At 59.2% G+C, this 55,825-nt stretch carries 54 protein-coding genes and 7 tRNA genes (2 of these 61 cut by a window edge); 30 read left to right on the forward strand and 31 right to left on the reverse strand.

Going from position 1 to position 55,825, the window contains the following annotated elements; genetic code table 11:
* The 7 genes from VF684_RS01075 to VF684_RS01105 all read right to left on the reverse strand — a co-directional run.
* Positions 1-699, reverse strand: the 5' portion of a protein-coding gene (locus VF684_RS01075) for a tetratricopeptide repeat protein (protein WP_376898951.1). It extends 543 nt beyond the left edge of the window; 699 of the gene's 1,242 nt are visible here — the first part of the coding sequence; its start codon is at positions 697-699; its stop codon lies off the left edge, out of view.
* A gap of 11 nt (positions 700-710) precedes the next feature.
* A complete protein-coding gene (locus VF684_RS01080; RefSeq protein WP_376898952.1) occupies positions 711-1,346 on the reverse strand; it encodes an energy transducer TonB in 636 nt (211 codons plus the stop codon).
* 16 nt (positions 1,347-1,362) lie between these two features.
* Positions 1,363-1,770: an ExbD/TolR family protein gene (locus VF684_RS01085; RefSeq protein WP_005338933.1), complete on the reverse strand. Its 408-nt coding sequence runs from the start codon at positions 1,768-1,770 to the stop codon at positions 1,363-1,365.
* A gap of 67 nt (positions 1,771-1,837) precedes the next feature.
* Positions 1,838-2,365 (reverse strand): MotA/TolQ/ExbB proton channel family protein, encoded by a 528-nt coding sequence (locus VF684_RS01090; protein WP_005338936.1) that lies wholly within the window; start codon positions 2,363-2,365, stop codon positions 1,838-1,840.
* Positions 2,366-2,375: 10 nt separating this feature from the next.
* On the reverse strand, positions 2,376-3,749 hold the full coding sequence (locus VF684_RS01095; RefSeq protein ID WP_107682561.1) for a MotA/TolQ/ExbB proton channel family protein: 1,374 nt from the start codon (positions 3,747-3,749) through the stop codon (positions 2,376-2,378).
* Positions 3,746-4,510 carry a DUF3450 domain-containing protein gene (locus VF684_RS01100; RefSeq protein ID WP_107682562.1) on the reverse strand — a complete coding sequence of 255 codons (765 nt, stop codon included), beginning with the start codon at positions 4,508-4,510 and terminating at the stop codon, positions 3,746-3,748. The genes VF684_RS01095 and VF684_RS01100 overlap by 4 nt, the downstream gene beginning before the upstream one ends.
* A 108-nt stretch (positions 4,511-4,618) precedes the next feature.
* Positions 4,619-7,174, reverse strand: a complete 2,556-nt coding sequence (locus tag VF684_RS01105; RefSeq protein WP_139440555.1) for a TonB-dependent receptor — start codon at positions 7,172-7,174, stop codon at positions 4,619-4,621.
* Positions 7,175-7,913: 739 nt separating this feature from the next.
* Here VF684_RS01105 and VF684_RS01110 point away from each other — a divergent pair.
* From VF684_RS01110 to VF684_RS01130, 5 genes are all read left to right on the forward strand, one after another.
* Positions 7,914-8,939 carry an ABC transporter permease subunit gene (locus VF684_RS01110; RefSeq protein ID WP_005349436.1) on the forward strand — a complete coding sequence of 342 codons (1,026 nt, stop codon included), beginning with the start codon at positions 7,914-7,916 and terminating at the stop codon, positions 8,937-8,939.
* A gap of 2 nt (positions 8,940-8,941) precedes the next feature.
* Entirely contained in the window at positions 8,942-9,985 is a 1,044-nt protein-coding gene (locus VF684_RS01115) for an ABC transporter permease (RefSeq protein ID WP_201911565.1), read from the forward strand.
* Positions 9,986-10,134: 149 nt separating this feature from the next.
* Complete coding sequence (locus tag VF684_RS01120; protein WP_376898957.1) at positions 10,135-11,952, forward strand: extracellular solute-binding protein; 1,818 nt, start codon at positions 10,135-10,137, stop codon at positions 11,950-11,952.
* 31 nt (positions 11,953-11,983) lie between these two features.
* Entirely contained in the window at positions 11,984-13,042 is a 1,059-nt protein-coding gene (locus VF684_RS01125; protein WP_376898959.1) for an ABC transporter ATP-binding protein, read from the forward strand.
* Positions 13,039-14,070, forward strand: coding sequence for an ABC transporter ATP-binding protein (locus VF684_RS01130; protein ID WP_151286946.1), 1,032 nt, complete (start codon positions 13,039-13,041; stop codon positions 14,068-14,070). Before VF684_RS01125 ends, VF684_RS01130 begins: the two co-directional genes overlap by 4 nt.
* Positions 14,071-14,171: 101 nt before the next feature.
* Here the strand turns inward: VF684_RS01130 and VF684_RS01135 are convergent, their stop codons facing one another.
* The gene (locus tag VF684_RS01135) at positions 14,172-14,783 is read right to left on the reverse strand and encodes a YitT family protein (RefSeq protein ID WP_376898961.1); all 612 of its coding nucleotides are present in this window, start codon (positions 14,781-14,783) and stop codon (positions 14,172-14,174) included.
* A gap of 242 nt (positions 14,784-15,025) precedes the next feature.
* On the opposite strand from VF684_RS01135, the gene VF684_RS01140 reads away from it, so the two are divergent.
* From VF684_RS01140 to VF684_RS01160, 5 genes are all read left to right on the forward strand, one after another.
* Positions 15,026-16,405 carry a UDP-glucose dehydrogenase family protein gene (locus VF684_RS01140; RefSeq protein WP_440173479.1) on the forward strand — a complete coding sequence of 460 codons (1,380 nt, stop codon included), beginning with the start codon at positions 15,026-15,028 and terminating at the stop codon, positions 16,403-16,405.
* The gene (locus VF684_RS01145; protein ID WP_376898964.1) at positions 16,402-17,415 is read left to right on the forward strand and encodes an NAD-dependent epimerase; all 1,014 of its coding nucleotides are present in this window, start codon (positions 16,402-16,404) and stop codon (positions 17,413-17,415) included. The genes VF684_RS01140 and VF684_RS01145 overlap by 4 nt, the downstream gene beginning before the upstream one ends.
* Positions 17,416-17,558: 143 nt before the next feature.
* The gene (locus VF684_RS01150; RefSeq protein ID WP_376900331.1) at positions 17,559-18,131 is read left to right on the forward strand and encodes a DUF2076 domain-containing protein; all 573 of its coding nucleotides are present in this window, start codon (positions 17,559-17,561) and stop codon (positions 18,129-18,131) included.
* Between the two features lie 204 nt (positions 18,132-18,335).
* Complete coding sequence (locus VF684_RS01155; RefSeq protein ID WP_111901619.1) at positions 18,336-18,524, forward strand: hypothetical protein; 189 nt, start codon at positions 18,336-18,338, stop codon at positions 18,522-18,524.
* A gap of 155 nt (positions 18,525-18,679) precedes the next feature.
* Positions 18,680-19,537, forward strand: coding sequence for a lytic transglycosylase domain-containing protein (locus VF684_RS01160; protein WP_376898966.1), 858 nt, complete (start codon positions 18,680-18,682; stop codon positions 19,535-19,537).
* Positions 19,538-19,545: 8 nt separating this feature from the next.
* On the opposite strand, the gene VF684_RS01165 is transcribed toward VF684_RS01160, so the two are convergent.
* Entirely contained in the window at positions 19,546-20,109 is a 564-nt protein-coding gene (locus VF684_RS01165; protein ID WP_440173483.1) for a YgjV family protein, read from the reverse strand.
* A 57-nt stretch (positions 20,110-20,166) separates the two neighbouring features.
* Complete coding sequence (locus VF684_RS01170; RefSeq protein ID WP_376898970.1) at positions 20,167-20,742, reverse strand: Crp/Fnr family transcriptional regulator; 576 nt, start codon at positions 20,740-20,742, stop codon at positions 20,167-20,169.
* A 242-nt stretch (positions 20,743-20,984) separates the two neighbouring features.
* Between VF684_RS01170 and ettA the strand changes: the two genes are divergently transcribed.
* From ettA to VF684_RS01185, 3 genes are all read left to right on the forward strand, one after another.
* Entirely contained in the window at positions 20,985-22,652 is a 1,668-nt protein-coding gene (ettA, locus tag VF684_RS01175) for an energy-dependent translational throttle protein EttA (RefSeq protein ID WP_005338959.1), read from the forward strand.
* Positions 22,653-22,778: 126 nt separating this feature from the next.
* On the forward strand, positions 22,779-23,096 hold the full coding sequence (locus VF684_RS01180; protein WP_005349395.1) for a hypothetical protein: 318 nt from the start codon (positions 22,779-22,781) through the stop codon (positions 23,094-23,096).
* 266 nt (positions 23,097-23,362) lie between these two features.
* Entirely contained in the window at positions 23,363-24,706 is a 1,344-nt protein-coding gene (locus VF684_RS01185; protein ID WP_033114095.1) for an NCS2 family permease, read from the forward strand.
* Positions 24,707-24,879: 173 nt separating this feature from the next.
* Here the strand turns inward: VF684_RS01185 and gltX are convergent, their stop codons facing one another.
* On the reverse strand, positions 24,880-26,295 hold the full coding sequence (gltX, locus tag VF684_RS01190; protein WP_139440544.1) for a glutamate--tRNA ligase: 1,416 nt from the start codon (positions 26,293-26,295) through the stop codon (positions 24,880-24,882).
* 251 nt (positions 26,296-26,546) lie between these two features.
* Here gltX and VF684_RS01195 point away from each other — a divergent pair, with 251 nt between their 5' ends.
* The 3 genes from VF684_RS01195 (at position 26,547) to VF684_RS01205 (ending at position 29,901) form a co-directional block, all read left to right on the forward strand.
* Positions 26,547-28,649, forward strand: coding sequence for a methyl-accepting chemotaxis protein (locus tag VF684_RS01195; RefSeq protein WP_107682573.1), 2,103 nt, complete (start codon positions 26,547-26,549; stop codon positions 28,647-28,649).
* Between the two features lie 99 nt (positions 28,650-28,748).
* Entirely contained in the window at positions 28,749-29,417 is a 669-nt protein-coding gene (locus tag VF684_RS01200; protein ID WP_139440543.1) for a LysM-like peptidoglycan-binding domain-containing protein, read from the forward strand.
* 274 nt (positions 29,418-29,691) lie between these two features.
* On the forward strand, positions 29,692-29,901 hold the full coding sequence (locus VF684_RS01205; protein WP_005338972.1) for a cold-shock protein: 210 nt from the start codon (positions 29,692-29,694) through the stop codon (positions 29,899-29,901).
* A gap of 228 nt (positions 29,902-30,129) precedes the next feature.
* On the opposite strand, the gene VF684_RS01210 is transcribed toward VF684_RS01205, so the two are convergent.
* From VF684_RS01210 to orn, 8 genes are all read right to left on the reverse strand, one after another.
* Positions 30,130-30,205, reverse strand: a tRNA-Gly gene (locus VF684_RS01210).
* A gap of 24 nt (positions 30,206-30,229) precedes the next feature.
* Positions 30,230-30,305: transfer RNA gene (locus VF684_RS01215), tRNA-Gly, on the reverse strand.
* Between the two features lie 24 nt (positions 30,306-30,329).
* A tRNA-Gly gene (locus VF684_RS01220) sits at positions 30,330-30,405 on the reverse strand.
* A 24-nt stretch (positions 30,406-30,429) separates the two neighbouring features.
* Positions 30,430-30,505 (reverse strand) — tRNA-Gly (locus VF684_RS01225).
* 25 nt (positions 30,506-30,530) lie between these two features.
* A tRNA-Gly gene (locus VF684_RS01230) sits at positions 30,531-30,606 on the reverse strand.
* A 33-nt stretch (positions 30,607-30,639) separates the two neighbouring features.
* Positions 30,640-30,715, reverse strand: a tRNA-Gly gene (locus tag VF684_RS01235).
* A gap of 37 nt (positions 30,716-30,752) precedes the next feature.
* Positions 30,753-30,828: transfer RNA gene (locus VF684_RS01240), tRNA-Gly, on the reverse strand.
* A gap of 178 nt (positions 30,829-31,006) precedes the next feature.
* Entirely contained in the window at positions 31,007-31,552 is a 546-nt protein-coding gene (orn, locus tag VF684_RS01245) for an oligoribonuclease (protein ID WP_042080584.1), read from the reverse strand.
* Between the two features lie 91 nt (positions 31,553-31,643).
* Between orn and rsgA the strand changes: the two genes are divergently transcribed.
* Genes rsgA through VF684_RS01270 form a run of 5 tightly spaced genes read left to right on the forward strand, consistent with a single transcriptional unit; the run spans position 31,644 to position 34,478 of the window.
* Positions 31,644-32,678: a small ribosomal subunit biogenesis GTPase RsgA gene (gene rsgA / locus VF684_RS01250; protein WP_162850465.1), complete on the forward strand. Its 1,035-nt coding sequence runs from the start codon at positions 31,644-31,646 to the stop codon at positions 32,676-32,678.
* A 28-nt stretch (positions 32,679-32,706) separates the two neighbouring features.
* A complete protein-coding gene (gene asd / locus VF684_RS01255) occupies positions 32,707-33,579 on the forward strand; it encodes an archaetidylserine decarboxylase (protein WP_376898974.1) in 873 nt (290 codons plus the stop codon).
* Positions 33,576-33,845: a VF530 family DNA-binding protein gene (locus VF684_RS01260; protein ID WP_005349372.1), complete on the forward strand. Its 270-nt coding sequence runs from the start codon at positions 33,576-33,578 to the stop codon at positions 33,843-33,845. The genes asd and VF684_RS01260 overlap by 4 nt, the downstream gene beginning before the upstream one ends.
* A complete protein-coding gene (locus VF684_RS01265; protein ID WP_005338984.1) occupies positions 33,835-34,086 on the forward strand; it encodes a DUF2960 domain-containing protein in 252 nt (83 codons plus the stop codon). The genes VF684_RS01260 and VF684_RS01265 overlap by 11 nt, the downstream gene beginning before the upstream one ends.
* A 2-nt stretch (positions 34,087-34,088) precedes the next feature.
* Complete coding sequence (locus VF684_RS01270) at positions 34,089-34,478, forward strand: hypothetical protein (RefSeq protein ID WP_376898976.1); 390 nt, start codon at positions 34,089-34,091, stop codon at positions 34,476-34,478.
* A 97-nt stretch (positions 34,479-34,575) separates the two neighbouring features.
* Here the strand turns inward: VF684_RS01270 and VF684_RS01275 are convergent, their stop codons facing one another.
* The 5 genes from VF684_RS01275 to gpt all read right to left on the reverse strand — a co-directional run bounded on the left by VF684_RS01275 (position 34,576) and on the right by gpt (position 39,510).
* Positions 34,576-35,829 (reverse strand): glutamate-5-semialdehyde dehydrogenase, encoded by a 1,254-nt coding sequence (locus VF684_RS01275; RefSeq protein ID WP_376898978.1) that lies wholly within the window; start codon positions 35,827-35,829, stop codon positions 34,576-34,578.
* A 34-nt stretch (positions 35,830-35,863) separates the two neighbouring features.
* Positions 35,864-36,967, reverse strand: coding sequence for a glutamate 5-kinase (gene proB / locus VF684_RS01280; RefSeq protein ID WP_042080580.1), 1,104 nt, complete (start codon positions 36,965-36,967; stop codon positions 35,864-35,866).
* 179 nt (positions 36,968-37,146) lie between these two features.
* Positions 37,147-37,539 (reverse strand): sigma factor-binding protein Crl, encoded by a 393-nt coding sequence (gene crl / locus VF684_RS01285; protein WP_005339003.1) that lies wholly within the window; start codon positions 37,537-37,539, stop codon positions 37,147-37,149.
* Between the two features lie 62 nt (positions 37,540-37,601).
* Positions 37,602-38,870, reverse strand: a complete 1,269-nt coding sequence (gene frsA, locus VF684_RS01290) for an esterase FrsA (RefSeq protein ID WP_005349360.1) — start codon at positions 38,868-38,870, stop codon at positions 37,602-37,604.
* A gap of 172 nt (positions 38,871-39,042) precedes the next feature.
* Positions 39,043-39,510: a xanthine phosphoribosyltransferase gene (gene gpt / locus VF684_RS01295; protein ID WP_005339007.1), complete on the reverse strand. Its 468-nt coding sequence runs from the start codon at positions 39,508-39,510 to the stop codon at positions 39,043-39,045.
* A 947-nt stretch (positions 39,511-40,457) separates the two neighbouring features.
* Here gpt and VF684_RS01300 point away from each other — a divergent pair.
* Complete coding sequence (locus tag VF684_RS01300; protein ID WP_139440537.1) at positions 40,458-41,909, forward strand: aminoacyl-histidine dipeptidase; 1,452 nt, start codon at positions 40,458-40,460, stop codon at positions 41,907-41,909.
* A gap of 81 nt (positions 41,910-41,990) precedes the next feature.
* Here VF684_RS01300 and djlA read toward each other — a convergent pair whose 3' ends face one another.
* Genes djlA through VF684_RS01315 form a run of 3 tightly spaced genes read right to left on the reverse strand, consistent with a single transcriptional unit; the run spans position 41,991 to position 44,519 of the window.
* The gene (djlA, locus tag VF684_RS01305; protein WP_202000030.1) at positions 41,991-42,824 is read right to left on the reverse strand and encodes a co-chaperone DjlA; all 834 of its coding nucleotides are present in this window, start codon (positions 42,822-42,824) and stop codon (positions 41,991-41,993) included.
* 19 nt (positions 42,825-42,843) lie between these two features.
* Positions 42,844-43,512, reverse strand: a complete 669-nt coding sequence (murU, locus tag VF684_RS01310; RefSeq protein WP_139440535.1) for an N-acetylmuramate alpha-1-phosphate uridylyltransferase MurU — start codon at positions 43,510-43,512, stop codon at positions 42,844-42,846.
* The gene (locus VF684_RS01315; protein ID WP_376898981.1) at positions 43,509-44,519 is read right to left on the reverse strand and encodes an aminoglycoside phosphotransferase family protein; all 1,011 of its coding nucleotides are present in this window, start codon (positions 44,517-44,519) and stop codon (positions 43,509-43,511) included. Before VF684_RS01315 ends, murU begins: the two co-directional genes overlap by 4 nt.
* A 174-nt stretch (positions 44,520-44,693) precedes the next feature.
* Here VF684_RS01315 and lptD point away from each other — a divergent pair, with 174 nt between their 5' ends.
* From lptD to VF684_RS01345, 6 genes are read left to right on the forward strand one after another with little or no spacing between them, the layout of a single operon-like run.
* The gene (gene lptD / locus VF684_RS01320; protein WP_279488899.1) at positions 44,694-47,138 is read left to right on the forward strand and encodes an LPS assembly protein LptD; all 2,445 of its coding nucleotides are present in this window, start codon (positions 44,694-44,696) and stop codon (positions 47,136-47,138) included.
* Positions 47,139-47,164: 26 nt separating this feature from the next.
* Positions 47,165-48,463, forward strand: a complete 1,299-nt coding sequence (surA, locus tag VF684_RS01325) for a peptidylprolyl isomerase SurA (protein WP_069526625.1) — start codon at positions 47,165-47,167, stop codon at positions 48,461-48,463.
* Positions 48,463-49,458: a 4-hydroxythreonine-4-phosphate dehydrogenase PdxA gene (gene pdxA, locus VF684_RS01330; protein ID WP_279489692.1), complete on the forward strand. Its 996-nt coding sequence runs from the start codon at positions 48,463-48,465 to the stop codon at positions 49,456-49,458. Before surA ends, pdxA begins: the two co-directional genes overlap by 1 nt.
* The gene (rsmA, locus tag VF684_RS01335) at positions 49,448-50,260 is read left to right on the forward strand and encodes a 16S rRNA (adenine(1518)-N(6)/adenine(1519)-N(6))-dimethyltransferase RsmA (protein WP_005339016.1); all 813 of its coding nucleotides are present in this window, start codon (positions 49,448-49,450) and stop codon (positions 50,258-50,260) included. Before pdxA ends, rsmA begins: the two co-directional genes overlap by 11 nt.
* 4 nt (positions 50,261-50,264) lie before the next feature.
* Complete coding sequence (gene apaG, locus VF684_RS01340; RefSeq protein ID WP_100654475.1) at positions 50,265-50,627, forward strand: Co2+/Mg2+ efflux protein ApaG; 363 nt, start codon at positions 50,265-50,267, stop codon at positions 50,625-50,627.
* A gap of 6 nt (positions 50,628-50,633) precedes the next feature.
* Positions 50,634-51,455: a symmetrical bis(5'-nucleosyl)-tetraphosphatase gene (locus tag VF684_RS01345; protein WP_069555848.1), complete on the forward strand. Its 822-nt coding sequence runs from the start codon at positions 50,634-50,636 to the stop codon at positions 51,453-51,455.
* 125 nt (positions 51,456-51,580) lie between these two features.
* Here VF684_RS01345 and VF684_RS01350 read toward each other — a convergent pair whose 3' ends face one another.
* The 3 genes from VF684_RS01350 to VF684_RS01360 form a co-directional block, all read right to left on the reverse strand.
* Positions 51,581-52,081, reverse strand: coding sequence for a 2TM domain-containing protein (locus tag VF684_RS01350; RefSeq protein ID WP_159158270.1), 501 nt, complete (start codon positions 52,079-52,081; stop codon positions 51,581-51,583).
* Positions 52,082-52,204: 123 nt separating this feature from the next.
* Positions 52,205-52,651: a bleomycin resistance protein gene (locus VF684_RS01355; protein WP_179214473.1), complete on the reverse strand. Its 447-nt coding sequence runs from the start codon at positions 52,649-52,651 to the stop codon at positions 52,205-52,207.
* A gap of 3 nt (positions 52,652-52,654) precedes the next feature.
* Entirely contained in the window at positions 52,655-53,644 is a 990-nt protein-coding gene (locus VF684_RS01360) for a luciferase-like monooxygenase (protein ID WP_376898984.1), read from the reverse strand.
* A gap of 305 nt (positions 53,645-53,949) precedes the next feature.
* On the opposite strand from VF684_RS01360, the gene VF684_RS01365 reads away from it, so the two are divergent.
* Complete coding sequence (locus VF684_RS01365) at positions 53,950-54,279, forward strand: hypothetical protein (RefSeq protein ID WP_376898986.1); 330 nt, start codon at positions 53,950-53,952, stop codon at positions 54,277-54,279.
* Between the two features lie 101 nt (positions 54,280-54,380).
* Positions 54,381-54,722 carry a hypothetical protein gene (locus tag VF684_RS01370; RefSeq protein ID WP_376898987.1) on the forward strand — a complete coding sequence of 114 codons (342 nt, stop codon included), beginning with the start codon at positions 54,381-54,383 and terminating at the stop codon, positions 54,720-54,722.
* A gap of 182 nt (positions 54,723-54,904) precedes the next feature.
* Here the strand turns inward: VF684_RS01370 and VF684_RS01375 are convergent, their stop codons facing one another.
* On the reverse strand, positions 54,905-55,825 hold the 3' portion of the coding sequence (locus VF684_RS01375; protein ID WP_064338715.1) for a YjiH family protein. Its footprint extends 450 nt past the window's final position; 921 of the gene's 1,371 nt are visible here — the last part of the coding sequence; its start codon lies beyond the right edge, outside the window; its stop codon occupies positions 54,905-54,907.

Consider the following 55,825-nt stretch of genomic DNA (forward strand, 5'->3'; position numbering starts at 1 on the left):
GTTGCCTGCCTGCATATGCATGGCCGACAGCTGGGTCCAGTACTTCTTCTTCTCCGGGAACATGTTGACCAGAGAGGTCAGCACCTCGGTCGCCGGTTTGTACTGTTTCAGCTCGTAGTGAGCGCCCATCTTCAGCAGATACCAGGACTCCGGCGCTTTACCTGCCGACAGCTTGATCGCCTGATCCACCGCCGGAATCGCGTCACGGTACTGCTTGAGCTGCACGTGTGCGTTGGCCAGCGTGATATAGGCATGGGAGTTGGGCTTGTCATCCTTGCCCTGGTTGGCAAACCACTCCTTCATGGTCTTGATCGCCCCCTGATAATTACCCTCCGCCATATAGAGCTGGGCCAGGTTGTAACGCACCTGCTGGGCCACCGGTGGCGGCAAGCCGCCTGTCGCGATGGCATCGGCAAAGTACTTGGTCGCCTGACCGTATTTCTCCTGCTGGGCGGCTACGAAACCGAGAGTCTGCAATATGACCCCCTTGTCGTAGACCCGCTCGCCCGCGCCGGAGAGCGCATCTTGCAGCTTGGCATTGGCCTCACCGTATTTCTTCTCGGTGATCAGCTCCTGCGCCTTGTTGACCGCCCGATAGGCCCGATCCGACAGGGCCGGCTGCTCGGCGGCCCAACTGGCGGTGCTGAGCAGCACCGCCATGGCGACCGGGGCGAGGATCATCTTGTGTAACTTGTTCATCGCCACCTTCCTTAGTTGACCGCAAACTCGATCTCTTGCTGCATACGGCTCGCCTGCGGCTTGCCATCCACCATGGCCGGTTTGAACGTCCACTTGGCGATGGTTTTACGCGCCTCTTTACCGAGGTCATAGCTGCGCGGCTCTTCCTTGACGATCCGCACGTTGCTGACGGTGCCGCGCTCGGTGACGGTGAACTCCACCAGCACCTTGCCGGAGGCCAGACCCGCCAGTGCCGCCTTGCGGGGCATCATGGGCTCGAAGGTTGCCAGCGGAATGGCGCCGTTGTTGCCACCGACGCCGCCACCACCGCCGCCGGTGCTGTAGGCACCCAGCGCGTTGCCACCACCGATATTGACCGGGATGTCGAGCTTGGGCATGTCCATCGGCGAGCTCTCCATCTTCGGCCGATCCGTGCTGGTCACCTCCATCTCGGGAGGCGGTGGCGGACGCTTGGGCGGCGGCGGTTTGGGCAGCTCCCGCTGTTTCTCTTGCAGGGTCTCCTGGGGCTTGAGGCGGATGAAATCGGTCATGGTGACGTCATCCTTCTCCACCAGCTCTCGGTGATCCGGTGTGATCAGCTTGTTCATTCCCAGAAACAGAAAGAACACCACCACACAGGAGACCGCCAACGATATCAGGTATCTCATAGGTCTCTCTCCGGCATCAGCTGCTCTTGTCTGCCGCGATGGAGATGTTCTGGACACCGGCCATGCGGATCTGATCCATGACCTGCACCACCAGACCGGAACGGGATTCGTTATCGGCCTGGATCACCACGGCGCTCTCCGGGTTTTCGGCCCGCAGCCGCTCGATGTTGGCGCGTACCGCCCCCACCTCGACCACCCGCTTGTCGACCCAGACCTGACCGTTTTCGCGCACCGCGACCATGATATTGCCCTTCTTCACCGTCTCGGCCGTGCTGGCACTGGGACGGTTGATCTCGACACCGGACTCCTTGACGAAGGAGGTGGTGACGATGAAGAAGATCAGCATGATGAACACTATGTCCAGCATGGGGGTCAAATCGATAGCCGCCTCGTCAGCACCGCTGTCGCTGTAACGTTTTCTCATAGCAGAAACTCCTTGCTTGTTCTGTGCCCCCGGCAGGCCATGCCTCGCCGGGGGTATGCATCCTGCATCAACCGTGTTTCAGGTTGTCTTCCAGCTTTTGCACCGCCAGTTTGGCCTTGTGATCGAGCTGGTTGACAAAAAACAGGCCGGAAAGGGCGGCGATCATGCCCGCCATGGTCGGTACCGTTGCCTTGGAGATCCCCGATGCCATCGCCCGCGGCGAACCGGTGCCGGTGATGGCCAGGGTGTCAAACACCTGCACCATCCCCACCACGGTCCCAAGCAGCCCCATCAACGGGCAGAGAGCGATCAGCACCTTGATGACCGGCATCCCCTTGTCCACCGCCATGGCAACTCGTGAGACCAGCTCGCGCCGGATCTGCTTGGCAGACCAGGAGAGATGATCGGTGCGGGCCAGCCAGGTGGCCTTGGTCTGTTTCACCTGCTTGGGGTAGACCGCCATGAAGTAGAACCAGCGCTCCAGCAACAGGGCCCACATCATCAGGGTCAGGAAGAACAGGGCGACCAGTACATCGCCCCCCAATCCCAAAAACCGGCGGACCGACTCGACTTCTTCAATCAACCAGAACCACATGGGTGACTCCTTACGCTGCGGCTTTGGAGGCGTGCAGACGTTCCTGATAACGGGCGACGAAACCGGCGCTCTGCTCTTCCAGCACCTGGATCAGACGACGGCTCTGGGTCTGCACAATGGTGTAGAGGAACAGCATGGGCACCGCAACGACCAGACCCTGCATGGTGGTCACCAGCGCCTCGGAGATACCGCCCGCCATCAGCTTGGGATCGCCGGTACCGAACAGGGTGATGGCCTGGAAGGTGGCGATCATCCCCACTACGGTGCCGAGCAGGCCCAGCAGCGGCGCGACGGAAGCGATCAGCTTGATGATGCTGATACCCTTCTCGAACTTGGGCACGTTGCGCAGGATGATCTCGTCGAGCTTGGACTCCAGATCCTCGATGTTGTCACCGCGATGGCTCTGGTAGGCTCCCAGCATGTCACCAATGGGGTTGCCCTTGATGATCTGATCGGATTTCAGCTGCTTGCGCATGGACGAGCCGATCAACGACAGCCGGATACCGCAGAAGATGGCCAGCAGGGTACCGAGCACACCGAGCACCATGATGACGTAACCCACTTCACCACCCTGATCGATCCGCTCCTTGAGAGTCGGTGACTGCACCAGCAGAGAGAGGATCACGCCGCGAGATGGGTCGATAAAGATGGGTTTGACCCCGTCACCGCCCTGTTCAAACTCGGCGATCGGTTCCAGCACCCCCTTGTCAGGTTGACGGGAAAGCTGCTCGAACTTGCCGGTCTCCGGCACGAAGGTGAGGTACTTGCCTTCGGAGACAGTGTTGAACTCACCGATCTGGGTGACCGTCTTCTCGGCCTGGTTGCCTTCGCCGTAGACCACGGTCGCCGGGATCTGGCTCACCTTGCCACCGTCCACCATGCGGCTGAGGGTGGTGGTCCAGAACGCTTCCAGATCGTCGCTGGAGGGGAGCTCTTTACTCTCGGCCAGACGGGTCAGCAGCGCGGTCTGTTCCGGATGCTCGACCCGACGAGCGGAGGCGTTGAAGATCCCCTTGAACTCACCAGCGAACTGACGCAGCACACCAAACATCTCGCCCATGTTGCCGGAACGCTGGCGCAGGGTTTCAGTCAGCTCGGTCAGCTGCTTGTCGTTGGCATCAAAGGTCGCCTTGAGCTGCTCGCCCTTGGCGGTTTCGGCTGCCAGCTCGGCCTTGGCCTTGGCCAGCAGCGCCCCCTGCTCGTTCTTGTCAGCCAGGAAGCGGGCTTCCCGCTCCTTGTTGAGTTGGGATTCGCTCAGGCTGGAGGCCTTGACCTGATTCAGCAGCGCATTGAGATCCACCGGTTTTTCGGCGGCGGTCACCGGCAGGGTGACCAGGGTTGCTCCCGCAATCAGGGAGGCAATCGCAAGTTTGATTCCTTTCATGATGCTTTCTCCGCAGTTTGAACCGGCAGCTTGATCAGAGCGGGAGGCGCCTGCTTCTTGGCGATGCGAAGGCCCTGTTCAACCGCACTGCGATACTCCTGGGGCAACTCTTCCCACTGGCGAGTCTTCTTGTTCCACATCCCGGTTTCATTGCCATCCGGGGATTGATAAAGCAGCGCGATGCGGCCAACCCGCAGGAACTCGTAGGTCTTCTCGCTGCCATCCTTGTCCAGGCTCGCCTTGTAGGATTCGATGGTGCGGCTGAAGCCCTCCTCGATCTGGTAGGCCTCCAGGATCTTGCGGTACTTCTCGGAGATGGTGACATCGGCCCGGTTCATCAGGTCGGTCAGGGCTGCTACGCGGTCCTCGCGCTCGACCTTCTGGAACGGCAGATCCAGCGCCACAAACTGCTCGAGGGAGTCGATCATCTTGAGCATCAGGGGGACGACTTCGGTGCTGGTCTGATCAATCTGGGCGATCTGCTTTTGCATCGACGCCAGCTCGGCACTCTGGGACTCGACCATCTTGCTCACCTGCTCGTTGTAGGTGCGCAGACTGTCGACCTGACGCAGGGCGGCCTTGTACTGGGCCAGTGCGGATTCGGCAGATTCGGCATAGCTGTCGATCTTCTGCTGGGAAACTTTGGATGCGTTGTCGGTGGCGGCTTGAGCGTCCACGGCCTGACTGGCAGTGGCGGCACTCAGACTGAAGCTGGTCAACAAGGCGGCCGAAACCAGGCTGCCAAGGAGCGCTTTCTTCATTGTAATGGTCCTTGTCTTCATAGGATTACCCTATCTCCGTAACTTCCTTGGACGTTGGGCACAGCCGGCCCGACCGGGCCGGCTGAGGTTGTATATCAACAGGGTTGATTAGAACTTCTGGGTGTAGTCGATGTAGTAGACGCGACCGTCGATGCCGTAGAGGTCTTCTTCATAGGTGAAGCCATCGTTGGACAGAGAAGGCCCGCGGTTGAACATGTTCTTCACACCGGTCTGGATCTTGGCATTCCAGCTGGTATCGACCGCGACGTTAAGATTCCAGATGGTGTTGGAAGCGATATGCCCCTCTTCCTTGCCATCCACATAGTCCTGGCTCTGGGAGTCGATATAGTTGGTGCTCAGGTAGGTATCCAGATTCCACAGCTGCGGGAAGTTGGCACCAATCCCGGAGTTGAAGCGGAAGTCGGGTTTGCCATTCCAGCCCTTCTTGTCGACCATTGGGCCGCCAGCAAACAGACCCTCTTCATACTTCAGGATGTAAGTGCTGCCAAAGTCATAGCGCAGGGTGAAGGAGTTGAAGTCGTACTTGTAGTCCGCCTTGAAGTCGATACCACTGGTCTTGAGTTGCCCAAGGTTGACCATACCGGCATAGACCATCTCGACATCGCCGTTGGCATCACGGATGACGTTCGGGTTGCTGCCGGTATTGAGCTCCTGATAGAACTGGGTCTGGGTGGTAGCCAGCTGGATCACGTCATCAATCTTGATGTAGTAGTAATCGAGCGACAGATTCAGATTGTCCAGTGGGTTGTAGGCAGTACCGATAGTGAAGGTGTTGGCGGTCTCTTCCTTCAGGTTCTTGTTGGATTGACGGGTGGTCATGTACTGCTCTTCGGAGCAGTTGGCCACACCATTGGCCTGGCAATAGACATAGTCCTTGGCAAAGTCCGCTGACTGAGCATCAGCCGCGTAGAGATCGTTCAGACCCGGCGCGCGGAAAGACTGGGACCAGGAGGTACGGAACATCAGCTGGTCGAGCGGTTGATAACGCAGACTCGCTTTGGGCGAGAAGGCGCTGCCAAAATCGCTGTACTTGTCATAACGACCCGCCAGGTTCAGCTCGATCTGCTCGGTGATGGGGATCAGGCTCTCGATGTAGGTGGCAAACACATCGCGTACACCACCACCGGAGTTACCGGATGAACCCAGTACGTTACCCGCTTCAGACTGGCTGTCATAGGTATCGGAGTAAACCCAATCGTTATACTCGGCCCCAAGGTACCAGCTGACCGGGCCAGCGGGCAGTTCGCCCATATCCCAACCTACACCGCCGTACCACTGGAAGAAGTCCATCTTGGAATTGCGGCTGGTGGTATAGGAGAGATCCTTGGTCGCCGCATCAGAGAAGCTGCCATTAACAAACTTGCCGGTATTGACCTGAGTTTCCACGGCGGGTGCCAAGACATAACCATTGCCGGTGCTCTGGTTATCTGTTTTGGAATACATGTAACCGGCATTCCATTCCAGATCGCCTACTGCTTCGGTCGGCACCACCCCTTCAAAACCCAGGTTCAGGGTACCAGTCAAGTCAGTCACATCGTTGTCACGGGGACCGACGTTGTTAAAGCGGTAGTAAACGGTCGCAGCCTTGGCGGTGCTGAAGTTGTTGGCAGACAGCACTGCTGCGCTTTCAGGGGTGGAACCATCCACGGTGAAGGCACCAGCAGCTGGCGCGAAACGACCAAAACTGGTGACGCGAGAACCAATCATCTGTGGCACGAAATCCACATTGTCGTTGATATGGTAGCGACCGTTGAGGTAGACGGTGTCACGGGTACGAGAGGCAGTCTTGGCAGCGACTTGAGCAAAGTCGAAACGGCAAGCAGTGCCCTTGGTGACGAAACCGGTGCCGGTACCTTCACAGTCAACCCCATTCAGGGTACGGGTAACCGTCTTGCCGGTAGTGGCATCCACTCCCTTGATATTGCGGCCATAGAGACTCGGAGCAGTTGCCCCCTCTTTCGCCAGATAGTCGCGATCCTTGTAATAGATCTCGTCTTTCACATCGTGCTCGTAGACCATCATCAGGGAGCCTTTCTCACCCGAGATGCCGCTAACGATGGAACCACTCTGCTCGTCCCCCCCCTCTTCGGTCGGTGAACCAATACGTCCCTGGAAAGTCAGCCCTTCGAAACCCTCTTTGAGGATCACGTTGATAACGCCGCCGATGGCATCAGAGCCATAGAGTGCGGAGCCACCATCCAGGTTCACTTCCACCCGCTCAACCGCCGCCATGGGGATGGTATTGAGGTTGATGGCAGTGCCACCCATAGAGGGAGAACCAGCGATACGCTTGCCATTAAGCAGCACCAGCGTGCGATCTTCACCAAGGCCACGCAGCCCTACTGTGGCTTGTGACTGGGCAGAACTACCGGAGGATGGGGAGAAACCACCGAAGGAGTTGTAGGAGGCCTGTTTCAGATAATCGGCCACAGTCTGCTGACCAGACTGTTCAATTTGGGCCTTGCTGACAGAGACAACCGGAGTCGCCCCCTCAACATCAACACGGGAGATACGGGAGCCAGTGACTTTGATTTTCTGCAGTTTTTCGACGTTCTGCCCTTCTTCGGCAGATACGTATGGGGCCGCCGCAAGGCTCGCCAAGGCGAACGCAATCGCAGCAGAGATTCTGCTCTTCCTAAGCATCGCTTATATCCTTCCTGGTTGTTTATTGTTTGCTTCCTGATACCGCCCTCTTTGGAGCGATGTGTAAGGCTTATCAATCTTTGACTAGCGACGTCAATGGAGCAGGGGTATGGCGAAGTCAGGCGTAGAATAAGCGGAGTGTATTAATTTTGACCGGCATAATTAGTGAATAATTCTGCCAAAAACAACTTGCGCAATGTAAAAACATTGTTAAATTGCGTAAATGGCGCTGAATTAAAATTTGATGAACTTATTAGTTAACGTGCTGTCCGTTTATATCTTATTTTGATTTATCGGCATTAATAAGAATAAAACACTAACTTCACGAGGGTTGCACCTGACCGTTCTCATGGGGATAACAGATAAAATTGTCGAGATGACATCGTTTTCCTTCAATTTCACCACACAAACAAAAACATTACAAATCAATAAGTTAAAAACACGTAAAGCTCAAACAAACAGCTGTTTATATTTTTTAAAATAATGTTGAGCAGTAGCGTTTTGTTTTGATTTTCACTTTTCAGATAAAAAACGTCATTTTTCGGTGCTTTTGGTCTCTGCGGGTCATTTGTCCCAGTTTTCCATTTCCTTGTACTTGATTTTTGTTGCAGAGCTTTTACAGTGGCCAAGCGGATTGTCTGCTGTTTGGCAACCAATCCAGCGCGTAATGCCAGGAAGGACAGGCCCGTCACCGGATTTGACTGGCCGCAAAAAAGAACAACAAGGACGAGGTTCCACCATGCTGTCGTATTTCCTACGCCGGATGCTTTTGATCATCCCGACGTTTCTCGGTATCACCCTGCTCGTCTTCACCATCACCCGTTTCGTGCCGGGCGGTCCGGTCGAACGCATGCTGCTGCAAGCCCAGGTTTCCCAGAATGAATCTGGCCGCTCCAGTGGCAGCAAGGGGGCGCAGGCCCTCTCCGATGAACAGATCGAGGAGCTCAAGGCCTTCTATGGGCTCGACAAGCCGATGCTGGTCGCCTACTGGGAGTGGCTGCAGAAGCTGGCGGTGCTGGATCTGGGCGAATCGACCCGCTACTACGAGCCGGTGTGGGATCTCATCAAGGATCGGCTCCCGGTCACCGCCTTCTTCGGGCTGGCGACCTTTCTGCTGAGCTATGCGGTCTCCATTCCGCTGGGGGTGGCGAAGGCGCTCAGGCACAACAGCCGCTTCGATTCGTTGAGCTCCATGCTCATCTACATGGCCTATGCCCTGCCCGCCTACGTGGTGGGGATCTTCCTCATCACCGTCTTCGCCTTCCATCTGGAGTGGCTGCCGATGGGCGGTTTTCCGGGGGATGATTTTGAGTACATGGAGAGCAGCTGGGATCAGATCCGCACCGTCTTTGCCCACGCCCTGCTGCCGCTTATCGCCTACGCCATCGGCGATTTCGCCATCCTCACCATGACCATGAAAAACAGCCTGATGGAGAACCTGTCGGCCGATTATGTGCGTACCGCCGTGGCCAAGGGACTGCCGTTTCGCAAGGCGGTCACCGACCATGCCATGCGCAACAGCCTGATCCCCATCGCCAGCCACCTGGGGTCTGTGCTCACCGTTTTCTTTGGCGGTTCCTTCCTCATCGAGACCATCTTCAACATCGACGGCATCGGCCTGCTCGGTTACGAGGCTATCGTCGAGCGGGATTACCCCACCGTCATGGGCATTCTGGCCATCACCTCCATGCTGATGCTGATTGGCAATATCGTCTCCGATATCTGTGTTGCCCTTGTTGATCCGCGCGTGCGGTTTGGAGACTGACCATGAAGCTCAATCCGGTTACCTTGAAAAAACTCAAGCGCTTCAAGTCGATCAAGCGCGGTTACTACTCCTTCATCATCTTCACCACCCTGGTGCTGCTCTCCCTGCTGGCGGAGCTGCTGGTCAACAGTCGGGCACTGATGGTGAGCTATCAGGGCCAGTTGCACTTCCCCACCTATGGCGATGTGATCCCCGGCCAGCAGTTCGGGCTCGATTACGAGTACGAAACCAACTACCGCCAGCTCAAGGCCAAATTTGCCGCAGAGGGCCAGGGCGACTGGGTGCTGCTGCCGCCGGTGCCCTGGAATCCCTACGAGCAGGATTTCAAGGAGGATGCCTACCCGCCCTACGCCCCCAGCTCGGCCGATCGCCACTTCCTCGGCACCGACACCAGCGGCCGCGACGTGCTAGCGCGACTGGTTTACGGCTTTCGCATCGCCATCGGCTTTGCCTTTATCGCGCTGGCGGCCAGTTACGCCATCGGGGTCACCATCGGCTGCCTGATGGGTTTTCTCGGCGGCCGCTTTGACCTCATCCTGCAACGCTTTATCGAGATCTGGTCCCAGGTGCCGTTTCTCTACGTCATCATGATCCTGGTGTCGCTGGCCAAGCCCAACTTCGGCCTGTTTGTCGCCATCAACGTGCTGTTCGGCTGGATGGGGATCACCTGGTATATGCGCACCCTCACCTACAAGGAACGGGCGCGGGACTATGTGATGGCGGCGCGGGCGCAAGGGGCGACCACCGGGCGGATCATCTTCAACCACATCCTGCCCAACACCCTGATGATGATCGTCACCCTGGCGCCGTTCGCCGTGGTGGGCAATATCTCGACCCTGACGGCACTCGACTATCTGGGCTTCGGGCTGGCACCGCCGACCCCGAGCTGGGGGGAACTGCTCTCCCAGGGCATCAACAATCTGGATGCCATCTGGATCGTCAGCTCGGTGGTGGCAGCGGTGAGTCTGGTGCTGATCATGGTCTCCTTTATCGGCGAGGCAATCCGCGAGGCGTTCGATCCGCGCAAATTTACCCGTTACCAATAAGCCAGCCGATGCCAGCGCATCGGCAGGCGTCGGGTAACGAACAGTGATTAATGAAGGACGGGCCGCCGCCATCGGCGGTCCCGGGAGCAAGGGATAATCCCGTTATCAATCAAGACCCCCAGTGCAGGGGCCAGACCTGGAAGTCAAACATGAAAAATAAAATCAAATGGATAGGTGCTCTCTTTGTGCTGGTAAACGGATCCTGGGTCTGGGCGGCCAGCCTGCCCGCGGATCTCAAATGGGAGACCAACGACACGGATCCTGTGTTCGCCTCCCCCAAGGCGCAGCCGGGCGGCAGCCTCAATATGTTTGTGGAGAGCTTTCCGCTGACGTTCCGCACCGTGGGGCCTGACTCCAACGGATCGTTCCGCTCCTTTATTCTCGATAACCAGTTGCGACTCATCAGCTTCCATCCCAATACCGGCAACCCCATTCCCTCGCTGGCGACCCACTGGGCCATCGCGCCAGACAGCCAGACCGTCTACTTCAAGCTGGATCCCCGCGCCAAATGGTCGGATGGCAAGCCGGTCAATGCTGACGACTACACCTTCGGCTACGAGATGATGCGCTCCAAACACATCAAGGGGCCCTGGTTCAACAACTACTACACCACTGAAGTGGTAGCGGTAGAGAAGATCGATGATCACACCATTATGGTCAAAGCGGGCAACCGCAAGGCCAAGATGGACCTGCTCAACACCACCGAGCTGTGGCCCCAGCCCAAGCACTACTACAAGCTGACCCCCAACTGGGTGAAGCAGTACAACTGGGCCGTGGTGCCCACCACAGGTCCCTACGTGATCAGCGACGTCAAGAAGGGCAAGTCGGTCACCTTCAGCAAGCAGAAGGATTGGTGGGCAAAAGACGATCGCTACAACCAGCACAGATTCAACATCGACACCATCAAGGTGCAGGTGATCCGCGACCACAACATCGCCTTCCGCCACTTCCTGAAAGGGGAGCTCGATACCTTCGAGATGATCCTGCCCAACTGGTGGCATGAAAAAGCGGTCACCCCGGAGTACAAAAAAGGCTACGTGCAGAAGGTAATGGCCATGACCGATACCAAACAGGGCGGTCAGGGGGTGCACCTCAATGTGGCCAACCCCAAGCTGGCGGACGTAAACGTGCGCCTCGGCATCCAGCACGCCTTCAACATCGACAAGATGATCGAGACGGTGCTGCGCGGCGACTATGACAGAGCCACCACCTTTGACTCGGGCTTTGGCGAGTTCACTGACATCACGCTGCCGGAGCGGGCTTATGACATCGACAAGGCGCGGGAGTACTTTGCCAAGGGCGGCTACAACAAGCCGGGGCCGGACGGCATCCTGCAAAATGAGAAGGGTGAGCGGCTGACGCTGGCGCTCACCTACACCAGTCAGGAGCACTCCAAGCGACTGACTGTGCTGAAAGAAGAGGCCAAGAAAGCGGGGCTGGATCTGGAGCTCAATCTGGTGGATGGCGCCACCGGTTTCAAGGTGATGCTGGAGAAGAAACACGAAGCGGCCTGGCTCGGTTGGGGCGGCGGCGGTCTCTATCCGCAGTATTGGGAGTTTTTCCACTCCGCCAACGCCAACAAGCCGCAGACCAACAACCTGTTCAACGTAGCGGACAAGGAGCTGGACGCGCTGATCGACGCCTACAACGTCGAATTCGACATGGACAAACGGGCCAAGCTCTCCCAGCAGATCCAGCAGCGCATCTATGACCTCGCCATCTTCGTGCCCGGGGTGCAGCTCAACTATGTGCGGGCCAGCAGCTGGCGTTATGTGATGCTGCCCGAGGTGCCTGCCACCAAGAACACGCCGGATCTGCTCTACTGGCCGATGGACGGTTATCCTCACAGTAGTGGCGGTCTGCTCTGGCTCGATCCCAAGGTGAAGGAAGAGACCCGCAACGCCAAGGAGGCAGGGGAGGCGCTGGCGCCCATCAACCTGCTCGACAAGACCTATGCACGTCATTGATATTCAGGCCATTGCGAAGGGAGCAGCCGTTATGCCCAACACTCAGGCCCCCATTCTTGACGTACCGGATAACGGGGGGGAGTTCGCCGCTGATAACGGCCAGCACCCAGCTCCAATCCTCGAAGTACGCGATCTCGAGGTGGAGTTCGCCGTCGATGACGGCAAGATCAAGGTGCTCGACGGGGTCAGCGTCAAGGTGGCCCCAGGTCAGACGCTGGGGATCGTCGGCGAGTCCGGCTGTGGCAAGAGCGTTACCTCGCTCGCCATCATGGGGCTATTGCCCAAGCCCCATGGTCAGGTAGTCGCCGGTTCCATCCGCTTTCAGGGGGAGGAGCTGCTGTCGCTTGCGCCAGATCAGATGTACAAGGTGCGCGGCAACCGCATCTCGATGATCTTTCAGGAACCGATGACGGCCCTCAACCCGGTGCAGACGGTGGGGGAGCAGCTGATGGAGGTGTTTCGCCTCCATCGCCCCGAGTATGACAAGGCCCAGCGTAAAGCCGCGGCCATCGCCATGCTGCAGAAGGTGGGGATCCCGGAACCGGCCCAGCGCTTTGCGGTCTATCCCCACAACCTCTCCGGCGGCATGCGCCAGCGAGTGATGATCGCCATGGCGCTCTCCTGCGAGCCAGACCTGCTTATCTGCGACGAGCCGACCACGGCGCTGGATGTCACCATTCAGGCCCAGATCCTCGAACTGATGAAAGAGCTGCAGGCCCAGACCGGGATGGCCATCATCTTTATCACCCACGATCTCGGGGTAGTGGCTGAGCTGTGCGACGAAGTGGTGGTGATGTACGCCGGGCGGGCGGTAGAGCAGGCCGACGTGTTCGAGCTGTTTGACCATCCCCGTCACCCCTATACCCACGGCTTGATGAGCTCGATCCCGCGCCTTGAGGATGAGCCCAAGAGCCTGCTCAAGACCATCAAGGGACAGGTGCCAGCCCTGCACGAGATGCCCGCTGGCTGCCGCTTCTCCAACCGCTGCCCCCATGCGACCGATCTCTGCATCAGCGCCATTCCGGCGGTGGAGCAACTCAATCCGCGCCACCATGTCGCCTGTCACTACTGGAAGGAGTTGACCGTATGAGCACTCTGTTATCGGTCAGGGATCTGAAACAGCACTTCCGGCTGGGAGGCGGGTTCCTGCGCAAGCAATATACGGTTCACGCGGTGGATGGCATCAGCTTCGACCTGAAACAGGGGGAGACGCTGGGGCTGGTGGGTGAGTCGGGCTGCGGCAAGTCCACCCTCGGGCGCAGTCTGCTCAAGCTGTTCGAGCCGACCGCGGGCACCATCACCTTCGAGGGGCGCGATATCACCGCCCTCAGCCCGAAGGAGATGCGCTCCCTGCGTCAGGAGATGCAGATGGTATTTCAGGATCCTGCAGAATCCCTCAACAGCCGCCACACCGTGGGCCAGATCCTGGAGGAGCCCTTTATCATCCACGGTAAAGGCAACACTGAGCAGCGACGCGGCTGGGTGCAGGAGTTGCTGGCAAAAGTGGGCCTGCCGGGCAGTGCGGTGGATCGCTACCCCCACGAGTTTTCCGGCGGTCAGCGCCAGCGGATCGGCATCGCCCGCGCCATCGCCCTCAAGCCCAAGCTGCTGGTGTGCGACGAGGCGGTCTCGGCCCTCGATGTCTCGGTGCAGTCGCAGATTGTCAACCTGCTGCTCAGCCTGCAGCGGGAGATGAACCTCTCCATCATCTTCATCGCCCACGATCTGTCGGTGGTCAAACATATCTCGGATCGCATCGCAGTGATGTATCTGGGACGGATCGTCGAGCTGGCGGATGCCCAGTCGCTCTATCTGGCGCCGCGCCACCCTTACACTCAGGCGCTGATCTCCGCCATTCCGGTGCCGGACCCGCGCAGGCGCAGCCAGCGCATTCTGCTGACCGGCGATGTGCCCTCCCCCATCTCGCCGCCAAGCGGCTGTCACTTCCACCAGCGCTGTCCCCATGCGACCGATCTGTGCAAAAGCAAGGCACCAAGGCTTGAGGCGTGTGATGAGTCCCATCATCAGGTGGCCTGCCACACCCCGCTCGCCGTCGGTAGTCACGCCATCAGCGGCAACGCTATAAGCGGCGACAGCAGGCTGGAGCAGGCGAGCTAGGCGCAGCGAACAAACCCCAGGGTAGAAATAGACGAGGCGGCTATCAGGCCGCCTCGTGCTATCGGGTCACGCTTGTCTTATCGCGTCACGGCTGCCGCTCGTCAGGCAATCTGGTAGCGGCCCGGCTTGTGGTTGAGTGTCAACATCAGATTACAGATGACCGCCGCCACGATGGAGAGCGCCAGAATCCAAGGCTGCACCACGAAAAACGAGGCAACAACAATGGCGCAATCGAGCCCCATCTGCAGCTTGCCCGCCCGGATGCCAAAGCGATCCTGAATAAAGAGCGCCAGAATGTTGAAGCCCCCCAGACTCGACTTGTGGCGAAACATGATGAGCAGCCCCATGCCGATCAGGGTGCCGCCGATCAGCGCCGCATAGAGGGGCTCTATCTTGCCGATCTGCAGCACCCCGTTGAGGTGATCGGTCATGTAGGAGACTGCCGCCACCGAGACAAAGGTGTTGAAGGTAAAACGTGGCCCCATCCGCAGCCATGCCAGCGCGTAGAAGGGCAGGTTGATGCCGAAAAACAGCAGGCCGAAGCTGATACCGGTCACCTTTTGCAGCAACAGCGCCAGCCCGGCAGTCCCGCCGGTGAGCAGGCCAACCTGATGAAACAGAAAGATGCCGAGGGAAACAAAGCCGGCCGCCGTCAGCAGGGCCAGCACATCCTCATAAATAGGATGGGCAGTGCGAATCGAGGTGTTGTCCATAACCTGTATCCAAACGAAGTAAAGAGAGAGTGTCTGTCGCCTGCAGTTGCGGGCGGGCTGCGAGCCCTGTCCACAGGGCTTCGTTATGGGGTCCAGTCTATTTTTTGTGAAAAGGATCACAACAGTCAGGCTGAACGCCCCATTCTGGTGCCTGTCATCTGGCATTGACACTCGCTGCACCAAGATGCAGCATGCCGCGGTTTAAGCGCGCCATCCCCCATTCACAGCACGAGGCACTTTTCATGAAGGTCACCATTTTTGGCACAGGCTATGTCGGGCTGGTGCAGGCCGCCGTTCTGGCCGAGGTGGGCCATCATGTCTGCTGCGTGGATGTGGATGATGAACGGATCGCCGCCCTCAGGCTGGGGCAGATCCCCTTCTATGAGCCGGGGTTGGCCCCGCTGGTCGAGAGCCATCTGGCCAGCGGCCGCCTGAGCTTCACGGTCGATCCCGCCATTGCCGTGGCACACGCCGACCTGCTGCTGATCGCCGTAGGTACACCAGCTGACGAGGATGGCTCGGCCGATCTGCAACATGTGCTGGCGGTGGCCGACACCATAGGCCGACTGATGAGCCGCCCCAAGCTGGTGGTGACCAAGAGCACAGTACCGGTCGGCACAGCGCAGCAAGTAAGGGAACATATTGAGCAGCAGTTGGCTATGCGTGGACGGACCCTCACCTGCGAGGTGGCGGCCAACCCCGAGTTTCTCAAGGAGGGAGCGGCGGTCAACGACTGCATGCGGCCGGATCGCATCATCATCGGCTGTGACAGCGAGCGGGCACTTGAGCAGTTGCGCGCCCTCTACGCCCCCTTCAACCGCAATCACGACCGGATCGTGGTGATGGATCAGCGCAGCGCCGAGCTCACCAAGTACGCCGCCAACGCCATGCTGGCCACCAAGATCTCCTTTATGAACGAGATGGCGGCCCTCGCCGAGCAACTGGGGGCCGATATCGAGGCGGTGCGCCAGGGGATGGGGGCCGATCCCCGCATCGGTTACCACTTTATCTACCCGGGCTGCGGCTACGGCGGCTCCTGCTTCCCCAAAGATATCAAATCGTTGCGCCATACCGCGGCGAGTGTCGGCTGCGACGCCCCGCTTTTAGCGGCGGTCGAGCAGGTCAACCAGCGCCAGCAACAGAAGATGGCGCAAACCCTGCGGACCTGCTTCGGGCCGGATCTGCGCGGCCGCACCTTCGCCCTGTGGGGGCTGGCATTCAAACCCGGCACCGACGATATGCGCGATGCGCCGAGCCGCCCGCTGCTGGCCTCCATCTGGGCTGCCGGTGGCCGGGTGCAGGCCTTTGATCCCAAGGCAATGGGGCGTGCCCGCCAGATCTACGGCCAGCGGCCGGATCTGCTGCTCTGCCCGACTCAGGAAGCGGCACTGGAAGGGGCCGATGCCCTGCTGATCTGCACCGAGTGGCAGGCGTTTCGCGCCCCCGATTTCCAGCAGCTGAAAGCGCTGCTCAACCAGCCTGTCATCATCGATGGCCGCAACCTCTATGAGCCACGCCAGCTCAGCGAACTCGGGTTTGACTATCACGCCATCGGGCGGCCACATCTACCAGCCAAAAAGCAGCCAGCCAATGCGAACTGCAATCCGGAGACCCAGCCATGATCTATCTGGTCACCGGCGTCGCCGGTTTTATCGGTTTTCATGTAGCCAACCAACTGTGCGCCGCAGGTCATCAGGTGGTGGGGCTCGACAACCTCAACGACTACTACGAGGTGAGTCTGAAAGAGGCGCGGCTGGCCCAGCTGGTCAGTTTCCCCCATTTTCACTTCGAGCGGCTGGATCTGGCAGCTCGTGAAGCCATGGCGGCCCTGTTTGCCCGCCATCGCTTCGAGCGGGTGATCCATCTGGGGGCGCAAGCGGGGGTGCGCTACTCAATCGACAATCCGTTCGCCTATGCCGACAGCAACCTCACCGGTATGCTGACGGTGCTGGAGGGGTGTCGTCACCACGGGATTCAGCATCTGCTCTACGCCTCCTCCAGCTCGGTCTATGGCATGGGGGATCAGATGCCCTACTCAACCGCGCAGCAGGTAGATCACCCCGTCTCCCTCTACGCCGCCACCAAGAAGAGCGGCGAGCTGATGGCCCACGCCTACTCGGCGCTCTATGGCCTGCCCACCACAGGGCTGCGCTTCTTTACCGTCTACGGCCCCTGGGGCCGCCCCGACATGGCCATCATCAAGTTCACTCGCGCCATCCTCGCGGGAGAGCCCATCGATGTGTACAACCACGGCGATCTCAGCCGCGACTTCACCTATATCGACGACATCGTCGAGGGGATCCTCGCTGTGGCCGACCAGCCGCCCCGCCCCAATTCCGATTGGCACGCCAGCGAGCAGAGCGCGGCCGAGAGCGCCGCCCCCTACCGCATCCTCAATATCGGCAACGGCCAACCGGTGCGGCTGCTCGATTTTATCGAGGCGCTGGAAAAGGCCATCGGCAAACCCGCCATCAAGCGGATGCTGCCGATGCAGGCAGGTGACATGCACGCCACCTGGGCCGACAGCGAACCGCTACACACCCTCACCGGTCTGCGCCCCGCTACGCCCCTCAAGCAAGGTGTTGCCAAGTTCGTCCGCTGGTATATCGACTACTATCGGCCCGCCCGCTGACGAGCGCGGGTAGCCCCTCGGTCATTGATGAGTTAATCAGATACCACTGATGCCCCGCGGGTTTTAGGATGGCTGAACGCACTGTCTGCGCACCATAGCGAGGATTTGAGATACAATCACAGGAACAGGGTCTGATCGATGGACTGTTCGACCGCCTCAAGCAAGCGCAAGCCAGGGATAGCAAGCGAGACCCACAAGCGGATCAGCTGATCCGCCAGCATCTGGCCCAGCAGCCCGATGCCCCCTACTACATGGCCCAGGCGCTGCTAATTCAGCAGGCAGCCCTTACCCGCCTCAACGAGCGGGTCAAGGAGCTGGAAGCCAGCCAGAGCGCCCCGAGCAGCGGCAGTTTTCTCTCCGGCCTGTTTGGTAGCGAAAGCAGCCCGCCCCCGCGCTTTACGCCGCCACCGGCATCCGCTCCTGCCCAGCCAGCATCCCGTACCAGCTCCTTTTTGGGCGGCGCCCTGCAAACCGCCGCCGGTGTGGCCGGTGGCGTGATGCTGGCCGATATGATCGGCGGACTGTTTCACAACAATCGGCCCGAGGAGATCATCGACATCATAGAGCCAGCGCCCATTGCCAATCCGGTCGATGCAGAACCGGTACGCTGGGACAGCTGGGATTCACCTCCCGATGTTGGCAGCAATTTTCTCGACGACGATAGCCAGAGTGGCGGCTGGGCCGACAGCGACGATAGCAACGGCGGTTTCTTCTGACCGTCAAACCATTACTGGCTCCGCATCTGGCGGGGCCCAACTCGATACGAAACCCATGACTATGGAAAGTGTGATGACACCACGGATCGGCAGCGGCATGACGCGATATACTCAGCGCGCTTCGTGCCACCCGGGAACAACTCCCGACCCCAGGCGCTCTGTCCGTGGCCACGCAACACCCCCATGACGACAAGGAGCCACCTCATGATCCGAACCCTGCTTTTGACCGGTGCCGCCATTGCGGCCTATGCCCTGACCCAGAGCCACTCTCTGCTTCCCCTGCTCAGCCTGCTGGCCCTGCTTTCGCTCTGGGTTGTCAGCGAAATTGGCAGCTTCTATCACACGCTTCCTCCCACGGTGCAGGATGAACAGGAGTATCACCACGACTTCTAACCGGATGAAAAATGGTGTGAAACGGTCGAGATACCGTTAGTTCCATACCGTTTTGTTCTCTGAAATCAACCGGCTATAACAACAGGATCCTCTGGGTTCGTGGCGATAGCAGCCATGTTCCTCTATATCTTCTGTACTCAAACAGGAGATAACCCATGAGGCACATCAGCGAAAACGGACTGTTTTTGCTGCTTTTTTTGTCGTTGTTACTGGCAGGTACGCCGCGGGCGATGGCACAAGGCAGGGATTTCAGACAGGCCCCCAAGGCGCTGACGGCGATCAAGCAGGGTCAAGTGGCCCAGCAACACGGCAATCTGCAAAAAGCCATCGCCTTCTACTGTGTCGCCGCCAGCAGTGGCAACCCAGAGGGATATTTCCGGATCGGCCGCCTGCTCGCCACCGGCCCCGCCTCGGTACGCAGCGCCAGGTTGGCCAACAGTTATCTCGCCATGGCGATGCGCCTGGGCAACCAACAGGCCGCCCGTTACTACAACGCCCGCATCGGCAATGCCCCTATGGGAGAGCGGTGTGGCATCGGGATCCGTGGCGGGCAGGGTGGCTATCTGGCCGGGCTCCCTTCCACCCCCTTCAATGTCGACTCCTGGGTTGCCCGCCAGCCCCCCGCCAAGCAAAAACTGGTCAGCATGCTGCGTCACGCCGCCAAACACCATAAGGTGGATGCCCGGCTGGTACTGGCGATTGCCATCGCCGAATCCAATCTCAACAGCCGCGCCGTTTCACCCAAGAATGCTCAGGGGCTAATGCAGCTGATCCCCGAAACCCAGCAACGGTTCGGGGTAACCCGGCCATTCGATCCAGCCCAGAACATCAAGGGTGGCGTCAGTTATCTCAAATGGCTAGATCGCCGCTTCGATGGCGACTGGGTACTGATCTCGGCAGCCTACAATGCCGGGGAAAAAGCGGTGGAACGCTATGGCGGGATCCCACCCTATGACGAGACGCAGGAGTATGTGAAACGGGTGCTCTACTTCGCTGGCCACAAGCAGCCCTGAGCGGGAGGTCAGGTGCTCGCCCGATCGGAAGGCGGCACACGCCTCTTTCTGCGGCCACTGTGGCGGCCACGCCCCCAATAATCGAAGCCATAGTGGCGGTAGTAGCCAACCAGATTGCTGACCAGAAACAGCCCCTCCATCAGCGCGGCGACCGGTGAGCCCACCAGCAGATTGTTAACCAGCCAGCAGAGGGTACCGAGCAGCATCCAGCGCCGCAAAAGGCGATCATCCGGGCAAAACGCGGCCCGGGTTTGCAGCAGGCTAGCCAGCAGCCCGATCCATGAGATCAGGCCCTGATAGGTCGCCAGCGCCGCCGCACAGGCCAATCCCATGAAAAGCCACATCAAGATGCGGTGAACCAGCCAGATACTCACAACAAAGCGCACGCTGGCCAGCAGCAACAGGCTGGCGGCCGACCACTGCCCGAGCAGGGCAAAGTGACCGGCATTGAGGGCGCAGGAGAGGGCCAGACAGGCCAGGATCCTGCGGCGCGCCCGCAACTGAAACGACAACAGATCGAGCAACAAGGCCAGGCTCACCACCAGCTGCGACCACAGAAACAGCGACATCATCCACTCCTCATCCGTCATTTGGATGGCGCAGCATGAGGGGATGGTCGGAGAGCGGCATTAACCCGTGTTAATGCGCCTGCGGATCCGTGACAGGGTGACCGGAGTGATACCGATATAGTTGGCGAGCTGCACCTGAGTGAGCCGCGCAGGCCAGTGGGGGAAGGTGTGACAGAGCTCCCGATAACGTTCCTCGGGAGAGTGAAGCAGCAAAAACGCCTCCTTGCGCTCCTTGTAACCCAGCTGCTGGCGCAACAAGGCCATGCAGACCGGCTGCCAAGCGGGCTCATCCAGCAGGGCGAGCGGCATCCGCACCACCTGCAGCTCCGTCAGCGCCTCCAGCTGGTAGCGGGCGGGCGACACAGCGAGCCAGCTGTCATAGAGCAGGCAGAGCTCCCCCTCGAAGTAGAACTCCTTGCAGCGCTCCTGTCCGTCCCGGGTGTAGTGGCAGGCGCGAGCGATGCCCGCTTCGATATAGAAGGCAGCTTCCTGCTCTGCCCCTTGCGCCAACAGTGCATAACCGGCGCGCAGTGTCTGCCGTGGCAAGCGCAGGCTGATGGCTTCGCTCAGGGCAGCGTCCAATCCCATTGTGCAGAGAAAGGCGGCCAGTGAGGGGGCTTGAGGAGATGGGTTCATGAGGGCTCCGGAACAAAACGGCAGCCCACATCATGCCCAAATTGCACGGCTGATGCAGCAAGGCGTGACCGCTGCGGCAAAGGGGGGACATAGCCGGGTGCCACCTTTGCCCCCCCTCGTCCGTTGGTTTACAATCGACGGGTTTTTTGGAACCCGGTTGACCTGTGTCGACCTGGCCCCACCACGACATCAGTCTGTTAATGCCATGACATTAACCTGCTGAAAAGGAAGAGAATTAGCCAATGGCTCAATTTATTTACACCATGAACCGGGTCGGCAAGGTAGTGCCGCCCAAGCGTCATATTCTCAAGAACATCTCCTTGAGCTTCTTCCCGGGCGCCAAGATCGGCGTGCTGGGTCTGAACGGCGCCGGTAAATCGACCCTGCTGCGCATCATGGCGGGCATCGACACCGAGATCGAAGGGGAAGCCCGTCCACAGCCCGGCATCAAGATCGGCTACCTGCCGCAGGAGCCGAAGCTGGAGCCGGAGCAGACCGTACGCGAAGCGGTCGAAGAGGCCGTTGGCGAGGTGAAGCGCGCCATGGCCCGCCTGGACGAGGTCTATGCGGCCTACGCCGACCCGGATGCCGATTTTGACAAGCTGGCCCGCGAACAGGGCGAGCTGGAGGCCATTATCCAGGCCCAGGGCGGTCACAACATGGAAAACCAGCTGGAGCGTGCGGCCGATGCCCTGCGCTTGCCGGCCTGGGATGCCAAGATCAAGCACCTCTCCGGTGGTGAGCGCCGCCGTGTGGCACTGTGCCGTCTGCTGCTGGAAAAGCCTGACATGCTGCTGCTGGACGAACCGACCAACCACCTGGATGCGGAATCCGTGGCCTGGCTGGAGCGCTTCCTGCACGACTACGAAGGCACTGTAGTGGCGATCACCCACGACCGTTACTTCCTCGACAACGTGGCAGGCTGGATCCTGGAGCTGGACCGCGGCGAAGGTATCCCGTGGGAAGGCAACTACTCCTCCTGGCTGGAGCAGAAGGACGCCCGTCTGGCGCAGGAAGCCAGTTCCGAAGCGGCCCGTCGCAAGTCCATCGAGAAAGAGCTGGAGTGGGTTCGTCAAAACCCGAAAGGCCGTCAGGCCAAGTCCAAGGCCCGTATGGCTCGCTTCGAAGAACTCAACACCAACGACTACCAGAAGCGCAACGAGACCAACGAGCTGTTCATTCCGCCCGGACCGCGCCTCGGCGACAAGGTGGTGGAAGTGGCCAACCTGCGCAAATCCTACGGTGATCGGGTGCTGATCGACGATCTGTCGTTTGCCATTCCGAAAGGGGCCATCGTCGGCATCATCGGTCCTAACGGTGCCGGTAAGTCGACCCTGTTCCGCATGATGTCGGGTCAGGAGCAGCCGGATTCCGGCGCCATCACCCTGGGTGAAACCGTGGTGCTCGCCTCTGTCGATCAGTTCCGCGACAGCATGGATGACAAGAAGACGGTATTCGAAGAGGTCGCTGACGGTCAGGATATCCTGCGCATCGGCAACTACGAGTTCCCGAGCCGCGCCTATATCGGCCGCTTCAACTTCAAAGGTTCCGACCAGCAGAAGCGGGTTGGCGAACTCTCCGGTGGTGAGCGCGGTCGTCTGCATCTGGCCAAGCTGCTGCAGACCGGCGGCAACGTGCTGCTGCTGGATGAACCGACCAACGATCTGGATATCGAAACCCTGCGCGCCCTCGAGAACGCCCTGCTGGAGTTCCCGGGTTGTGCCATGGTCATCTCCCACGACCGCTGGTTCCTCGACCGTATCGCCACTCACATCCTCGACTATCAGGATGAGGGCAAGATCGAGTTCTTCGAAGGTAACTTTACCGAATACGAAGAGTGGAAGAAGAAGACCTACGGTGCCGAGGCCATCCAGCCGCACCGCGCCAAGTACAAGCGCATCGCCAAGTAAGCTGTCGGTCGGTGCAAGCCGTACCATCGCAGCTGCGACCAGCGTCACAAGGGGAGCTCCGGCTCCCCTTTCTGTTGCCTTTTGGCTTACAATCCAAGACGGATAACATTGCATGGATGTACTGAAATGACCAAAAAACTGACCATCCAGATCCGGGTTGAACCCGGCTGTCTCGGGCCGGATGGCAAGGAACACATCGAAACCTTCTGCGTTGCCGCCGCCAAAATCTTCGAAGCGGTCGAGCCGGAGCTGGTGAGCTGGGTGCTGATCCCCCGTTACGACAAGAAGCTGCCGGAGCAGGAGTTCTTTCTCAACGATCTCAAGCTGAGCGAGGAGCAGGCCAGCCTCTTTCTGCGCCGCTTCGGCCGCGAGCTGGGGGAAGTGCAGGATCAGCTCGATTCGGTGCTGGCCCAGCTGGTGGAGCGCTACTTCAAAACTCTCTGATCTCTGCCCTCTCCGCGCCAAAAAGGTTCTCCGACGAGAACCTTTTTTGTTGGCGAAAAAGCAAACGTTTGATCTTTTGCTCCATTCATTGATCCGCTTCGCAGATCCGGGGTTTGTAAACGGCGTCGCCTGTGTAAAAATGTGCGCGCCGTCACGGTACCAGGACGAGTCTGGTTACTTCTCCACCAGAAACAGGGCCATCACTCCCCCATGAATGGGAGCCCGCTCGCCTGCTGCTTATTTCACGTCACCTATTGGAATCCAACATGAATCAACCACAACAGGCCCCCACACAGGCTGCCGGGCAAGGATTGCTTGAGCGTCTGTTTGCCCTGAAGGGCCATGGCACCAACGCCCGCACCGAACTGATCGCCGGCATCACTACCTTCCTGACCATGGTCTATATCGTGTTCGTCAACCCGCAGATCCTCTCTGCGGCCGGCATGGACACCCAGGCAGTCTTTGTCACCACCTGCCTCATCGCCGGTATCGGCAGCATCCTAATGGGTCTGCTCGCCAACCTGCCCATCGCGCTGGCACCCGCCATGGGCCTCAACGCCTTCTTCGCCTTCGTGGTCGTGGCCGGTATGGGCTACTCCTGGCAAGTGGGTATGGGTACCATCTTCTGGGGCGCCATGGGTCTGTTGATCCTCACCCTGCTGCGGGTGCGTTATTGGCTTATCGGCAACATTCCGCTCACCCTGCGGGTCGGCATCACCGCCGGTATCGGTCTGCTGATCGCCCTGCTCGGCCTGCACAACGCCGGGATCGTGGTGGCCAGCCCCGCGACCATGGTGACCGTGGGCAACCTCACCTCCCTGCCCTGCCTGCTGGGTCTGCTCGGCTTCTTCCTGATCTGCATCTTCTCCGCCCGCGGCGTCCACTCCGCCGTGCTGATCGCCATCGTGGTCACCACGGCGCTGGGCTGGCTGTTTGGCGATGTCACCTTCAAGGGTTTTGTCTCCATGCCCCCCAGCATCGAGCCGGTGTTCGGCCAGCTGGATCTGATGGGATCGCTCGACATCAGCCTCGCCGGGATCATCTTCTCCTTTATGCTGGTCAACCTGTTCGACTCCTCCGGCACCCTGATTGGCGTCACCAACCGCGCCAAGCTGGCTGATGACAAGGGGCACTTCCCGCGCATGAAGCAGGCACTGCTGGTCGATAGCGTGAGCTCGGTCGGCGGTGCCTTTATGGGCACCTCCTCGGTCACCGCCTTCATCGAGAGCAGCTCCGGCGTTGCCGTCGGCGGCCGTACCGGTCTGACTGCCATCGTGGTCGGCATCCTGTTCCTGCTGGCGATCTTCTTCTCTCCGGTCGCCGCCATGGTGCCGGCCTATGCCGCCGCTGGCGCCCTTATCTATGTGGGCGTGCTGATGTGCTCCGAGCTGACCCGGGTGAAGTGGGAAGATCTGACCGAAGCGGTACCGGCCTTCATGACTGCAGTGATGATGCCGTTCAGCTTCTCCATCACCGAGGGGATCGCCGTGGGCTTCATCTCCTACTGCGTGATGAAGGCGGGCACCGGCCGCTGGCGCGAGATCAACCCCTGCGTACTGGTGGTAGCCCTGCTGTTCGTCCTCAAGTTCTTCTGGGTAGACGGTCACTAAGTCAGGCTTTCGCCAACAAAAATGCCAGTCAGCTGACTGGCATTTTTTTATCCCCGATTTGCTATCGGCCTGTGCGCTGGCCATAAAAAAATCCGAAACCAGTGGTTTCGGATTTTTGCTATTCAGCATATGGCAGAGCGAGGTTATCCCCTCGCCTGCCACCTCGGCAGAACTTACTCGGCAGCCATGCGGGCTTCGATGTAAGCCAGTGCACGGTCGATACGAGCAAGTACACGCTCTTTGCCGACCAGTGCCATCACGGCGTCGATGGCAGGGGATTGACCCAGACCAGTGACGGCCACACGCAGCGGCATACCAACCTTGCCCATGCCCTGACCCAGCTCGGCGGCGGTCGCTTCTATCAGCTCGTGCAGCGCTTCGGTGGTCCAGCTATCCAGTGCAGCCAGCTTGGTCTTGGCCAGAGCCAGCGGCTCGGCAGCAACGCCACGCAGGTGCTTCTTGGCTGCCGCTTCGTCGATCGCCTCAAAATCTTCGAACAGATAGCGGCTCTGGGCGGCCATCTCGACCAGGGTGTTGCAGCGCTCGGCCAGCAGGGTGACCACGTCGGCCAGCGCCGGGCCATTGCTTGTGTCGATCTTCTGGTTTTCCATGTGCCATGCCAGATGCTTGGCAACATAAGCCGGATCCAGGCTGCGCATGTAGTGGTTGTTCAGCCACAGCAGCTTGTCGGTGTTGAAGGCAGAGGCGGACTTGGAGATGGCATCCAGGCTGAACAGCTTGATCATCTCTTCCAGGCTGAAGATCTCCTGATCGCCGTGGGACCAACCCAGACGTACCAGATAATTCAGCAGCGCTTCCGGCAGGTAGCCGTCGTCGCGGTACTGCATCACGGAGACAGCACCGTGGCGCTTGGAGAGCTTGGCGCCGTCGTCACCCAGGATCATGGAGACGTGGGCAAACTCCGGCACCGGCGCGTTCAGCGCCTTGTAGATGTTGATCTGGCGCGGGGTGTTGTTGATGTGGTCTTCACCACGCACCACGTGGGTGATCTCCATATCCCAGTCATCGACTACAACACAGAAGTTGTAGGTCGGCGCGCCGTCGGTACGGCGAATGATCAGATCGTCCAGCTCGGTGTTGGCGAACTCGATGCGGCCACGGACATGGTCATCGAACACCACAGAACCTTCGGTCGGGTTGCGGAAGCGGATGACGTGCGGCGCATCGGCCGGGTGATCGTGGGCGTGGTCGCGGCACTTGCCGTCATAACGGGGCTTCTCGCCGTTGGCCATCTGGCCTTCGCGCAGTGCTTCCAGACGCTCTTTGGAGCAGAAGCACTTGTAGGCGCGGCCATCGGCCAGCATCTCGTCGATCAAACCGTTGTAGCGATCGAAGCGCTTGGTCTGGTAGTAGGGGCCCTCATCCCAGTTCAGCTCCAGCCATTCCATGCCCTCAATGATGGCGTCGATCGCCTCCTGAGTGGAACGTTCCAGGTCGGTATCCTCAATACGCAGCACGAACTCACCGCCCTGGTTCTTTGCAAACAACCAGGAATAGAGTGCGGTACGGGCACCGCCGACATGCAAAAAGCCGGTCGGGCTGGGAGCAAAACGGGTTTTGACTTTCATCTTTAAGCCTTGTGTAGAGGGCCTTGGGCCAATTCGTTAAAAAAACCGTCGCATTTTAGCACCGACAATCACGGATGGGAAAACCATGAAGCCATTGCGGGCTAAAGTAGGGGATTAAATTTACTGGCGGGGCGCTTGCCGCCTGATATTTGAAGGGGATCGCAAAACAGAAGTTCTATTTCCTATTTGCTACAACCACTGTCGGCTTCGGTCGATATCCAAATAACACCGCTACTAAAAAGGAAGAGACGATGCAGTTCCGTTCTATCCAGAATCGCATTCTAGTGATGGCCGGGATCGCCATGACCACCGCCTTGGTCATCCTGATCCTGCTCAACCAATACTCGGGTCAGCAGACTCAACAACTCACCATCAGCTCCAGCCGTGAAGCGCTGCAGCAGGAGGCCTGGCAGAAGGTCAGCGCCAATGCCCGCGCCGAGGCGGCCACCATCACCCAACTGCTACAAAAGGCATTGGCATATGACCAACAACTTGCAGGAGTGGTTCAACTGGCCATTTCCAAGGAGCTACCACTGACGCGCCCCAACGTTGTTGCACTAATGAAAAAAACGTTGACCACAGATCCTCAGATATATGGCGTCTTGGCGGGATTTGAGCCCAACGCACTGGACGAGCAAGATAGTAATTATGTCGGCCAGAAGGAGCTGGGCAGTGACAGTAATGGCCGGTTTGTTCCCTATTACTACCGTGACGGGGGTTCTATAGGCACAGACCTGCTTTACTCCATTACCAAAACAGATACCGACAGCTTCGGTAACCCAGCCAACGACTATTACAGTTGCCCCCAACAGCATAAAAGTGCATGCCTTATCGATCCCTATGTATTTGATGTAAATGGCAAGCAAGTCATGCTGAGTACCATCTCATCCCCACTGTTTATTGACGGAGACTTCAAGGGGATCATCGGCGTCGATCTTGAGGTTACTGCCCTTAACCAGCAGGCCAAGAGCCTCAACAATAACATCTATGATGGCCAAGGGGAGACCCTGATCGTCAGCGCAGCTGGTGTGATTACAGGTACCAGCGGCAATGACAATATGCTGGGCAAGCATGCCAAAGAGTTGTTGGGCAACAACTGGAAACAGTACCTGCAACAGCAGGAGCAACGTGAAGAGCTCAACGACAATCTGCGTATTTCTGTACCAATCTCGGTTCCGGGAATGAGCCGCAACTGGGCCATCATCGTCACCCTGCCCTACAAGGTGGTACTGGCGGGCGCCGATCAACTGGAAAACCAGCTCAATGAGATGAACCGGGCCGCGGTGACCCAGCAATTGGTAGGCGCCGTTATCGTACTGGCGCTGGCGCTGGCCACCATGCTGGTGATTGCCCGCAGCATCACTGGCCCCATCCGTCAGATGGTCAGCCTGGTGGATGACATCGCCGATGGTGAAGGGGATCTCACCAAACGTCTCACAACCCGCTCGGTGGATGAGCTGGGGGATCTCGCCAAGGGGATCAACCGCTTTATCGACAAGCTGCAAGGGCTGCTCGGGGATGTGCTCAAGACTGCCAGCGAGGTGAACCGCTACGCTGGTGACACCGATCGCATCGCCGGTCAGACCGACAACAACCTGCAGCACCATCAGGCGGAGATGGAGCAGATGCTGACCGCGGTACAGGAGATGTCCTACGTCAGTCAGGAGGTCGCCACCCACGCCAACAACACCGCCGACTCGGCCAAACAGGCACAAAGCGCGGCGGATCAGGGCAAGGAGCGCTTCCAGCAGGTGATCCAGTCGATGCACAAGGTCGCGGCAGAAGCCGGTAAAGGGGCTGAAGTGGTCGAAGGGCTGGCTCACGACAGCGCCCAGATCACCAGCATCCTCACCGTCATTCAGGGGATTGCCGATCAGACCAACCTGCTGGCTCTCAACGCTGCCATCGAGGCTGCCCGGGCTGGCGAACAGGGCCGCGGCTTTGCGGTAGTCGCCGACGAGGTGCGCAAACTGGCGGGCAATACCCAGCAGGCGGTGCAGAACACCCAGGAGTTGATCGAGAAGATCCGCCTCAGCTCCACCAATGCAGTCAACGCCATCACCCAGAGCCAGCAGCTGACCCATCAGGCAGTGAGCGAAGCGGATCTGGCGGAAGAGGCGCTCGGCAGCATCTACCAGGCCATCTCCACCATCAACGACATGACCTATCAGATCGCTTCCGCCGCCGAAGAGCAGAGCTCGGTCTCAGAAACCGTCTCCGGCAACCTGTCAAAAACCAACGCACTGGCCAACGACATCGCTCAGGATGCGACCGAAACGGCCAAAGCCAGTCAGGCATTGCGTCAGGCGGCCGACAAATTGCAGCAATTATTGGGTCAATTTCGTCTCAGCTGATAATTTTCCGCCTCAGGACTCTCCCCCTCGGGGGCGAGTCCGTTTACCATAGGCGACGAATTTGCCTGATGGCAGGCAATGTAGTGAGAGGTAAATGCCGTGCCCACCCCGGACCGTCGCCCACGAGGCCATAACAGACGAGCCCAGCAGCGTCGCCAAGACGAATCACAAGGATCCCTGCTCCATCGCATCAATGCCGCGACCCTGTCCCTGCGCCAACGTTTTGGCCAAGGGATGAGCAACCTCGGTCAACGCCGCCAGGATGCCAAAGCAGGCAAATTCAAGCTGTCCAGCCCGCTGCCCCGCAAAAACACCATAGGTCTGCTGATCCTGATCCCGCTCTGGTTGATGGTGCTGGCCTGGGAGCCAGCACCATCCGCTCCCAAAGCAGCCCCTTCCGGCTCGCTGGAAGTGCCGCTGGCAGTACCTGCTCAAGCTCTAACTGTCGGTAATGGCGCGGCAGGCAGTGCCCCCGCGGCAGCTAAACCAGTCGAAGAGAAGGTCAACGGTACCTGGCTGCAACACGATGTGCAGGCGGGTGAGACCCTCTACTCCATCTGGCGTAAATTCGAGTTGCCGGGTGCCGAGCTGAGCCGCCTGATCGCCATCGAGGGGCCGGATCGTCCCCTGACCCGCCTGCAATCGGGCCGCTCTATCTTCATCCTGGTGGACGACACCCGCCGCATCCAGCGGGTGGAGATCCGCTCCTACGGTCAGGCGGTCTACCGCTACGACCGGCAGGGCGAAGGGTTCGCCCTCAAGGAATAACAAAAACGGGAGGCCCTGGCCTCCCGTTTTTTTCAGTCAAATATCTTCAAATAAGCTACTGACTTCACAATATTTTTAGCTTGTTCAAAAAACGAAAGGGGTCAAATTGACAAGGATCGGCGCTAACGTACAATCGTTTGTGCTTTAGACAGGGATTGTTCTACGTGCTACTGGGACAAAGAGACGTGGTCAGTCATGAGCCAACCCCTGCTTGCAAGGCAAATGCAGCCCAGCACGGGCTTAGTTTCATTTTGTTATTGATAGGATTTAGCACATGTCTGACATTCGCACCGGCCAGGTAAAATGGTTCAACGAAACCAAGGGTTTTGGCTTTATTGAACAATCCCAGGGTCCGGACGTATTCGTTCACTTCTCCTCCATCCAGAGCACCGGTTTCAAAACCCTGGCTGAAGGTCAAAAAGTCCAGTTCACTGTGACCCAGGGCAAAAAAGGCCCTCAGGCTGAGAACGTTACTCTGGTCTAAGCCCGCGCCAGTGAATCATGCAGGAGGAGCCAAGGCCCCTCCTCTTTTTTGCCCGCAATTCTTCCTGCCAACCACCTTTCCCTCGTACAACCCGCACAATGAACTCATACCGCCTTCCTGTTTGCAGGAGGTGGCAGAGACACGCTGAGTAAACGCCAGATACGACAAAGCATCGCAGCGCGATGTGAGGGGTAATTCAAAGGGATTATGAAAACTTCGAAGAGAGATTGGAGCGGGAAACGAGACTCGAACTCGCGACCCCGACCTTGGCAAGGTCGTGCTCTACCAACTGAGCTATTCCCGCAACGGAATGTCATTTACAAGTGATTGGAGCGGGAAACGAGACTCGAACTCGCGACCCCGACCTTGGCAAGGTCGTGCTCTACCAACTGAGCTATTCCCGCAACGGAATGTCACTTACAAATGTTTGGAGCGGGAAACGAGACTCGAACTCGCGACCCCGACCTTGGCAAGGTCGTGCTCTACCAACTGAGCTATTCCCGCAACAGAATGTCATCTGCAAGTGATTGGAGCGGGAAACGAGACTCGAACTCGCGACCCCGACCTTGGCAAGGTCGTGCTCTACCAACTGAGCTATTCCCGCATCGGAATATCACTTACAAATTTTTTGGAGCGGGAAACGAGACTCGAACTCGCGACCCCGACCTTGGCAAGGTCGTGCTCTACCAACTGAGCTATTCCCGCAACAATTTGGTTGTCTTGAGGCTGACTGATGATTGGAGCGGGAAACGAGACTCGAACTCGCGACCCCGACCTTGGCAAGGTCGTGCTCTACCAACTGAGCTATTCCCGCATCGGGCTGGTTTGTACCAGTGTCATCATCAGATTTTTGGAGCGGGAAACGAGACTCGAACTCGCGACCCCGACCTTGGCAAGGTCGTGCTCTACCAACTGAGCTATTCCCGCAACTACCTTAAAACAGGCCGTACAGCATTTGGTTGCTTGCGCTACTGTACGGGAGCCGAATTATAAGAGCAGTCATTCCAATTGCAAGGGCTTTTTTGTCTGGTTGCGCGCGTTCGCTCAAAAGCTGGCCGAACTGTCGATTTTAGCAGCCAGAGTATGACAAACCCTTGCCGGGGAATCAGATCTTGAAGACGTGGCTGCGATAGAACTGCAGCTCGGCGATGGATTCGCGGATGTCGTCCAGCGCCTGATGGGTACCGCTCTTCTTGAACTGATCCAGCAGTTCCGGCTGCCAGCGGCGTACCAACTCCTTGATGGTACTGACGTCAACGTTGCGGTAGTGGAAGAAGGCTTCCAGCTCGGCCATGTGCTTGACCATGAAGCGGCGATCCTGACCGATGCTGTTGCCGCACAGCGGGCTGGTGCGCTCCGGCACCCACTGGCGAATGAACTCGAGGGTCTCGGCAATGGCTTTCGCCTCGTCGTGCTGACTCGCCTTGACCCGGGCCACCAGACCGCTCTTGGTATGGGTGTTGACGTTCCAGTCGTCCATCTTGGCCAGCTCTTCATCACTCTGATGAATGGCGATGACCGGCCCTTCGGCCAGTACGTTCAGATCCTTGTCGGTGACGATGGTGGCAATCTCCAGTACCACGTTCTCTTCGGGGTCGAGACCCGTCATCTCCATGTCGATCCATACCAGGTTCTGCGCGCTGACTGTCATGATTGCTCTCTCTATTGGGAGGAATGGCGGAATTTTGCCAATTTGCATGTATCATACTGGCTTTGGATCTGTTCATAAACTGGCGAATCGAGTGGCAAAGAAAGCAAAACTCAATCTGGGTCAACAAAGGCGCGTCCAGGCCAACCGCGAACGGCGGCTGCAAAAAGATCACACCACAGTGGTGGATGACACCCTGTTTGGCCCCGCCATCGAAGGGGTGGTGATCAGTCGTTTTGGTCAGCACGCAGACGTGGAAGCGGTCGATGGCACCATCCACCGCAGCAACCTGCGGCGCAGCAGCATCAGCAGTCTGGTGTGCGGCGACAAGGTGGTGTGGCGTCCCGGCCTTAATGCCGCCATCGCCGGCGTCATCGAGGCGGTGCATCCGCGCCACTCGGTACTGACCCGGCCGGACTTCTACGACGGGGTCAAACCCATCGCCGCCAACATCGACCAGATCATCATCGTCTCGGCGGTGATGCCCGAGTTCTCCACCAACATCGTCGACCGCTATCTGGTGGCCGCTGAGGATGTGGAGATCCGCCCCCTCATCGTGCTGAACAAGGTCGATATGCTGGATGATGTGGCCCGCGCGCGCATCGAGAGCCAGCTCGAAACCTATCGCAAACTCAATTACGAGGTGCTGCTGGTGAGCTGCGAGAGCGGTGAAGGGCTGGATGAGCTGAAAGCCAAGCTCACCGACAAGATCAGCATCTTCGTTGGCCAGTCCGGAGTGGGCAAGTCGTCGCTCACCAACGCCCTGATGCCGGGGCTGGATGTGCTCACCGGCGAGATCTCCGAAAACTCGGGGCTCGGCCAGCACACCACCACCACGGCGCGGCTCTACCACTTCCCGAGCGGCGGCGATCTCATCGACTCCCCCGGGATCCGCGAGTTCGCTCTCTGGCATCTGGAAGCCGACCGCATCACCTGGTGCTTCGTCGAATTCCGCGACTATCTGGGTGGCTGCAAGTTCCGCGACTGTACCCACAAGGACGATCCCGGCTGTGCCCTGCGCGCCGCGGTCGACGCGGGCGCTATCAGCGCCGATCGCTTCCACAACTATCACCGCATCCTGGAAACCATGCAGGAAGCCCGTCACGGTCGCCAGCAAGCGCGCCTGTGACCCTAATAAACCTACGTTGATGATGAACATGAGCATTACTGACAACCTGAAAATTGCCGGTCAATACTGTCTGCCCAAGCACGCCCTCTCCCGTCTGATCGGCAAGTTTGCCGCCGCCGAAGCGGGCAACATCACCACCAAGGTGATCGAGGCTTTTATCAAGCAGTACAAGGTCGACATGAGCGAGGCGATGCACGAAAGCCCGGCCCACTACAAGAGCTTCAACGAGTTCTTCACCCGCGAGCTCAAGCCCGGCATCCGCCCCGTGGTAGAAGATGCCATGACTCTGGCGCTGCCGGTCGATGGTACCGTCAGCCAGCTCGGCCCGATCCAGCAGGGTCGCATCATCCAGGCCAAGGGCCACGACTACAGCGCTCGCGAGCTGCTGGGCGGCTATGAGGATCTGGTGGTGCCGTTCAAGGATGGCGACTTCGCCACCATCTATCTGGCGCCCAAGGATTACCACCGCATCCACATGCCGCTGGACGGCGTGCTGGAGAGCATGGTGTTCGTGCCGGGGGATCTCTTCTCCGTCAACCCGCTCACCGCCGAGAACGTGCCCAACCTGTTTGCCCGCAACGAGCGGGTGGTCGCCACCTTCCGCACTCCGCACGGCCCCATGGCGCTGGTGCTGGTCGGTGCCACTATCGTGGCCAGCATCGAGACCATCTGGGCCGGCAACATTGCGCCGACCAAAGAGAAGAAGGTGGTGCGCTGGGATTACACCGGCGATGAGGCCATTACCCTGCAGAAAGGCGCCGAGATGGGCCTGTTCAAGCTGGGCAGCACCGTGGTCTGCCTGTTTGGCCCGGGCATGCTGGCCGGTTTCGAACCTCACTTGGCCAACGGTGTCACCACCCGCATGGGTCAGCCCTTTGCCAAGCTGGCGGAGCAGGCATGAGCGAGCAACCGAACGCCTCGCAGAAGAACAACCCGCTGCACGGGCTGACGCTGGAAGCCATCGTCACCGCACTGGTCGAGCACTATGGCTGGGAAGAGCTGGGGCAGCAGATCAATATCCGCTGCTTCACCGATAATCCCAGCATCAAGTCCAGCCTGAAGTTCTTGCGCAAGACCCCCTGGGCTCGGGAGAAGGTCGAAAGCCTCTACCTCTACGTCCAGCGCAAGCAAGCCAAATCGAAGAAGGAAGGGCAAGATGGCCTTTAAGATTACGTACACTTATAAAAAACAGGCCAAAGAGATCGGCTACGCGAACGACAAGTTCCGCAGCATCTACGATGCCATCGCAGCTGCCGAAGGGCTGGATCTCACCAGTTTTCACGCCATGGAGGCCCAGCTGGCTCAGGTTTGTCGCCGCGACAAGAAAAGCGTGAAGGATTACCAGGAGAACTACTTCAAAGAGTTGGGATTCTCCAACATCGTCATCGAACGGGATCTTCAGGAGTAACCATGCGCACCTTGACTCTGATGGCTGCCTCTCTGCTACTGGCGGCATGCAGTACACCGGAACAACATCTGGTTGGCAGCGATCGCGACAGCCACGGCTGTATCGGCAGTGCGGGCTATCAGTGGTCAGCACTGACTGGCAAATGTGTGCGCCTGTTTGAAGAGGGTATCCGGCTCAATCCAACCGATGCCAGCCAGACCAGCAGCGCCTTCGTGATGTTCAATGCCGACCAGACGCAGGCCGAATTGCATCTGCCAAGCGGCGAGCAGCACCTGCTGACCCGTCAAGGTGCGGAGGGTAACTGGTCGTGGCAGGGCAGCGGCTACACCCTCTTTATCTGGAAGGGTTATGTGCTCAAGCACGGTGACAAGGCGCTCTATCACGGGGAATAACCCCGAGGAATAGCGCACGGCGTGGTATCGGCACGATACCCGCGAAAAAAATGCCGACCCAAGGGGTCGGCATTTTTGTTTTTGCAACAGCCTGTTATCAGGCACGGCTGAGGTAATCGGCCTGCCCTACCCACTTGTAGCTGGTGAGCTCGGTGAGCCCCATGGGGCCACGGGCATGCAGCATCTGGGTCGAGACCGCCACTTCGGCGCCCAGACCAAACTGGCCACCATCAGTGAAACGGGTGGAGGCGTTGACATAGACCGCCGCCGAACCGGCCCCGTTGACGAAACGCTCGGCGTTGGCCAGATCGTTGGTCAGGATGGCATCGGAGTGACCGGCGTTGTGCTCGCGCATATGGGCCAGTGCCTCGTTCACATCCGCCACCAACTTGACCCCCAGGGTCAGCCCGAGCCACTCGGTATCGAAATCCTCCGGCCCCGCCTCGCACAGGTTGTCGGCGCCCGCCAGCAGCGTCATGGCGTTGGACGCAGCCACCAGCGTCACCCTGCGCTCGTTCATCAGCGTCACCAGCTGCGGCAGGAAGGTGGCAGCCACCTTCTCGTGCACCAGCAGGGTATCGAGGGCATTGCAGGCGGAGGGGCGTTGCACCTTGGCGTTGTCGATAACCGCCAGAGAGCGCACCAGATCGGCGCTCTCGTCGACGAAGATGTGGCTGATGCCGAAACCGCCGATGATGACCGGAATCGAGCTGTTCTCCTTGCACATCTTGTGCAAGCCGGCACCACCGCGGGGAATGATCATGTCCACATAGCGGTCGAGGCGCAGCAACTCGCCGACCAGCGCCCGATCCGGGTTGTCGATGTACTGCACCGCCGCCTCGGGCAGACCGGAGGCCGCCAAGGCATGCTGGATCACCCGCACCAGCTCCAGATTGGAGTGGAAGGTCTCGCGCCCGCCACGGAGTATGCTGGCGTTGCCGGTCTTGAGGCAGAGGCTGGCGATGTCGATGGTGACGTTGGGGCGCGCCTCGTAGATGACGCCGATAACCCCGATGGGCACCCGACGACGGGAGAGCCGCAGGCCATTTTCCAGCACCCGGCTATCCATTTCAGCACCGACCGGATCGTCCAGCGTGATCACCTTGCGCACATCCGCCACAATCCCGGCCAGCCGGGCCGGATTGAGCAGCAGGCGATCCAGCATGGCTTCTGACAAGCCTGCCTCACGACCGGCGGCAATATCTTTCGCGTTGGCTACGAGGATCTGCTCACAGCGCGCCTCAAGCTCGTCAGCGATGGCGGCCAGCGCCCGGTTCTTCTGCGCCGTGCTGATGGTAGCCAGCTGATAGGCGGCTTCTCGGGCCGCCTGCCCCATTTTCTCCAGACTCATCTCATTTCCCTTTGTTCATGCCATGCCGCCCTGATTAGAGCAGCACCATGTCGTCTCGATGGATGGCCACAGAGCCGTAGCCATAGCCCAATACCTGTTCAATCTGATCAGAGTGGACGCCGCGCAGCTTCTCCAGCTCCAGATGGTCGTAACGGCAGATGCCACGGGCCAGCTCGGCGCCCTTGGGATCAAGAATGCGCACCACATCGCCCCGAATAAAGTCGCCCTTGACGGCGACAATCCCCTTGGGCAGCAGGCTGGAGCCTTTATCCTTCATGGCGGCGACAGCCCCCTGATCCACATGCACTTCGCCGTGAGGGGGCGGGCCTGCCAGGATCCAGCTCTTGCGCCCTTCCAGCGGGGAGGCCAGCGCCGGGAACAGGGTGCCAATACGCTCGCCCTTGGCAAGACGGCCGATCACCTCCGGCATCTGGCCGGTCGCGATCACCACGTTGACACCAGCTCGACGGGCCACATCGGCGGCCTGCAGTTTGGTGGCCATGCCGCCGGTGCCGAGGCCGCTGACACTGTCACCCGCCAGCGAGCGCAAGGTATCGTCGATGGTCTGCACCTCTTCAATCAACTGGGCATCGGGATTGGTGCGCGGATCGGCAGTAAAGAGCCCCTTCTGGTCGGTCAGCAGGATCAGCAGATCCGCATCCGCCAGAATGGCGGCCCGCGCGGAGAGGTTGTCGTTGTCGCCGACCTTGATCTCGGCAGTCGCCACCGCATCGTTTTCGTTGATCACCGGAATAATGCGGTGATCGAGCAGGGTGCGCATGGTGTCGCGGGCGTTAAGGTAGCGCTCCCGATCTTCCAGATCGGCGCGGGTCAGCAGCATCTGGCCGATATGCAGACCGTAGAGGTTGAACAGATCCTGCCATACCCGAATCAGCTGGGTCTGACCAACCGCCGCCAGCATCTGCTTGTTGGGCAGGGTTGGCGCCAGTGGCGGGTGACCCAGATGTTCACGCCCGGCGGCGATAGCCCCTGATGTGACGACCACGACCCTGTGGCCGTGACGGTGCAAGGCCGCACACTGTCTGACCAGCTCGACCATATGGGCACGATTGAGCTGGGAAGACCCCCCTGTGAGCACGCTGGTGCCCAACTTGACGACTATGGTTCTGTTTTCCATGGGAGCATAAAGGCTAAAAAGTAAGGAATATCTTTATACCCACGGCCATGGTGCCCTGCAAGGCAATTAACGCCGGGGTGAGGAGATGAAGCAAATGCCCGGATGATTGCGGTCGGAAGGGGAGATGGCTGACTGATGGCCCGGCAAACAGCGGGATGCTGCTCGCCGGGCATCAGGGATCAAGCAGCGGTCACGGTCAACTCATTGGTGACCTGATCAGCTGGCGCTAACTGGCACTCCAGTGCCGTCAGTTTGTCGCTGATGAGCTTGTAGAAACGGTTGAGGGTCCGTTCCACTTCTACCTGGTGCTTCTTGGGGATCGGCTTGTCCAGCCACTCGCCATCAGCATTGTAGAAACCGAGCTGATAGTGGTAACGGAAATGGTGATCGTCCTGCTCCAGCACCAGCCACCAGCCCCAGAACTCCCGTTTGTCCGGCGCCGGCTTGGCGCTGACACAGACCGACAGGCAGTCGAAACGATAACGCCCCTCTTCGCAGAGATCTTCGCGCAAATAGGGGCCAATGGCAGCAAACTGCCTCAGCAGTCGCTTGTAGGTCACTCTTTCAGACATGTTAACCTCCCTGTTAAACAAGCCGCGCCACCTCGGGATGGCGTCAGTTCTTTAGCGCAATGTCAGGTACACAAATGCTGTTTCAGCCACTCGACGATTTCGTCCAGCGCCTTGTCATACACCTCCAGCAAAGGCTGTTTGTCGAATACGATGGCCTTGCCGTTACGACTGGCCGCCGCCAATGCCCGTACATCCTGCTCGGGACAAATAAAATCTCGCTTGTGTCCAATACTCAATATCGGCACTGAGGTGCGAGTCCCCAGTAATCCTTGTGTTTTAAGTGAAAATACCTGGCACTTGGTACGCATGCCGTCCCACTGCGCCGCATCAGCCCCCAACCGGTTGGCCAGACTATCCCGCATCATGCGCGGGCACTTGGCAAACAGCTCCTGATTGGTAAACACCTGATTGACCCCGGCGCCGACACAGACCACGGTGCGCAGCTTGAACGGTTCAATAAAGGCCAGTCTGGCTGCGATATTGCCCGCCAGACGCATCCCCACCATGGCGATACGCTGATGATCGACCCAGGCCACTTCGGAGAGATAATGGAGCACCGCCTGATGAAGGCGGCTGGTATCCTGCACCAGCGGCCAATGCTCGGCATAGCCGACCCCGGGCATATCGAGGGAGAGCATGCCAATACCGTTGGGCTCGAGCCGTTTGAGATAGAAGTTGAGGAAATCGAGCTGCAGGGAGTCGATCCCGCCGCTGATAATCACCAGCGGCACCGGTTTTTCGGTCGTCGGCAGGTGGAGATAACCCTGAATATGCTTGCCGCGAAAAGGCACCTGGATCTCTTTGAGCGGCACCTTGAACAGGCGACCCGCCTCGCGATAGGCCATGTTACCGAGCAGCTGGGCCTGATCCGCCAGCTCGTCATCCTTGAGATGGGGATAGCTGGCGATGGAGTAGTAGCGCACCGCCTTGAGCAGCTGTTTCAAGGCGCCAGAAGGATCACCCTTCTCGCGCAGTTCGCGGCCCTGCTTGAAATAGTTGCCAGCCACCTGGCTCCACTCGTAGATCCAGTTGCCGGGCACATAGCCCTTGATGGTATCGAGATAGCAATCGTGGGTGCGCTCGCCGGTCGCCATGGCGATGCGGGCCAGGGTCTGCTCCACTTCGATGGGGTCTGCCCCCTGCCAAGTCCAGGAGGGGCGACGCAGCAGGCGATACCAGCTCTTTGACATGGAGCCATCGATAAACATCTCGTCTGACTCGGCTTGCGCCAGATCAGCCGCACTGGAGTTGGAGATCTCGGATGTTTCCAATACCTTCTTGACGCGGGTAAAGAGCTGTTCGGTCAGGTTTAGGTCTTCGTTCAAGTCCAAGATAGTGTCCCATTCATATCAGGCAATAGCTCATCTTAACCACTTTTACTGCCCATCAGCCACCCTGCAACAGATTGATACACAAAAAAACAGGGCTCCAAATTGGAGCCCTGTGAAACCATTATTGCCGGTTGCGACCAATGGACGCAGCGAGCGTCACATCCCGATCCTGTTACTTTTCGTCGCAGATCGGTGTGGCGAACTCCAGAGCCATATCCCATGGCTGTTCGATCCAGGTATCCTGCGGGATCGCCACTTCGAAATCGTCCAGCAGCGCTTCGCCCATCGGCTTGGCGAAGATCGCGATGAACTTGGCTTTCGGGTAGAGCTCGCGGATCGCCTTGGCGGTGGTGCCGGTGTCCACCAGATCTTCCACCACCAGCCAGCCTTCCCCGTCACCGGCGGTGGTGGCAGCCTTCACGACCACCAGCTCGCGCTGGCTGTCATGGTCATAGCTGGAGATGCAGAGGGTTTCCACATTACGAATGCCAAGTTCACGGGCCATCAGGGCTGCGGGCACCAGACCACCACGGCTGACCGCGATGATACCTTTCCACTGGCTGACAGGCAGCTGACGACGGGCCAGACGGCGAGCTTCACGTTGCAGGTTGTCCCACGACACATAGAACTTTTTCGGCATGTTATCGATCTCGAATAGTTATTTAAAAACAATCACTTAAAATAACAACATCCGCAATTATCCCTGCGGATGCCAGTAAATGGTGGCCCTTGCCCGACTGAATTCAGATTGCACTTCGGCTGCCTCAGGGCTAAGCCTCGGCAGCAAATCTGATAACAATGGAAGCAAGATGGGCTTATCCGGCGATCGGTTAGATGATGTGTCCAAACCGCGGACAGGCTGTTGGGCCGATATGATAGCACCGTTTGCAGAGAAAATGCCTGGCAAACGTATGCCAAAAACAGGAAAAATCGGCATCACCCTCTCCATTCGGCACATCTCGAGCGCCAAACGACTAACCTGCCGTCCCTGCTGCCGAGCCCAAATGGGCTGTGCGGCAAATCGCAGATAAAAAAATAGCAGGGGGAGGATTTACCTCACGCACCTGCTGCTTTCTCGCCTCTGCCTGGTTGGGCAGCTCGTCTTAACGACGAGTGACGAAGGGGTTAGGGTAGCTGAAACCCTGGGTATACAAAGAAGGGGCAAACCAATAGGTTGAGTTGCTGCCTGGCATATTGAAACTCCTGATTGCTTAACAAGTTACGTACCTTTAATGCGGGCTCAAATCCTTGAACGAACACTCGGTTCCATGGAGGCGCACTTGCTTTGCTTCGGTTCCCTGGAGGCTTTCATCGTCATCCTGACGGGTGGCGAACCACTGGAGCTAATTTACCAGTCGGTGCGTTAAATTCAATATTTTTGTGAGATTGGTCACACATTTTCTTTTCTATCGGTCAGCGTCGTCCGAACCTGACGATCGTACGGCCTGGTTGCCATCAGCCAGCACAAGCTGCCTGCGATTTGCGCTGATTGCTCACATTTTTGTGTGATTGACTGTATTATCGTTATCCTCTTCCCCGGCCCGCTGATGGGGCCCTGTTAATTCCGTGCTGGTAAGGAGTCCCGACGTGGCACAGCTTAGCTCTCTCTCTCCCAAACTGATTTGGCATTTCTTCGAACAGATCTGCTCCATCCCCCACCCTTCCAAACATGAAGCCAAACTGAGCGCCTGGATCATCCAATGGGCTCAAGGGGAAGGTCTGGCGGTCAAGCAGGACAAGGTCGGCAACATCATCATCAAGAAACCGGCCACCCCGGGGATGGAAAATCGCAAAGCCGTGGTACTGCAGGCCCATATCGACATGGTGCCGCAGGCCAACGCCGACACCAAACACGACTTCGCGACCGATCCCATCGATGCCTATGTCGATGGCGAGTGGGTCACTGCCCGTGGCACCACTCTGGGTGCCGACAACGGCATCGGCATGGCCGGTTGTCTGGCTGTGCTGGCTGACAAGACCATCAAGCACGGCCCGCTGGAAGTGCTGCTGACCACCGACGAAGAGACCGGCATGACCGGCGCATTCGGTCTGGAAGCGGGCTGGCTGGAGGGCGAAATTCTGCTCAACACCGACTCTGAAGAGGATGGCGAGGTCTATATGGGCTGCGCTGGCGGTGTGGATGCCAATATCCGCTTCCCGCTCGAGCTGGTTGATGCCAGCGAAGACGAAGCGTTCGAACTGGCCGTCAAAGGACTGCGCGGCGGTCACTCCGGTTGCGATATCCATCGCGGCCGTGGCAACGCCAACAAGCTGCTGGTTCGCCTGCTCAAAGCAGCAGAGCCGCTGAGTGTTCGTCTGGCCGAGATCCACGGCGGCACGCTGCGCAACGCCATCCCGCGCGAAGCTCGTGCCACCCTGCTGGTACCCGCTGCCAGCGTAAACGAGTTCAAGGCGCTGGTTGACCGCTACACCGGGATCTACCAGACCGAACTGGCCGCCACCGAGCCGAACCTGACCGTGCTGGTCAACAACGCCGCCAAACCGGCCAAGCTGATGAGCGCCTCCCTGCAGCAGCGCCTGCTGGATGCCCTGATGGCCTGCCCGAACGGCGTGATGCGCATGAGCGATGCCATGCCCGGCGTGACCGAAACCTCGACCAACCTGGGGGTCATCAAGACTCAGGATGGCGAAGTGTACGTCCAGTGCCTGATCCGTTCCCTGATCGACTCCGGCCGCGAGAGCATCGAGCAGATGACCCGCTCCCTGTTCACCTTGGCAGGCGCCAGCTGCGAATTCACCGGTGCCTACCCGGGTTGGGCGCCGAACGTGGACTCCCCCGTCATGGCGCTCGTACGCAACAGCTACCAGACCCTGTTCGGCACCATGCCCAACGTGATGGTGATCCACGCCGGCCTCGAGTGCGGTCTGTTCAAGAGCGCCTATCCGGAGTGGGACATGGTCTCCTTCGGCCCGACCATCCGCGGGGCCCACTCCCCTGACGAGAAGGTACATATCCCGGCGGTCGAGCGTTTCTGGCAACTGCTGGTGCACGTGCTGGAAGCGATTCCGGCCAAATAACCAGGCCTGCGCCACACAGTAAAACAAAGCCCCGCACTGCTGCGGGGCTTTTTATTGTCTGTTCCAACCTGACGTTGGCGCTTACCGGATGCCGCGGGCCTCGCGGATCCACTCCCAGGCTTGCTGGATCTCCTGGGTCTTCTCCTTGGCCATCTCCATCATCTCCGGCGGCAGCCCTTTGGCGGCCAGCTTGTCCGGGTGATGCTTGCTCATCTCCTTGCGGTAGGCGCGCTTGATATCCTGATCGCTGTCGCTCTCGCTCACTCCCAGCAACTGGTAGGCATTCTTGAGGCGATCCGCAGAGGGTGCCGCCTGCCGATACTGCTGGCCACCGGAATGGCCCCCCTGATACTGGCCATGGGCCTGATTGAAGAAGTTCATCTGCGCTTCGGCCATCGCCAGAATGCGGGCCAACTCGATGCGACTGAACCCCAGCTCGTCGGCAATGGTGTGCAGAATGGCGCGCTCGCCCTCCTCCACCCGCCCGTCGGCAAAGGCCGCCTGCAGTTGTACCTCGAGGAAGAAGCGCAGAATGTCGCGCTGCCCCAGACTGGCACGGCGGAACTCGGCCAGGGTCTCGCGCAGCGGGAAGTCGGCCTCTTTACCGAGACGAAACGACTCCTGTGCCCGGGCACGCTGATCCCCCACCAATCGCATCCGATCCATCAGGTTGGAGGCAACCCGGATCTCCTGCTCGGTCACCTGACCGCTGGACTTGGCGATATGACCCATCACCGAGAAGGTGGCGTGGAAGAAGACGGCTTGCTGCTCCTGACTCGGGCCGCGACGAAATGCCCCTTGCAGCCCCATGCCACGGTCGAAACGGTGGCCAATCCAGAGGCCAATCAGGGCGCCGATGATATTGCCGAGCAGAAAACCGAAGAAGGCGCCCAGCACCTTACCCCAAATACGCATGGTTCAAGACCTCTTGAAGTTAATGAGTGCGGGTCTGGAGCTGGTCATCCAGCTCGCGCAGTCGATCGACCGTGCCGATATCGCGCCACTCGCCAGCGAGCAGGCTGCCACCTACCCGCCCTTGTGCCATCCAGTCACGGAGCAGGGGCGCCAGCTTGCGGGCGCCGCCCGCGAGACCGGCAAAGGCCGCCGGATCATATAGTCCGACCCCGCTGAAGGTAAACGCTGGCGTATCCACGACTCGCCCTTCTTGCAGGGCAAAGTCCCCGTTCGGGTGCTGGGGCGGATTGGGCACCAGCCAAAGGTGGGCCAAATCATCGCCAAGGGGCTGACTGACCAGAGTGTGATAATCGAGATCGAGCCAGGTATCGCCGTTGATGACCAGAAAAGGGTCTGCCCCCAGTAGTGGCAGCGCCTGCACGATGCCGCCTGCGGTCTCCAGCGCGCTCTCCTCGGCTGACCAGTGGATGGTCACGCCAAGCGCACGGCCATCACCAAGGCTCTCGACCAGCTTGTGACCGAGCCAGGCGTGGTTGATGACCAACTCGGTCACGCCAGCGGCTTTGAGTTTTTCGATGTGATGAACGATGAGCGGCTTGCCCCCCACCGCCAGCAGCGGCTTGGGCAGCAGGTCAGTCAGCGGGCGCATCCGCTCGCCACGGCCAGCGGCCAGGATCATCGCCTTCATGGCTTTACCCCTGCATTGGCGATCCCCGGCAACACCACCTGCTCCAGCCACTGACCAAAACGGGCCAATACAGGATAGGCACTACCATGAGTGCGACAGACATCCACCACGTAGCCAAGAGTGCGGGGAATATCTTTGAGATAGCCGGACTTGCCGTCGCGATGATAGAGCCGGGTGAAGATTCCGGCCGCTTTGAGGTGTCGCTGCATGCCGGTCAGGTCGGCATCACGACGGAAACTGGCATAATCTAGCTCGCCAAGCAGACCCGCCTGTTGCAGGGTGGCAAAGCCGTGGCGCATCCCTTCATTGATCACCTCGTCCGGCCAGCGTACGTAGCAATCTTTAAGCAAGGAGACCAGATCATAGGTGAGCGGCCCGATGACCATATCCTGAAAATCGATGATGGCCAGCCGGCTGCTATCGGGGGTATCACCGCCACACACCATCAGGTTGCGACTGTGAAAATCTCTATGCATCACCCCCTGCGGCTGGGCCAGATTGCAGGCGGTGAGGCAGGCAAAGGTCTCGTCCAGCAACTGCTGCTCTTCATGGCTCAGGGTCAGCTGCAGATGCTGGCCCAGCAGCCACTCGGGGAAAATGCTGTTTTCCCGCGCCATAAATGCCGCATCGAAGGGTTCAAGCGCCAGTGCAACCGCCCCCAGGCGGGGCAGCAAATCAATCGCCTTGCCATACCAGGCCAGCACGTTGTGCTCGTTCAGGCAGCTGATCAGCTGGGTATCGCCCAGATCACTGACCGCCAGCAGCCCCTGTTCATAGTCCACCGCCTTCACCTCTGGCGCCAACAGCTGACGCGCCAGCAAGGCGGCCGCGTTACGAACAAATTCATGATTTTTTTCGGTTTTCGGATTGGCATCCACCCACACCAGACCACCACCGCGATAGTAGCGGCGGAAGCTGGCATCACCGGAAATGAGGGTAAGCGTGAGAGTGGCATCACCGGAAATACGGCGTGCCCACTGCAATAGCAGGGAATCGCGATCGTGCATAAGTAGAGGACCAAGGTGGAAAGCAGCACTTGGCTGTTAGCCCTGGCCGCAATAATGCTTTATCATTGCCGGCTAACATAAAGCAATGACATGCAATGTCAACTCGATGAAACCTGTCGTAAAATGCATGCCTTGGATCAACCGTATCTATCACGGATTGCACGAGTCTTTCACATGACAAAATGGACACTGGGGTACCGCTATCCCATCGCCCTGACTATCAGCCTGGCCCCCGCACTCACCCCTATGATGGTGCAGGCGGCCCCGTTCGAAGCGCCGCCAGCCACCGGCATTCTCGATAGTCTCTGCTATGACTATGTTCCCAAGATAGAGAAGCCAGCATCGGATCAGGATGCCAACGCACAGCCGGTCGAGGTTGATGCCGACCGTCTCGAGGCCAAACAGGGCGGCACCGCCGTCTATGAAGGTGACGTCAAGGTTCGTCAGGGTGTTCGCAAGTTTGACTCCGACTATGCCCAACTCGACCAGAAGAGCCGGGATGTCATCGCCATCGGCAACATCTATTACAACGACGGTCAGGTGACCGTCACCAGCGACAAGACCCTCAAATCCAACCTGGATACCAAGAACTCCGAACTGGAAGAGGGCAAGTATCAGGTGCATGGCTCACCGGTGCGCGGCTTTGCCAAGCGCGTGGTGATGACCAACAACAACCAGAACATCACCATGGAGGGGGCTCAGTACACCACCTGCCCCCCCGGTCAGGAAGTGTGGACCCTCAAGGCGGGCAGTATCGACATCGACCAGAAAGAGGTGTTCGGCGAAGCCTGGAACGCCAGCCTCTGGCTTTACGACTATCCGGTGTTCTACTTCCCCTATATCAACTTCCCCATCAAGGATGAGCGGAAGACCGGTCTGCTCTACCCGGGTTACAAGCAGAGCTCCAGCAACGGCATGGATATCACCCAGCCCTTCTACTGGAACATAGCTCCCAACTACGATGCCACCATCACCTCCCGTTTTATGGATAAACGCGGCCTGATGGAACAGGTGGAGTTCCGCTACATGCCGGACCCCGCCCACACCGGCACCCTCTATTTTGAAAATCTGGCGGATGACAAGCAGTACAGCCCGAGCAATCCGAGTCTGGCGGGCCTGTCCGATGGCCATCGCTACCTGATGAACGTCCGCCACGGTTCCGCCCTGATGGATGGCAGCCTGCGTTTTGGTATCGACTACACCCAGGTGCGCGACAAGGATTACAACTACTTCAACGACTTCAGCCCGCAAGTGGGCACTCAGGTCGACAGCCAGTTGCAGCAATCCTTTACCGCCGGCTACTACCAGCCCAACTGGAACCTCACCTCCGAGGTGCGCCGCTACCAGATCCTGAGCCCATATGCGCTGCTGCCCCACGAGATGCTGCCGCGTATCGACTACAACCACTATCAGCAAGGTAAGTGGTTCGATCTGGCCTGGAACAGTGAACTAACCAAGTTTGGCTATGACAGTGGCAGTGCCGCCACTCTGCAAGCAGGTGAGCGCTATACCGCCACCCGCCTGCATCTGGCGCCAACCCTGACCGTGCCCCTGGTGGATGCACCGGGTTACTACCTGACCAGTCAGTACAAGCTGATGTTTACCTCCTACAACCAGGAGGTACCCGATAATCTGGTTAGCCAGGACCGCAGCCGCTTTACCGATGCAGACAGCAAACAGCTGACCCTGAAAGAGGGCACCATTACCCGTACTCTGCCCTCCTTCCGCCTCAAGGGGGGCGTCAACTTCGATCGGCCGCTCGACTGGTATGATGGCAAGGGCACCCAAACCCTGGAACCCGAGTTCCAGTACCTCTATATCCCTTACAAAAATCAGGACGAGATCGGGATCTACGACTCCACCACCACCCGTCAGGATTACTACAGCCTGTTCAGTGATCGCCGCTTTGCCGGTCTCGACCGCATCAGCGATGCCAACCGGGTCACCATTGGCCTGACCAGCCGGGTCTATGACAATGTGGGTGATGAACGGTTGCGTCTGGCGGTGGCCCAGGCCTTTGAAATGACGCCACCCAAGGTGCGCCTCTACCCTTCAAATCCGGAAAGTACCAACGCCCGCTCTCTGCTCTCGTTCGAGGGGGATGCCCGGATCACCGATGAGTGGTTTGCCCACGCGGGAACCCAGTACGATACCTCCGAGGGTGAATTTACGGCTGGCAACGGTGCAGTCGAGTACCGGACCGGCAAGCTGACCACTCAGGTCAACTACCGCTACATCAAGGATGGCAACCTGGACTATCGCTATCCGACCAACACGGCGCTGGCAGAAGATCTGAGCCAGGCGGGTCTGGTGATGATGGCGCCGATCGCCGATCAGTGGCAGATGTATGGCGGTTACTACCGTGACATCAAGCAGGATGTGAACATTGACCGCAAGATCGGTGTCAAATACGACTCCTGCTGCTGGAGCATCAACATGAGCCTGGAGTGGCACAATCAGCCGGACAACGTCACCCTGAAACCCACTTCGGAAAAAGTCATTGGTCTGCAGTTTGAAATGAAGGGACTTGGCAGCGTGGGTACCGGTGGCCGCAGCGTCACCCTGGATACCGAGCTGTTGCCCTATGTTCGCCCGTTTAATCTGAAAGGCCAGCAATGATGCTGGCCCAGCCTTGAGAGATGGATATGAAAAAGACCCTGATTGCCCTGCTGACCGCGGGAATGTTCGGTGCCATGAGCCAGGCCGCACTGGCTGCGCCCGAGCTGATGGACAAGGTGCTGGCCGTGGTCAACAAGGACGTGGTGCTGTCCAGCCAACAGGACGCACTGGTCAACAAGGTAAAACTCTCCGCTCAGGAGAGCGGCCAGTCCCTGCCTGACGACGCCACCCTGCGCAAACAGGCGCTGGATCGCCTGATCCAGGAGAGCCTGCAGCTGCAACTGGCGGAGCGCCAGGGGCTGAAGATCAGCGACACCCAGCTGGAACAGGCTATTCAGGGCATCGCTGCCGACAACAAGATGACCCTGGATCAGCTGCGGGCCCAGCTCGCCCGTGAAGGGATGACCTATGCCCAGTATCGGGAAGAGGTGCGCCGCGAGATCCTGATGAACGAGGTGCGCCGCAACCAGGTGCGCCGCCGTATCAACATCTCCGAGCAGGAGGTGAAGCAGGTGGTGGAGATCCTGAAGAAACAGGGTCAACAGCAGAACGAATACCACGTCGGCCATATCCAGATTGCCCTGCCGGACAACCCCACTGCCGCCCAGCTGGATGCCGCCAAGAGCAAGATCGAGCGTATCCTGACCGCCCTCAAGCAAGGTGCCGACTTCCGCAAACTGGCCATTGCCGAGAGTAACGGTCCCAAGGCGTTGGAAGGGGGCGACTGGGGCTGGATGAGCCCACAAGAGATGCCGACCCTGATGGCGGAAGCGGTACAGGGTGCCAAGAAGGGCGACATCGTCGGCCCGCTGCGCTCCGGCGCCGGCCTGCACATTGTCAAGGTGTTCGACACCAAGGGTCAGCAGCAAGTGATGCAGACCGAGGTGAAAGCCCGCCACATCCTGATCAAGCCGTCCATTATCCTGAGTGAAGAGAAAGCCAAGGGGATGCTGGACGGCATTCTGCACGACATCAAGAGCGGCAAGGCAAGCTTCGCCAGCATGGCGGAGAAGTACTCCGAAGATCCGGGCTCTGCGGTGCAGGGTGGCGAACTGGGGTGGTCTGATCCCAACGTCTATGTCCCCGAGTTCCGCGACATGGTCAACCGTCTGCAACCGGGCCAGATCAGTGCCCCGTTCCGTACCAGCCACGGCTGGCACATCGTGCAGGTGGAAGATCGCCGCAGCCAGGATGCGACCGACAAGGCTCAGGAGCAGCGCGCCTACCAGCTGATCTACAACCGTCGCTTCGTGGAAGAGTCCCAGGCGTGGCTGGATGAGCTGCGGGACGAGGCCTACATCCAGATCGAAGGAGCCGGTAGCTGATGAGCTGCCGTCGCCTTGCCGTTACCCCGGGCGAACCGGCCGGGATCGGCCCGGACTTAGTGCTGCAGATTGCCCAGCAGGATTGGCCCCACCAGTTGGTGGTGATCGCCGATCCGGCGCTGCTGCGCGAGCGGGCAACCCTGCTTGGTCTGCCCATTGAGCTTGAGCCCTACGATGCCAGTCAACCTGCTCAACCGCAGCGAGCCGGCACCCTGACGGTATGTTCTGTCTCTCTCGGTACCGCCGTGGTGCCGGGCGAGCTGAACGAAGGCAATGGCGCCTATGTGCTGGCGACCCTGCAGCGTGCCTGCGATGGCAACATGAGCGGCGAATTTGCCGCCGTGGTGACCGGGCCGGTGCACAAGGGGATCATCAACCAGGCCGGGGTCTCGTTCAGTGGCCACACTGAGTTCTTTGCCCAGCAATCCAACACCGCCGATGTGGTGATGATGCTGGCAACCGAGGGGCTGCGGGTCGCACTGGCGACTACACATATTCCGCTGGCCTATGTAGCGATGGCCATCACCGAGGATCGCCTCGGCAAGGTGATCCGGATCCTCAACGAGGATCTCGCCACCAAGTTTGGCATCGCCAAACCCCGTATTTACGTCTGCGGCCTCAACCCTCATGCCGGGGAAGGTGGCCATCTAGGACGTGAAGAGATTGACGTGATCGAACCCGCCCTGGCTACTTTGCGCCAGGAAGGGATCGATCTGGTCGGCCCGTTACCGGCCGACACCCTGTTCCAGGAGAAATACCTCAAGGATGCGGATGCGGTACTCGCCATGTACCACGACCAGGGGCTGCCCGTGCTCAAATACAAGGGCTTCGGCAGTTCGGTCAATATCACTCTGGGGCTTCCCTTCATCCGCACTTCGGTGGATCACGGCACCGCGCTGGATCTGGCAGGCAAGGGCCTGGCCGATCCGGGCAGCCTTGTCACCGCGATTAACCACGCCATCAAGATGGTAGAGAAAAAAAGATATGAGCAGTAAGGTGCACATGGGCCACACGGCCCGTAAGCGTTTCGGTCAAAACTTCTTGCACGACCGGTATGTGATCGATCAAATCGTCGCCGCCATCAACCCGCAGCCAGGTCAGAATCTGGTGGAGATCGGTCCGGGTCTGGCCGCGCTGACCGAGCCGGTCGCCGCCCAGATGGACAAAATGACCGTGGTCGAGCTTGACCGGGACTTGGCTGCGCGCCTGCGCGAGCACCCGACACTCAAAGACAAGCTGACCGTCATCGAAGCGGACGCCATGCGTTTCGACTTCGGCACCCTGATGGGTGAAGGCAAGGGGCCGCTGCGCATCTTCGGCAACCTGCCCTACAACATCTCCACCCCGCTCATCTTCCACCTGTGCGAATTTGCCGACCGGGTTGAAGACATGCATTTCATGCTGCAAAAGGAAGTGGTGTTGCGTCTGGCAGCAGGCCCGGGCAGCAAGGCTTATGGCCGGCTGAGCGTGATGACCCAGTACTACTGTCAGGTCGTGCCTGTGCTGGAAGTGGGCCCGGGCGCCTTCAAACCGGCGCCGAAAGTGGACTCTGCCGTGGTTCGCCTGATCCCGCACAAGAATCCGACCATAGTCGCAAAAGACATTCGTTGTCTGAATCGCGTCTGTACCGAGGGCTTTGGCCAGCGTCGCAAGACCATCCGCAACAGCTTCTCCAACTTCATCACCGACGCCCAGCTGACCGAGCTTGGTATCGATGGCAACCTGCGCCCGGAGAATCTCTCCCTCGAGCAGTTTGTCATGATCGCCAACTGGCTGGCGGATCAGCAACAGGCCTGATCCTGTGGCACTCCCGCACATCGAGATCCGCCCATACCCCGTGTATGTGGCGGGCTCCAAAGACCCTTACCAGTTTCACTATCTGATCGAGATTGAGAATCTGGGGCCCGGCCCGGTGCAACTGCTGCATCGGCGCTGGCTCATCACCGATGCCAATGGCAAGATGCTGGAAGTGGCAGGCCCGGGCGTGGTCGGGGAACAACCCGTCATTGCCGAAGGTGAGACCTACCGCTACCAGAGCGGCGTGCCGCTGGCGACCCCGCTTGGGGTGATGGAAGGGAGCTATACCCTGCAAGATGGCTCTGGTCAGCAGTTCGAGGCGCACATCGCCCCCTTCACGCTGGCCATCCCCAATATTATCAACTGAGGTTTCATGGCGAACTGTTTTGTCGGTGACATCCAGGGCTGTTACGACGACTTGCGCCGTCTGCTGGATCTTGCCGCGTTCGATCCCGACCAAGACGTGCTCTGGCTCTGCGGCGATCTGGTCGCCCGCGGCCCGGACTCCCTCAATACCCTGCGTTTTGTCAAAGGGCTGGGCAACCGTGCCGTCACCGTGCTCGGCAACCACGACCTGCACCTGCTGGCTGTCGCCGATGGCGTTGCACCGCTCAAGAAGAAAGACAAGCTGCAAAGCCTGATGGATGCCCCTGATCGGGATGAACTGCTGGAATGGCTGCGCCACCGCCCGCTACTGGCCGAACATCCGGATCTGCCCATCATGATGGTGCATGCCGGGATCTCCCCCGCATGGGATGTCCGTACCGCGCGCAACTGCGCCCGCGAGGTAGAGAGCCTGCTGCGCGGTGACCAGTACAGCTGGCTGCTGCACAACATGTACGGCGACCAGCCCGATGGCTGGAAAGATGATCTGGTCGGGATCGACCGCTACCGCTACATCATCAACACCTTCACCCGGATGCGCTTCTGCTACTTCGATGGCCGACTCGACTTCAAATGCAAGAAGGGTCCCAAGGAGTCGACCCCGGGGCTGCGTCCCTGGTTCGAGCAGCGCGAGCATCACGTAGATGACCCCATTCTGGTGTTCGGCCACTGGGCCGCCCTGATGGGCAACACCGGCAAGAGCGATATCAAGGCGCTCGATACCGGCTGTGTCTGGGGCAACAGCCTGACCCTGTGGCGCTACGAGGATGATGCCCTGATCACCACCCCCTGCCCGGTTCACGCCAGCTAGGGGGAGCACTGCAATCAGGCGGTCGCGATCGCTGCCGAACGGATGGCCACAACTCGTTCCAATAACAAAGCCCGGCAATCTGCCGGGCTTGCTGTTTTAGGCTCCCTGTTTTCCGGCGAATGAAGTTACAACTTGCGCCCCAGCCGCTTCTCGATCTGGCGCCTCTCCCATTCGGGGCCAAACAGCTTGAAGGGCTGAAACACCCGAACAGCATGGGAGGCAAGTCCCAGTCCCCAACCCAGGGTTGGCCACCAGGCCCAGATGTACTCCGGATTGCTCAGGTAGTTGATGACAAACAGCCCGCAGATCACCACCACGTAGCTGGCGACATGGTGATAGAAGCCCTTGAGCTCCTCCACATAGCGCATTGCCGCCCGCTCCTCTGCCGATACCTGCACCGCATCCTGACCCATAGTGTCACTTCCTCTCATCTCGCGCTCCTGTTGCTCTGATCCATCCAGTTGAGCCACATCGAGTTCAAAGACGGCGGCCAGGGCCTTGAGAGATTCCAGTCCGGGTTGCTGCCCCTGCTCGATCCGCTGGATAGTGCGGACACTCAAACCAGTCAACGTTGCCAACTGCTCCTGAGACCAACCCCGTTGCAATCTCAACTTCCTGACGATCATCTCGAACTCCTTGTGGTAATTGACAGGGCCAGCATAGGGCTTGCGCCGCGAAAGGTGACACGACAGATAGCCGACATACATCTGACAGTCCTTTAAAATCAGATGGTTAAGATTTTTATCTTGTCAGTCAGCCGCTCGCTCCCCCAGATATTGCACAAACCGTAACAGATAACCATCGGGATCCTGCAGCAAAAATTCGCGCTGCCCGGCCAGCATCTCGCCCACTGGATACCAGACCTCAGTGGGCTGCCGGAAAAGTGCAATCCCGGCGGCCTGCAAGCGATCGAGTAGCGGCTGGATCTCGGTCAGCTCCATCTGCAGATTGATCCCCCGACCGAACGGTGGCTCCAGCGCCCCGACCTGCCAACCCGCCGGATGTACCTGCTCCAGCATCAGTTGTACCTGTTGCTGCTCAAGATAAGCAAAAGGAGGGTCATCGCGCCGATAGCGGACCGAGAAGCCCAACAAACCGGTATAGAAAACCAGAGCTCGAGCCAGATCGGTAACTGACAGCTCCGGTACCATGGGATTCCAATACACCTCATCCACCGCGACAGTAGGGTTCGTCATGGCTTACAGGCTCTGCATCAGCTCGGCGGCGATTTCAAAGGAGCGCAGTCGGGCCTGATGATCGACGATGGGGCCATTGAACATCAGCTCATCGGCACGGGTTTCCGCCAGCAGCGCCTTGAGTCCATGACGAACCTGCTCAGGGTCGCCCACCAGAGATCGGGCCAGAGTCTGCTCCATCGCCATCAGCTCACGGGGCGCCCACTCGTCACCAAGCTGGACGACCGGCGCGGGCAGCTTGCCCGCATCACCGCGATGAAGGCGCAAGAACTGCTGCTGCACGGTAGTGAACTGGAAGCGGGCCTCCCGCTCGCTGTCGGCGGCGATCATGTTGATGCAGACCACCGCATGGGGCTTGGGCCAGCGAGCAGAGGGGCGATACTGGCTGCGGTAGATCTCCAGCGCCTGCAGCAACATGGCGGGAGCAAAATGGGAGGCAAACCCGAACGGCAAGCCCATCGCCGCTGCAAGTTGCGCGCTGTAGAGGCTGGAGCCCAGCAGCCAGATGGGTAGATGCAGCCCCTTGCCGGGCACCGCCTGCACTGCGCTAACATCGTCGCCAAAGTAGCTCATCAGCTCGCGCACATCGGCCGGAAAATCATCCACCTCGCTGCTGCGCATTCGCCGCAGCGCCCGCATGGTGCGCTGATCGGTCCCGGGGGCGCGACCAAGGCCGAGATCGATGCGATCCGGATAGAGCGAAGCCAAGGTGCCAAACTGTTCGGCAATCACCAGCGGCGAGTGGTTCGGCAGCATGATGCCACCCGCGCCGATCCGCAGAGTGGTGGTGGCCTCGGCCAGATGGCCGATCAGCACCGAGGTGGCGGCACTGGCAATGCCCGGCATGTTGTGATGTTCGGCCAGCCAGTAGCGCTGGTAACCCCAATCCTCGGCATGGCGGGCAAGATCCCGTGAACGGCGAAACGACTGGGCAGGCTCGGAACCCTCGGCAACAGGCACCAGATCGAGCACGGAATAGGGGATGACAGACATTGGTCACTCCATTGATTTACACACCAGTAACAAGTGGGGCAATGTAGCACGGGATACCTGAATGAATCACTATCTCCTGCCACACTCTGCCTGCCAAGCGGCAGCAATCGAACGGAACAAATCTCAGGCAAGTATTGTTTGAACGCTCATCCTGCTGGCCGCGCATGCACGGGGGTGGATCATATTTTCTTACATTTGCGGGCTGGCCTCAGCGCCCCCGGCTGGTTATAACGGTGCCCCTATAGCGAAGGGGGAGCAATAGACTCCCCCTCACTTTTTGTCACACCACACTGTTCAGGTTATCTATGTCAAAACATCTCGTTCTGCTGGGCGCGCTGACGCTCTCCGGCTGCGCCTTGTTGTCTCCCTCCGCCCCCACCGTCACCCCGGTGCTCCTTGCTGATGCCAGCCAGCGCGGTTTTTACATTGAGTGCAGCAGCATGAATGCCTGCTTCCAACAGGCCAACCAGACCTGCCCGCAAGGTTACAAGGAGACCGATCGTCGCCAGCAGACGCTCTACAGCACCCAATACCGGGGCGGAAGCTATGACAAGGAGAAGAAAATCTACCAAGCTGCCAAGCCCTATAGCATCGCCAACACGGTCCACTCGTTGACCATCCAGTGTCCGATCTGAGCATAACGTCACGCTAACGCATACTGCGGCCGGTACGGGATACCAAGGCCCCAGCCGGCACGCTACCACCCTTTTCTTGTTCCACTGAGCACAAACCTCTTATGTCACAGAGAATTGTCCTGCTGGGCAGTATATGGCTGTCCGGTTGCGCCCCCGCCACTGTCACTGAGCTCACCTCCGCAGATTCCTCGCTGCAACGATTCCTGATCGAGTGCAGTGCGCCGGATGATTACCAGCAACAGGCAAGCTTGAGCTGTCCGCAGGGCTATCAGGAAACCGATCGCAGCCAGCATACCTTCACCAACGTTCAGATGAGCATGGGGGGCTCCGACCCGATGAGGGGATTTAGCCCGAGCTTCCCCCAGATCAGCACCTTCACCATCCATACCCTGCTGGTACAGTGTCCCCGCAAGCCGGCACAGCCCCACCCGCAGGGACACTGATGAGCAAGGGCCCGCAGGCCCTTCTCTCTTGTTACCAGTACTCAGCCCACGGGAATGATCCACACCTTGCAGCGCGGGACGTTTTGCACATAACCCGCGTCATCCATCAAGCCCGGAGAAAAGAGGAAAAGCCATAAAAAAACGGTCAACCGAGGTTGACCGTTTTTCACTGCGCTGCGCCCTTAGAACAGCAGGTGTGCCACCCCGGCAATAACCGGCAAGGTAACCAGAGTGCGCAGCAGGAAGATAACGAACAGCTCCCACAGCTTGACCGGGATCTTGCTGCCCAGCAGCAGGGCGCCCACTTCCGACATATAGATCAGCTGGGTTACCGACATGGCGGCAATCACGAAGCGGGTCATGTCACTCTCGATGGTCGAGGCCAACACTGCCGGAATGAACATGTCGGCAAAACCGACCATGATGGTCTTGGACGCCGCTTCAGCCTCCGGCAGTTGCAGCAGCTCCAGCAAGGGGACGAACGGGGCGCCAAGCCAGTTGAAGATAGGGGTGTGCTCGGCCAGCATCAGGGCACAGGTACCGATCGCCATCACCACCGGCAGCACGCCAAACACCATATCCAGTGCATTCTTCACCCCTTCCCGCGCGACGGCGCCGAGATCAGTCATGCTGTCAGCCTTGGTCAGCGCTCGCTCGAAGCCATAGCTCATCACGCTGTGCTGGTGCGGCACGGCTTCCTGCTTGCGGCACAGGGGGGTGCCATCGGCATAGATGTCCTTCTTCCAGCAGAGCGGTGGCAGACGCGGCACCACGATAGCGGCAACCACCCCCGCCAGACAGACGGTCAGGTAGAAGGGGACGAACATGTGCTCCAGCTTCACTTGGGAGATCACCACCAGACAGAAAGTGATGGAGACCGCAGAGAAAGTGGTGCCAATCACCGCGGCTTCACGCTGGGTATAGAACTTCCCTTCGTACTGCTTGCTGGTCAGCAGGATGCCGACGCTGCCATCGCCAAGCCAGGAGGCAAAGCAGTCCACTGCGGAGCGACCCGGCAACCGGAACACCGGACGCATGATGCGGGTCATCATGGTGCCGACAAATTCCAGCAGCCCGAAATCGAGCAGCAACGGCAGCAGCAG

The organism is Aeromonas sp. Lyrl_2 (assembly GCF_051948815.1).
Lineage (GTDB): Bacteria > Pseudomonadota > Gammaproteobacteria > Enterobacterales > Aeromonadaceae > Aeromonas > Aeromonas veronii.

What these genes read in the sequence shown, in the direction of transcription:
- VF684_RS01115 (WP_201911565.1), top strand. Translation starts at nt 8,942, where the DNA reads ATGAAGCTCAATCCGGTTACCTTGAAAAAACTCAAGCGCTTCAAGTCG.
- VF684_RS01080 (WP_376898952.1), bottom strand. Translation starts at nt 1,346, where the DNA reads ATGAGATACCTGATATCGTTGGCGGTCTCCTGTGTGGTGGTGTTCTTT.
- VF684_RS01350 (WP_159158270.1), bottom strand. Translation starts at nt 52,081, where the DNA reads ATGATCGTCAGGAAGTTGAGATTGCAACGGGGTTGGTCTCAGGAGCAG.
- lptD (WP_279488899.1), top strand. Translation starts at nt 44,694, where the DNA reads ATGACAAAATGGACACTGGGGTACCGCTATCCCATCGCCCTGACTATC.
- VF684_RS01145 (WP_376898964.1), top strand. Translation starts at nt 16,402, where the DNA reads ATGATCTATCTGGTCACCGGCGTCGCCGGTTTTATCGGTTTTCATGTA.
- VF684_RS01265 (WP_005338984.1), top strand. Translation starts at nt 33,835, where the DNA reads ATGGCCTTTAAGATTACGTACACTTATAAAAAACAGGCCAAAGAGATC.
- VF684_RS01180 (WP_005349395.1), top strand. Translation starts at nt 22,779, where the DNA reads ATGACCAAAAAACTGACCATCCAGATCCGGGTTGAACCCGGCTGTCTC.
- VF684_RS01365 (WP_376898986.1), top strand. Translation starts at nt 53,950, where the DNA reads ATGTCAAAACATCTCGTTCTGCTGGGCGCGCTGACGCTCTCCGGCTGC.
- VF684_RS01185 (WP_033114095.1), top strand. Translation starts at nt 23,363, where the DNA reads ATGAATCAACCACAACAGGCCCCCACACAGGCTGCCGGGCAAGGATTG.
- crl (WP_005339003.1), bottom strand. Translation starts at nt 37,539, where the DNA reads ATGTCTGAAAGAGTGACCTACAAGCGACTGCTGAGGCAGTTTGCTGCC.
- VF684_RS01130 (WP_151286946.1), top strand. Translation starts at nt 13,039, where the DNA reads ATGAGCACTCTGTTATCGGTCAGGGATCTGAAACAGCACTTCCGGCTG.
- pdxA (WP_279489692.1), top strand. Translation starts at nt 48,463, where the DNA reads ATGAGCTGCCGTCGCCTTGCCGTTACCCCGGGCGAACCGGCCGGGATC.
- VF684_RS01135 (WP_376898961.1), bottom strand. Translation starts at nt 14,783, where the DNA reads ATGGACAACACCTCGATTCGCACTGCCCATCCTATTTATGAGGATGTG.
- VF684_RS01125 (WP_376898959.1), top strand. Translation starts at nt 11,984, where the DNA reads ATGCCCAACACTCAGGCCCCCATTCTTGACGTACCGGATAACGGGGGG.
- djlA (WP_202000030.1), bottom strand. Translation starts at nt 42,824, where the DNA reads ATGCGTATTTGGGGTAAGGTGCTGGGCGCCTTCTTCGGTTTTCTGCTC.
- VF684_RS01095 (WP_107682561.1), bottom strand. Translation starts at nt 3,749, where the DNA reads ATGAAAGGAATCAAACTTGCGATTGCCTCCCTGATTGCGGGAGCAACC.
- proB (WP_042080580.1), bottom strand. Translation starts at nt 36,967, where the DNA reads ATGGAAAACAGAACCATAGTCGTCAAGTTGGGCACCAGCGTGCTCACA.
- VF684_RS01360 (WP_376898984.1), bottom strand. Translation starts at nt 53,644, where the DNA reads ATGTCTGTCATCCCCTATTCCGTGCTCGATCTGGTGCCTGTTGCCGAG.
- VF684_RS01270 (WP_376898976.1), top strand. Translation starts at nt 34,089, where the DNA reads ATGCGCACCTTGACTCTGATGGCTGCCTCTCTGCTACTGGCGGCATGC.
- VF684_RS01105 (WP_139440555.1), bottom strand. Translation starts at nt 7,174, where the DNA reads ATGCTTAGGAAGAGCAGAATCTCTGCTGCGATTGCGTTCGCCTTGGCG.
- VF684_RS01260 (WP_005349372.1), top strand. Translation starts at nt 33,576, where the DNA reads ATGAGCGAGCAACCGAACGCCTCGCAGAAGAACAACCCGCTGCACGGG.
- VF684_RS01165 (WP_440173483.1), bottom strand. Translation starts at nt 20,109, where the DNA reads ATGATGTCGCTGTTTCTGTGGTCGCAGCTGGTGGTGAGCCTGGCCTTG.
- VF684_RS01345 (WP_069555848.1), top strand. Translation starts at nt 50,634, where the DNA reads ATGGCGAACTGTTTTGTCGGTGACATCCAGGGCTGTTACGACGACTTG.
- VF684_RS01355 (WP_179214473.1), bottom strand. Translation starts at nt 52,651, where the DNA reads ATGACGAACCCTACTGTCGCGGTGGATGAGGTGTATTGGAATCCCATG.
- VF684_RS01155 (WP_111901619.1), top strand. Translation starts at nt 18,336, where the DNA reads ATGATCCGAACCCTGCTTTTGACCGGTGCCGCCATTGCGGCCTATGCC.
- VF684_RS01160 (WP_376898966.1), top strand. Translation starts at nt 18,680, where the DNA reads ATGAGGCACATCAGCGAAAACGGACTGTTTTTGCTGCTTTTTTTGTCG.
- VF684_RS01170 (WP_376898970.1), bottom strand. Translation starts at nt 20,742, where the DNA reads ATGAACCCATCTCCTCAAGCCCCCTCACTGGCCGCCTTTCTCTGCACA.
- VF684_RS01090 (WP_005338936.1), bottom strand. Translation starts at nt 2,365, where the DNA reads ATGTGGTTCTGGTTGATTGAAGAAGTCGAGTCGGTCCGCCGGTTTTTG.
- asd (WP_376898974.1), top strand. Translation starts at nt 32,707, where the DNA reads ATGAGCATTACTGACAACCTGAAAATTGCCGGTCAATACTGTCTGCCC.
- orn (WP_042080584.1), bottom strand. Translation starts at nt 31,552, where the DNA reads ATGACAGTCAGCGCGCAGAACCTGGTATGGATCGACATGGAGATGACG.
- VF684_RS01085 (WP_005338933.1), bottom strand. Translation starts at nt 1,770, where the DNA reads ATGAGAAAACGTTACAGCGACAGCGGTGCTGACGAGGCGGCTATCGAT.
- gltX (WP_139440544.1), bottom strand. Translation starts at nt 26,295, where the DNA reads ATGAAAGTCAAAACCCGTTTTGCTCCCAGCCCGACCGGCTTTTTGCAT.
- VF684_RS01120 (WP_376898957.1), top strand. Translation starts at nt 10,135, where the DNA reads ATGAAAAATAAAATCAAATGGATAGGTGCTCTCTTTGTGCTGGTAAAC.
- VF684_RS01315 (WP_376898981.1), bottom strand. Translation starts at nt 44,519, where the DNA reads ATGCACGATCGCGATTCCCTGCTATTGCAGTGGGCACGCCGTATTTCC.
- VF684_RS01110 (WP_005349436.1), top strand. Translation starts at nt 7,914, where the DNA reads ATGCTGTCGTATTTCCTACGCCGGATGCTTTTGATCATCCCGACGTTT.
- VF684_RS01370 (WP_376898987.1), top strand. Translation starts at nt 54,381, where the DNA reads ATGTCACAGAGAATTGTCCTGCTGGGCAGTATATGGCTGTCCGGTTGC.
- VF684_RS01100 (WP_107682562.1), bottom strand. Translation starts at nt 4,510, where the DNA reads ATGAAGAAAGCGCTCCTTGGCAGCCTGGTTTCGGCCGCCTTGTTGACC.
- VF684_RS01275 (WP_376898978.1), bottom strand. Translation starts at nt 35,829, where the DNA reads ATGAGTCTGGAGAAAATGGGGCAGGCGGCCCGAGAAGCCGCCTATCAG.
- surA (WP_069526625.1), top strand. Translation starts at nt 47,165, where the DNA reads ATGAAAAAGACCCTGATTGCCCTGCTGACCGCGGGAATGTTCGGTGCC.
- VF684_RS01205 (WP_005338972.1), top strand. Translation starts at nt 29,692, where the DNA reads ATGTCTGACATTCGCACCGGCCAGGTAAAATGGTTCAACGAAACCAAG.
- ettA (WP_005338959.1), top strand. Translation starts at nt 20,985, where the DNA reads ATGGCTCAATTTATTTACACCATGAACCGGGTCGGCAAGGTAGTGCCG.
- VF684_RS01195 (WP_107682573.1), top strand. Translation starts at nt 26,547, where the DNA reads ATGCAGTTCCGTTCTATCCAGAATCGCATTCTAGTGATGGCCGGGATC.
- VF684_RS01140 (WP_440173479.1), top strand. Translation starts at nt 15,026, where the DNA reads ATGAAGGTCACCATTTTTGGCACAGGCTATGTCGGGCTGGTGCAGGCC.
- gpt (WP_005339007.1), bottom strand. Translation starts at nt 39,510, where the DNA reads ATGCCGAAAAAGTTCTATGTGTCGTGGGACAACCTGCAACGTGAAGCT.
- rsmA (WP_005339016.1), top strand. Translation starts at nt 49,448, where the DNA reads ATGAGCAGTAAGGTGCACATGGGCCACACGGCCCGTAAGCGTTTCGGT.
- murU (WP_139440535.1), bottom strand. Translation starts at nt 43,512, where the DNA reads ATGAAGGCGATGATCCTGGCCGCTGGCCGTGGCGAGCGGATGCGCCCG.